Raw genomic sequence first — 57,671 nt, forward strand, 5'->3', positions numbered from 1 at the left:
CGAGGACCGGAAGCGCCGGTCCTCGAGCCGCAAGGAGGTCGGTGATTTGACCATCCATCAAGTCGGCGCGGGTGATGGAGCCGAAGGTGGAGGTCCAGTGCTCGTCGGTGCGGACGATCTGGCGTGTCCCGTCAGCGAGGTCGAGATGCAACTCCAGGCGGGCCGCGAGGAGTCCGCCCCAGCCGGCGGGTTTGCGAAAGGCTCCGACCTGGCCGCGGTACCAGCCGTCGGACAACACGATCTCGATGCTGTTGACGCCGGGGTGGATGGATGCGGTGACGTCGGCGGCCTGGGCGTACAGGGTGCGTTCGTAGGAGGTCGAGCCGGGCGCGAGTTCGACAGTGCCGGCGCGTTTGCCGTTCACGAACGCCTCGTACACCCCGAGGGCCGTGGCGTACAGGCGGGCACGGGCGACTCCCGGCGTGCTGAATGTGGCGTGCAGGGTGCGCGCCGGCCGGGTGCCGGGCGCTAGCTGCGCGATCTGGGGATCGTCGGCCGGGGTGATCCAGGACGCCGTCCAGTCCGCCTCCAGGAGCCCGGCCTCGAAGGCGTGCCAGGCGCTCCACTCGGAAGCCTCCGTGGCGGCACGGGTCCGTGCCCGCCAGCGGATCTGTTCACCACTGCGCAGTGGGCGCATCGGCCAGTCGACAAGCAAGTGGCCGACAACGAGGGCGATCTGCTCCGGTTGGCCGTCGATGTGGATCTGCAGCTCGTACTCATCGTCCAGCGCCGCGGCGCTGCGGGGAGGTTTCCACGAGAGCCGCGGGCGGCTGCCGGACACCGGAAACCGGTCGCCGCCGAAATCGATTGCCAACTCATGTGGGGTGTCGGGGGTGTTGAGAGTCATCCGGTCTGTGTCCTCCGGTGTCCGGATCTGGAGCCGCCTGGGTCAGCTGCCGTTGGCCGGCTGGCTGTAGGTGGTTCCGTCGATGGTCGTGGTGAGCGTGCCGATCGCCTGGAATTCGTTCTTGAGCATCGCGGCCGGGCCGAGGGTGAACCCGTCGGGGCCTGTGCGCTTGGTGCCGGTGTGCCGGCCGGACAGGGTCAGGTCCTCGGTCCAGGTGACACAGGCGAGGGCCGAAGCGGTGCCGGGGGTGCAGCCGAGCGCCGTGTTGGAGACGTGCTCCACCTTCTCGGTGCCGTTGATGATGTTCGTGCCGTCGTCGCTGTAGTTGCTGTAGGAGACGGCGATGCCGAGGGCCTGGGTGCCGGAGCTGTTGTTCGTGATCTGCACGGTGGCCGTGCCCTGGACCTTTCCGCGCAGCGTGTACGTGCCGGTCGGCACGGGCTTCGGCTGCTGCGCAGGTGTGCTCGGGTCGTACGGCTGGCCCCACGTCTTGTCCGAGACCGGCGCGGGCGTCATGGGTGCGCTGGGCTTGAGGTCGGGGAAGCGGGCGATCATCAACCGGCTGTTGCGGCCCCCGGGTTCCGTGGAGTCGGCGCAGCGGTGCGGTGCCGGATTGGCGCCGCAGGCCAGGTTCTCGGTGTAGACGACGGCGGTGCTGTCGGCCAGCCACACCGGGTCGGCGGCGGCGTTCCAGTTCGGGTCGGATCCGGCGTTGAGCTGGAAACCCCGGCCGGTCTTCGCGTCCACGAGCCAAGGGGAGAAGAAGCGGCGGTTGCCGTTGTTGCGGATCCCGGAGATGTACGGGGCGGTGCCCGCTGCCGCGGTGAGCGGGGGGACGCCCGGCATGCCGGAGATGAAGTCGAGGCGTCCCGATCCGTTGACCTCGTCGGCGAGCAACCACTTGCCGTCGGGGGACATCGCCATGGGGTCGGTGTAGTGGGCCTGCTGCGTGAGCGGCCGCGAGGCTCCGGTCGCCAGGTCGGTGGCCCAGGCGTCCATGCTGTCGGAGTTCAGGCTCTGAATGCCGAGGATCCCGCTCCCGTCGCTGGTGAAGCCGCGCGGCTCACCGATCATGCCGGCGTGGTTGAGGCGCAGTTGGTTTCCGCCCTCTACGACCAGGGGCTGGTACGCCGGTGACGGGTTCACCAGGACCGAGGTCCCGGTGAGCTCATAGCGCCGGTTCTCCTTGTCGTAGGAGAGGCGTCCGACGTACGGGATCTCCATGAGTGCCCTGAAGTCGAGGACGTCCCAGACCAGATGGACGCCGTCGGGGCTCAGCCGCCACTCTCGGCCGTTGTTGATGCCGCTGCTGTCGGGCTCGAAGAGCGGCTTGCCGTTCCAATAGATGGGCGTGATGCGGGTGTTGGCGGGGGTGCAGCGCGGGTCGGTGACCGCGTACGTCGCTCCGTCGGGACCACACTCCAGGATGCCGTTGCTGACCAGGACGCGCTTGCGGTCGGGCAGTTCGTTCGCGGGCGGGTAGACGAGTTGGCTGGTGTCGATGTCGGGGCCGAGGGACACGCCGCACGTGACGCACTTCCATGCCTCGCCGTTCGGGAAGGCGCCCCCGTCGGTGCGGACCACCAGGACTTGGTTGCCGCGATAGACGCTAGCCGGTCCTGAATCCGGCGCCCCGGCGTAGGTGATGCCCAGGAACACATACTTCGGGTCCCTGGCCGGGCCGGGTGTGCCGATACCGCTCCAGTCGGTCGAGACGCAGCCGGTGGGATGCGTGCACACGCCGTCCTGCGGGACGGTCGGCGGCACCGGCAACTGCCTGATGTCGACCCGCGGCCAAGTCGCGCTCGACGCGTCCGCGGTCGCGGCCACGGACGTCGGGGGGCCCGCCAGGGCCGCGGCGAGCGCCAGCACGGTGGCCGCGGTACCTCTCACGAGGGTGGAACGCACACTCCGGACTCTTATGGACACTGCAGCTTCCTCACTGGTCGTTGCTGGGTCGGGCGAGCGACTGGTCTGTGCGTGGCTATTTGAGCGCGCCCGCCGAGAGCCCGCTGATGATGTGGCGCTGTGCGATCGCGTAGAAGATGACAATCGGCAGGACCGCGATGACCGAGGCGGCGAGCAGGATCTGCTGTTGCGGAGAATCCGCCGACACGAAGTTGGTGAGTCCGCGCTGTACGGGCATCAGTGAGCTGTCGTTGAACAGCACCAGGCCCATGAGGTACTCGTTCCAGACCCCCATGGCCTGGATGACGGCCACCGCGATCAGGCCCGGCTTGGCCAGCGGGAGGATGATGCGCCAGAAGGTGCCGAGCAGGGAGGCGCCGTCGATGGCAGCGGCCTCCTCCAACTCCTTGGGCTGGCTGGCGAAGAACCCGCGCATGATCAGGATGGAGATCGGCAGCCCGCCGGCGATGAGGACAAGGATGTAGCCGATGCGGGTGTTGGCGAGTCCGAGAGTGATCAGCAGCTTGTACTGGGCGATGAACGAGGCCGGCATCGGGATGATCATGATGACGAGGATGAAGCCCACGACCGCGCCTCGGCCGGGGAACTCGATGCGTGCCAGGGCGTACCCGGCCAGGCTCGCGATGACCAGGATCCCGAGGACCGCCGCCGCCGTGTAGAGGAGGCTGTTGGGCAGGTACTGGCTGAATCCTCCCTCGTTCCAGGCGGTGGCGAAGTTGCCCCATTCGAAGGGGTGCGGGATGGGGTCGGTTCCCTTGTACAGCTGCTTCGCGCTCTGCAGGGATCCGCTCAGCACCCACAGGATCGGCACCAGCGCTTCCAGCGCGCCGGCGATCAGCAGCGCGTACAGGGCTACCCGTGGTCCGCGCAGACGGTTTCGACGGCCTCGCGGCTCGCTCTGCGTCGGTGTCGGCGCCGTCTTTGACTTCGGTGCCGGGTCGAGAAGAGTGTTCACGGTCACCTTCCCTTCTCCGTCCGGGGGTCGGTGCTTCCGCCGAGCCTGCGGGAGACCCACAGCTGGAAGCAGGCCAGGGCAATCAGGCACAGCCCGAAGATGACGGACATGGCGGCCGCGCGGCCGTACTCGTTGTACTGGAAAGCCTGTTGGTAGATGTGCAGGGTGGGAACCTCGGTGTGGCCTGCGGGGCCGCCGCCGGTCAGGACCTGGACCGTGCCGAAGATCTGCAGTCCGCTGAGCAGGGTCAGTACGCTGACGATGCCGGTGACGTGCGACATCCCGGGCCAGGTGACGTAGCGGAACTGGGCCCAGCCGCGGGCCCCGTCCAGGGATGATGCCTCGTACAGCTCCTTGGGCACGTCCTGCCGGCCGGCGAGGAAGAGGATGAAGCCGAAGCCCCAGTGGTACCAGACGAACACGGCGGCGACCGCGATCACGGCCGTCTTGGGGTCACCCAGCCAGTTGTGCTGAAGTCCGTCGAGGCCGACGGCCTTGAGTGCCTGGTTGACGATCCCGATGTTCGGGTCGAGGAACCACGAGAACATCACGCCCACCACCACCGTGGAGAACACCCCAGGGAGGTAGAAGACGGTGCGGAAGAACGCGGACCCGCGGCGGGCACGGTGCACGGCAAGGGCCATCACCATCGAGACCGCGTTGGCGACGACCAGACCGACCGCGCCGTACAGGACGGCGTTCTTCATCGAGCCCCAGAACTGGGTGTCATGCCACACATAGCGGTAGTTGTCGAGCCCGATGTACGGCGTGTCCAGGCTCACCCCGTCCCAGGACTGGAAACTCAGGAGAATGCCCTGCACGAAGGGGACCACCGTGAACAGGCCGATCATGGCGAGTGCCGGCGCCAGGAACAGCCAGGCCGCGGGCACGCGACTGCGCCGCCTCATCACGCGCTGCATTACGCGCTCTTCTGCGCCGCGTCGAGGTCGCCGAGGACCTGGTCGACCGAGCGTTCCTTGAGGACGAGGGCCTGAGTGCCCTTCTGCAGCGCGGTGTTGACCTGCTCCAGAATCTGGTTCTGGACGAGCTGGATGTGGGAGATGTCCGCGGCGATGCCGGTCAGCTGCTTGGGGATGTTCTTGCCGGACACGGCGCGCGCGGAGGGGATCAGCGGGACCCCGGTGGCCCATGTCTGCTGCTGGTCGGCGGCGGTCAGCCACTTCAGGAACTTCAGCGCCTCGGCGGCCTTCTTACTGCGGGGGTTGACCGCTGCGCCCTTGGCCGCGCCGCCGACCAGGCGCGGGGTCTGGGTGCCGTCATCGGCCTTGGGAAGCGGGAAGGAGCGGAAGTCGGTGAAGTCCGGGGCGGTCGCGCGGGCCACGCCGACGGCCGAGGTGCCGTCGAAGATGGCCGCGACGCCCTGGGTGTTGAAAAAGGCCTTCTCCACGTTGGGGTTGTCGGTGTTGCCGCTCGGCAGCGAGCCGGTGGCGATCACGCCGGCGTCTCGCAGGTCGACCACGAGCTGCAGGGTCTTGCGCCAGCCCTCGCTCTTCCAGCTGTTGTCGCCCACGAAGGTGGCGTTGAGCTCCTCGTCGGTCATGTAGTTGGAGGCGTAGGACTGGATCACCTGGTTGGACAGGCTCGCTGCGAACCAGAAGGGACCCTTCCCAGACTTCTTGATCTTGCGCATCTGATCGATGAACTCGCCCATGGAAGCAGGCGCCTGGTCCGGGTTCAGCCCGACGGCCTTGTACATCGCGGCGTTGACGAAGACTCCCAGGGCCGGGGTCTCCCAGTGTGCGCTGTAGACACCTGGCTTCACGCCCTGCGGATTGTCCGCCGCGAACGTCGTCGTCTTCAGTGTGGCGGGCCGGAAGGTGTCGCCCCAGCTGCCCTTCATCTTATCGGTCAGGTCCATCGCCCAGCCGGCCTTGTAGTAAGGGGCCATGGTGTGGCCGTCGACCACTGAGTACATGTCCGGCATGTTGCGGGACTGGGAGCTCGATTGAAGCTTGGTCACGAAGTCCGCCGGGCCGACGTCGTCGATCCTGATCTTCACGCCGGTCTGCTTCGTGTACTGCTGGGCCAGCTTCTTCAGCGTCGCGGCCTGACCGCGGGACTGGTTCATGAAGACGATCTCCGAGCCGCCCGAGCCGCCCGAGCCGCCGGAACTGCAGGCCGCCAGTGACGTAGTGGCGAGACCGGCGCCGACCGCTCCCAGAAGGAAGCCGCGCCGGGAAGGTCCCGTGGTGGTGCCGGTCGGGTCTGCTGAACCCTTCACGTGGATTCGTGTCATCTCGGGTCTGCCCCTTTGGGTCGGTGGCGTCGACATCGCCTGAAGAGCCGCCATCGCACAGGACCGAAAGAACATGCCCTGCGAGTTCGAAACTTATTTCTATCTGGCGTGCTGGCGGTGAACGCTAGGTGCGGCAAACAAGCCCGTCAATACCTGCCGCACGGCCAATTTTCCTGTTCTGCAACCACCTTGACTCAAGGGATTCACGAAAAAAATTTCGATGCTACGGTGCTGGGCAGTCGGGCCAACCGCCCGCCGTCACGCCCCGGGAGAGCCATGGCATCCGATCCTCAACGCGTCACCCTTGCGAAGGTCGCTGAGACCGCCGGCGTCTCGGTGGCCACCGTCTCGAAGGTCATCAACGGTCGCCGTGACGTGGCTCAGCAGACGCGCGACAAGGTCCTGGAGCTGTTGCGCCGCTACAACTACGGCGGCTACCGGGATGATCTGCGCTCACACCCCACTGTGGAGCTCTTCTTCGGGTTCGAGCGACTGAGCATCTACCACACCGAGATCATTCAGAGCGTGGTGGACGCCGGAGCGGATGAGGGCATCGCGGTGGTGGTGGGCAGGCGCGGCGACCGTGATCCGACGGCCGATCCTGCCTCCTGGGCCCGCGACCTGGCCGCCGCAGGACGGCGTGCCGTCATTGCGGTGACGGCGAACACCCTGTCGTCCACGGCCCGCGAGGCGCTGGACCGGGTCCGTATGCCGTTGGTGCTGCTCGACCCGGAATCACTGCCCGACGACTCGATCGTCAGCGTCGGTGCGACCAACTTCTCCGGCGGCCACGCCGCCACCACGCACCTGCTGTCCCTCGGCCACCGCCGCATCGCCTACCTCGGCGGCACAGAGCACGCCGGCTCCAACCAGGCCCGCCTGCACGGCTTCCGCAGTGCGATGGATGCGGCAGGCGCGCAGGTGCCGACCGAACTGATCCGCCACGCCGGTACGTTCCACGCCGCCGAGGGCATCGACCACGGGGCGCGCCTGCTCGCCGTGAACCCGGCGCCCACCGCGGTATTCGCCGCCTCAGACGAACTGGCCGCCGGGGTCATCGAGGCCGCCCGGCGGTGCGGCCTGCGCGTACCCGACGACCTGAGCGTCGTCGGCTTCGACAACACACCGCTCGCCCAGGTCACCTCCCCACCGCTGACCACCATCCACGGCCCCGTCCGCGAGATGGGGGCCGTGGCCCTGCGTACCGCCCTGCAACTGGCCGCCGGGGAGAAGATCGACTCCCACCATGTCGAGCTCGCAACCCAGTTGGTCGTACGAGAATCCACCCGGCCACCGCACGACTGATCCGGGCGGCTGCCCCTGGGGGGCGCCGTCCCCGGTTGCCCGGCAGCCTCCGTCCCGTCCCCGACCCCCTTCAAGGGGGCCCGGACTCCCTCGCCCGATCCTGCTCGCGCGGGCTCGGCGCCGAGCGTATGAGGATCGTCGTACCGCCGCCGGTGTGGTGCCCACGGCCTGCGAAGCCGCACCGCAGGTCCCTCCCAACAGCCCGGCCGTCCAACTCCCCCTGATCCGCCATCGCTCCCAGCCCGCCACCACACAGCGAAGGATCCCCCGTGCTGATCACGACACCATCCGCGCCCAGCTCCCACGACTCGTTCCCGGACTCGAACCCCCTGCTCAAGACCTCCGGCACCGGCCTGGCCACCCGCGACGGCACTCCGGTCCGGCTTCGCGGCGCCGGGCTCGGTGGCTGGATGAACATGGAGAACTTCATCACCGGTTATCCGGGCAATGAGGACGCCATGCGTTCAGCGGTACGTGACGTCCTCGGCGAGCGCCGCTACGAGCTGTTCTTCGACCGGTTGCTGACCGTCTTCTTTGCCGAGGCCGACGCCGCGCTCCTTGCGTCCAGGGGTCTCAACTGCCTGCGTGTGCCAGTGAATTACCGTCACTTCGAGGACGACGCCCGACCGTTCGAGATGCGGGAGGAGGGCTTCGCGCACCTCGACCGCGTGGTGGAACTGTGCGCCCGGTACGGCATCTACACCATCATCGACCTGCACTCCCTGCCCGGCTATCAGAACCACCAGTGGCACTCGGACAACCCCACGCACCTGTCGTTCTTCTGGACCCACCCGCACTTCCAGGACCGGGTGGTCCACCTGTGGGAAGTCATCGCCGACCGCTACAAGGACAACCCGTGGGTGGCCGGCTACAACCCGATCAACGAGCCCGCCGACGATTCCGGGCAGGTGCTCCCCGCCTTCTACGACCGCCTCGCGGGCGCGATCCGCGCGGTCGACCCGCACCACATCCTCTTCCTCGACGGCAACCACTACTCCACCGAGTTCGACATCTTCGGCGACCCCATCGACAACACCGTCTACACCTGCCACGACTACGCGCGCGCCGGGTTCGCCCGCAGCACCGGCTACCCCGGCCACACCGACGGCGTCTGGATCGACAGGGACCAGGTCGAGGACTCCTTCCTGCGTCGCACCGCGTACATGCGCAAGACCAACACCCCCATCTGGGTCGGCGAGTTCGGTCCCGTCTACACCGGCGACCCCGTGCGGGACGAGCAGTGCGCCCAACTGCTCGCCGACCAACTGGAGATCTACCGGCGCCACGAAGCGAACTGGACCATCTGGACATACAAGGACGTCGGCCTGCAAGGGCTCGTCCACCTTGCCCCTGGCAGCGCCTACGACCGGCACTTCGGCGCGTTCATGGCGAAGAAGCACCGCCTGGGTGCGGAAGCCTGGGGTTCCCCCGAAGGCGCCGCCCTGGACCTAATCAAGCCGCTCGAACAACTCGTCGTCGACGAGTTCCCCGGCTTCTGCGGGCAGCCGTTCAGCACCCGCCAGTGGCTCGACGTCATCATCCGGCACGTCGTGCTGGGCCAGCCGCTGATCCGGGAGTACGCCGAGCTCTTCCGCGGCCTCGGCGACGACGACGTACTCGCCCTGGCCGACTCCTTCGCACTCGACCGGTGTGTCTCGCGCGACCAGCACCTGGACCTGCTCGCGAACGGCTGACGGATCGCCCCGGCCCTGGCCGGCCACTCGACAACTTACGGAGAGTCATGTTCCAGCCGCCCCGGCGCGTCCTGTTCGGTGCCGCCTACTACTACGAGTACCAGCCCTACGAGCGCCTCAAGGACGACCTTGACCTGATGGCCGAGGCGCACTTCAACGTCATCCGTGTCGGTGAATCCGTGTGGTCGACCTGGGAGCCCGAGAACGGGGGCTTCGAACTCGACTGGCTCCAGCCGGTCCTGGACGGCGCGCACGAGCGCGGCATCGCCGTGATCCTCGGGACCCCGACCTACGCGATACCCCCGTGGCTCGCCCGCCAGTACCCGGAGATCGCCGGCGAACGCGGCACCGGGCAGCGCATCGGCTGGGGATCGCGGCAGGAAGTGGACTACACGCACCCGGCGTTCCGCTTCCACGCCGAGCGCGTCATCCGCAAGGTCGTCGCCCGGTACGCCGAGCACCCCGCCGTCATCGGATTCCAGGTCGACAACGAGCCCGGCCTGGAACTGTTCCACAACCACGGCGTCTTCCAGCGCTTCGTCGACCATCTGCGTCACACCTACGGCGACGTCGACACCCTCAACCGCGATTGGGGCCTGACCTATTGGTCGCACCGCCTGTCCACCTGGGCCGATCTGTGGACGCCCGACGGCAACAGCCAGCCACAGTACGACCTGGCCTGGCGCCGCTTCCAGGCCGCTCTCACCACCGAGTTCATTGAGTGGCAGGCCGGCATCGTCCGCGAGTACGCGAGCCCCGACCAGTTCGTCACCACCTGCATCGCCTACGACCGCCCGGGCATCGAGGACGACGCGCTCACCCGCAACCTCGATGTCACCGCGGGCAACCCCTACTACCCCATGCAGGACGCACTCACCCTGCCGAACCCGCACCCCACGCGCCAGAGCGCGGCCGCCAACGAGGGAACCTGGGCGCTCTACCGCATCGCCGACCGCTTCTACGCCTCCCGACAGGAACCCTTCCTCGTCACCGAGACCAACGCCCAGACCATCGGCGGATCCTGGAACAACAAACCCGCCTACGACGGGCAATGGCGCCAGGCCGCCTGGGCGCTGATCTCCCGAGGCGCCTCAATGATCGAGTACTGGCACTGGCACACCCTGCACGTCGGCACCGAGACCTACGTCGGCGGCATCCTTCCGCACAGCGGACGGCCGGGCCGGATCTACCGCGAACTCGCCGCTCTGGGCGCCGAGTTGGATGCGGCCGGTGACCTGGTCGCCTCGCTCACCCCGGACACGGACGTCGCCTTCCTCTACTCACTGCCCAGCAAATGGGCCCTGGGGGCTCAGCCCCCACTGGCCAAGCCGGACGGCTCACCGGACGAGCGCAGCCACGCCACGATCTTCGACGCGTTCTACCGGGGCGCGTTCGACGCGGGCCTGCAAGTACGCCTGGTTCACCCCGGTCAACTGGACACGGTGGACCTGCCGCCGCTGCTCGTCGTCCCCGCGCTCTACATCGCGGACGACGCGACGCTGGACCGGCTGCTCGCCTACGCGGAATCCGGCGGACACCTGGTGATAGGCCCCCGCACCGGGTACGCGGACCCCGAAGCCCGGGCCCGCACCGACATCCAGCCGGCCCGTCTCGCCCGGGCCGCCGGGGTCTCCTACGACGAATTCACCAACCTGGACACGGCGGTACGGGTGCACGGCAGCGCGGAACTCCCGCTGCCGGCCGGAGCCGACGCCCTGCACTGGGCGGAGGCTCTCGTCCCGGACGGAGCGGACGTGCTGGCCACCTACGACGACCCGCACCTCAAACGCTGGCCCGCGACTACGACCCGCCGCTGCGGCGAGGGCCGCATCACCTACGTCGGCACGGTGCCCGACCCGGCCTTCGCCGAGGCACTGTTCGGCTGGGCGGCCGCCCCGGCCGGGGCGTGGCGCCTCCCGTATCCGAGCGTCACGGCCACCTCGGCCACGGCCCCGGACGGCCGTCGCGTCCGCTTCCTGCACAACTGGTCATGGGACCCGGTGTCCGTTTCACTCCCCACTGCCGTGGAGGACATCCTCACCCACACCACATACGCAGCCGGGCGCACGATCGAACTCGGCCCGTGGGACGTCAAGGTCTTCACGGAACGCGACTGACCTGACACGCCGGGGCCGGCCTGATGAGCGGCGGCAACACCCGTTCATCAGGACCTGTTGTGCTCTCGATCTTCTGACCTGCAACCGCCGTGCCTGTGCGCACGGCGCCGATAGGAGTGTGCAAGACCTTGACCAGTGACACCCGGCGGGCACTCGTCGTCCGTGCTGCTGGTCACGGGCACCAGCCCGTGACCAGCAGCAACACCTTCCTGCCGTTCCTGAAGGAACATGGATTATTCGTGGCGACCTCCGATGACCTCGCGGTGTACGAGGACGCCGAGCGCCTCGCCGCCGCCGTCCGCGGGGGACCGGCCTCACCGGCCGGCACGGCGGCATCGCCGCTACTCGCAGTGACCGCACTAGATTTCCTGGTGCCGGTTTCTGCTCATGATCAGCCGCCACAGGCAGTGCTCATCACACGCGGACTCCGACGTTCCCGCAGGAACTCCTGCGCACGACCCCGCGTTCCCTACACTTGGCCCCTCCGTCGGCTGACCGTGGATCTCATGGCAGACAGCACGAGAAGGCCCCACACCGCTGATTTTCGCAGGACCGCTCGACGATCCGATCAGGAGCACGGCAGCATTCGCCCCTCGTCCTGCCGCAAGGGACTACGACCGGGATCACGCGCAACGGCCAGCCTTCGTTGGTGTGCTGGGCAACGATGAGCCCGGGCGAGGGAGGGGAGCTACGCGGTGACTGGGTCCGTGGCCGCGGTGTCGTCGTCGAAGGTCATCTCCGGTGCGGGCCGGCGGAAGCCCGTGGTCAGGACGGCCAGGTAGACGACGCCGATCGCCAGCCATACGCCGCCGATCTGGAGTGCGACGTGACCGAGCTTTGTGAGCAGGTAGAGGGAGACGGCGGCGCCGATGGCCGGCATCACCAGGTACGAGAAGAGGTTGGGGGTGCGGTCGTGTCTGCGCTCTCGGACCAGGTGGGCGATCACGCAGACGTTCACCAGGGTGAAGCCGAGGAAGGCGCCGAAGTTGATGAATGAGGTGGCTGTGGTCAGGTCGAGTTTCATGGCGATGACACCGGCGGCCGCGGTCAGCAGCAGGTTCAGGACGGGCGTGCCGGTTTTCTTCGACAGGTTGCCGAAGAGGGCCTTGGGCAGTGCGCCGTCGCGTCCCATGACGTACATGAGGCGGGCGGCGGAGGCTTGCAGGGCGATACAGGAGGCGATGGATCCGGCGATGGTGACGAAGTTGATGATCTCGGCGTACGTCTCGCCGCCGACCTGGACCTTCAGGTGGTAGGCGGCCGCGTCGACGTCGGCGAACTTCGCGCCGGGGTGGACCAGTTGCATCACGAAGGACAGCACGATGAAGATCGCTCCGGCGGCGATGACGCAGCCGATGATGCCGCGGCCGATCGTCCTGGCCCCGCCCCTGGCCTCCTCGCCGAGCGTGGAGACGGCGTCGAAGCCGAGGAAGGAGTACGCGGCGATGGCGGCGGCCGCGGTGACCGCGCCGATCGAAGTGCCTGAGTTCCACAGGGCGTTGGTGGCGGGGGCGGAGGAGCCGTGCTTGCCGAGGAAGACGACACACAGGGTGGCGAAGAGGACCAGCGACCCCAGAGCGATGAACATCAGGACCTTGTTGACGCGGTCCGCGAGCTTCATGCCGAAGACGTTGATGGCGGTGGTGATGCCCACCGAGACGATCAGCCAGACCCACTTGGGGATCTCGGGGAACTGGGCGTTGAAGTAGATCGCCGTGATCAGCCAGCCGACCATCGGGATGAAGAAGTAGTCGAGCAGCATCGCCCAGCCGGACAGGAAACCGATGCGGCTGTCGAGCATCTTGCGGGCGTAGGTGTAGACGGACCCGGCGCCGGGCACGGCGCGCGCCATCTTCGCGTAACTCAGCCCGGTGAGCAGCATCGCGAGGGTGGCGATGGCGAACGCGGTCGGGGCCGCGCCGCCGCTGGTGGCGGCGACCACGCCGAACATCGTGACGACGATGCCGGGCGAGATGTAGGCCAGGCCGAACAGGACGACGGAGAGGAGACTCAGGTCGCCCCTCAGCCTCATGGTGCTCTCTGTGCTCTGTGTGGTCTCGCTGTTCAACATCGCGGCTCCTCGGTGGTGTGGGCGGGGTTCCAGGTGGCGGGGTCGATGCGACCCCCGTACAGCGGGAGCTCGAGAGCTGGGTCGCCGGGGCGGAACTGGTCCCAGACCCGGTTGAGACCGGCGGTGCCGTAGCGGCGGACGTTGCTGACCTCGTCGAGGTCGATCACGTCGGTGAGGGTGGAGTCGCCGGCATCGACGGTTTCGGCGCGCACCGTGCCCTGGGGGTCGATGACGAGGCTGCGGCCGGTCCCGGAGGGGGCGGCGGAGTTGACGCTGGCGACGAAGACCTGGTTGGTGATGGCGTTGGCGCGGTTGAGGACGACTTCCTGCGCGCGGTCGCTCGTCGACGTGCGGACCACGTTGACGATCAGCTCGGCGCCCATCCAGGCCAGATGGCGGGAGATCTCCGGGAACCAGGTGTCGTAGCAGATGGACAGGCCGATGCGGCCGACCCCGGGGAGGTCGACGACCTCGAACCGGTTGCCGGGTGTGGTCGTCTCGTACGGGCGCCACGGGCAGATCTTGCGGTACGCGGCGAGGCGCTCACCCTGTGGTGAATAGACCGGTGTCGTGTTGTGGACGCGGTCGTCGGTGCCTCGCTCGTAGACGCTGCCGGGTACCAGCCAGATGCCCAGGTCCCCCGCGAGCTCGGCGAAGGCCGCATCGCGTTTGCCGTCGAGCGGCTCGGCGGCCTCCGCCGGGGCGGCGGGGACGCCGGGGGCGCTCTCGCCGAGGTGCAGTTCGGGGTAGACGACGAGGGCGCCGGGTGCGCGCAGTTTCACGCGCCGCTCCACGTCGGCGGCGAAGCCTGTGAGGTCGTCGGCCGGGCGGCCAGGCGCCTGGGCGAGGATCAGGGGCAGGGGGCGGGCCATGCGGGAACCAGCCAATCGAAAGGATTGTTGTACGAGGAAAAGTCGACGGAGATTCGGGTGCCGATCACCAGGAATTCCGGTGGGACAAGAATGCAGCCAGTCAGCCATAGCCTCAAATACTTGGCAGGGTTGACTATCATGCCTTTGAGGCATGAAGGTGTCATGCCTCCTCCGTCTCCCGAAGGACCACCGCCATGGAAATCCGAGTGCTGCGCTACTTCCTGACCATCGTGGAGACCGGTTCCGTCACCAAGGCTGCCGAGGTGGTCCGCGTCGCCCAGCCCTCGCTGTCGCGCCAACTGCGCGGCCTGGAAGGGACCTTGGGGATGACGCTCTTCGACCGCGGCGGCAAGCAGATGGTCCTCACGGCGGCCGGCCGGCGCTTCCTTCCGCTGGCCCGCGACCTGGTCGCCCGCGCGGACGCCGCCGAGGCCGCGGTCGGTGCGCTGGCTGCCGGTCGTGCCATGCGGATCACCGTGGCGGCACCGCCCACCACCATCACCGACGTGATCGCGCCGTTCCTGGCCACCTGGGGACCGGAAGATCCGCTCGTCACCGTGCAGGCGGAGAGTCCGGCACATGCGTACCAGGCCCTTGCCAGGGGCGCCGACGTAGCCGTCTCCTCAGCACCTCCGAGGAGTCGATTCGCCGGCCTCCCGGTGGCCCGCCTGCCGCTGTGGGCCTACGTCCGTGCCGACCACGCCTGGGCGGACCGGGACCACGTCACCATCAGGGAGCTTGCCGCGCAGCCCCTCATCGTCCTCACCGCGGCGCACCGCACCCGCCGCATCCTGGACAACGCCGTGCAGGACGCGGACGCCTCGTACGACATCGTGCTCGAATGCGACACCCCGCACGTCGTACAGGCCATGGCGGCCTCGGGCCATGGCGTCGCGGTGGTCTCCGACGATCCCCGCTTCGACCTGCACCCGCTGCTGATCCTCGACAACTCGGGCGAACCGCTGCAGATCCACCTCCACGCGGCGTGGGACGCCGGCCACTACGCGCTGCACAGCATCGAGGCATTCGCGGCCGGGCTGTCACGTTTTTGCGTCGAGCGGTACGGGCCGCAGGTCGCCGCCCGCCTATGAACTGCGGCGACGACTACATGGAGGTATGCCTGGTAGGCAGCCTGACCAGGCCGGGCGGGCATTGGACGGTGGCCCGGGCGCGCCCCATCATGCGGCGATATCCCGCCACGCGGCGGGATCCCGCATCAGTCACCGACCGAGAGGACCTCGGACCCGTGTCGAGACCGTTCCCTGTCCGACGGCTACGCCGTGCCGCTGCCGTCGCCGCCGTGCTCGCGGGGCTGTTCGCCGTCCCGTCACTGACGACCGCGGCGCCCGTCGCGACCGCATCCGTACCCGTTCCGGGTGATCCGCTCACCGGAAGCGGTGCGGTGAACCGGACCCAGCTCACCGCCGCCCAGCTCGCCGGGGGCAGTGCCGAGGGCACCGTGCCCGACAGCGCCTTCGCCCTGCCGGCGCAAGCGGCGCCACCCACCCACAGCTTCGAAGGCACCCTCACCCTCGACGGCCTCTCCACCGCCGGAGGATTCCGCGCACTGAAAGACCCGGACGGATACGCAGACGCGGCAGCGACCCGGCATCTGCCGCCGGTCGACATCGCGCTCGTGCAGAACGGCAGCCACCTCGTCCCGGCGAAGCGCGGGCTGGAGTACACGGGGAACCCGGCGTGGAATCTGGCGGTGGGGCCCGGCCGCGCGTGGAACGAGAACGGCGACGGCCAACGCACCCGCGCCTCCCTGCCGTTCGCGCTGATCGAGCGCAACGCCAACTGCGTGCACAACGGCGCCCTCACCTTCCTCTTCGACGACACGTCGGTCTCCGAGGTCCGCTACCAGATCACCACGGAGACCTGCGAGTACTTCCAGTTCGACATGTGGGGCCAGGTGCCGGCCGACTACCGGCCCGGCCCCGTCGACGACGCCGAGAACCTGCGCGACGCGTACGCCTCCGAGGTCAAGGACCGGCTCCCGACCAAGCCCATCTCGGCGCTGGCCACCGACTACCCGGACAGTGGGGTGGACGTGACGAAGTTCGGCTCCGGCGTCACGCCGTCCGCGCTGAGCACCTTCGGCTTCTACTACAGCGGAGTCCACTACGTGGGCAACTGTCGTACCCGGCAAGGGGATTACCCCTTCTGCGGCCAGATGCTGCTGCCGTCGTACTCGACCGCGAAGTCGGCATTCGCGGGAACGGCCATGCTGCGTCTGGCGCAGCGCTACGGCCCGGCCGTGGCCCAGGAGAAGCTCTCCGACCGAATCCCCGAGACCGCCGGCAACACTGCCTGGAGCGGCGTCACCCTCGACCACACCCTCGACATGGCCACAGGGAACTACACCTCGCCCGGCTACGAGACCGACGAATCGGGCAGCACCATGGCGAACTTCTTCGCGGCCGAGCCCTACGCCGACAAGATGCGACTCGCCCTGTCGTTCCCACATAAGGCCAAGCCCGGCAGCAAGTGGGTGTACCACACCTCCGACACCTTCCTCGCCACCCGCGCGATGAACAACTACCTGCAGGACAAGGCCGGTTCGGGCGCCGACATCTTCAACATGCTCCGCGACGACGTGCTCAAGCCCATCGGCGTCGGGCCCGACTCCCTCGTCTCCTCGCGTACCGACAACAGCCCTGGCGGGGTGCCCTTCGGTGGCTACGGCATGTTCTGGACGCAGGACTCCGTCGCCAAGTTCGCGAAATTCCTCAACAACGACCACGGCGCCGTCAACGGCACGCAGATACTCGACCCGACTCTGCTCGCGGCCACCATGCAACGCACACCGCAGGACCGGGGCATGACCACCACCGGCACCAAGCCCATGAAGTACCAGAACGGCTTCTGGGGCCGGGAGTTCACCTCCGCCGACGACCCCGCCTACACCAGCCCCTTCTACGTACCATTCATGTCGGGATACGGTGGCATCACCGTCGCGATGATGCCGAACGGCGCCACCTACTACTACTTCAGCGACAACAACGAATTCAGCTGGAACGCCGCCGTCGCCGAAGCAGACAAGCTGGCGCCCATGCCCGGCACGGCGGTTGCGGTGAGGAAGACCCCATCGAAGTAGGCAGTCCAGCCTCCTTCGTATGGTCACGCTCCTGCCCGTCGGGCACTACAACCGACGGGCAGGAGCGTGCCTGGATGCGTCACCGGGGCGGGATCGAACTAGCAATGACGCACCCAGCTCAACTGAATGACCAGCCCTCCCCTGAAGGACATCAGGTCGTCAGCAACTTCCGTACGGCGCTGAGGATCGTCGCATCGGAGAGGTACGCCATGTGTGTCTCGCAGGCCACGTAGTTGTTGGTGGCCCCGGCGAGTTTGGTGCTGGTGTAGGGGTTGATCATGCCGTCGCAGGGCGAGTACCAGGTGGCGTACTTGGTGCTGCCGGGGGTCTCGTCGCCGGAGTTGACGGTGGTCAGGAAGGACGAGCCGGGGTACATCTCCTGACACGAGGTGTACGTCTGGCAGGAAGAGGCGTTGCTGCTCCCGTGGTTGGCGCCGGCCAGTGAGGCCATGTGCTTCACGTACGGTTGCCCGCCGAGCTCATTGACGTACCAGTTGGTGACCATGCCGCCCATGGAGTGGTTGACGATGTCGACCTGGCTGGCTCCGGTGGTGGTCAGCACCTGCTGTACGTAGCTGGCCAGGCCCTGAGCGCTGGTCTTGTTCGACTGCGTCCAGGTGTACTGGTAGGTGAACAGGTCGCTGGCCGGGTACCCAGCGGCCTCGAACGATGCTTTTGCGGCGCTCCAGTTGGACGGGCTCTCGGCATAGCCGTGCACGAAGACGACCGGAGTGCGGGTGGCGGCCTCGGCCCGGGGGGCCGTGGCCGCGCCGCCGAGGGCGAGCGTGCCCGCGACGGCGAGCGCGGTGAGTGCGGAGCGGTTGCGGCGTGTGGCGGAGGCATCAGAAATGCGGCTCATTGTCTGCTCCTGGGAGATGGGCCGTGGATCGCCTGAGACTGCTCGGCCGATCCATGGACACGTGCGTCGGCCGAGTGAGCGACCGATGGTCAACGGGCGGGAGCCAGGTTGTTGCTGCGCGTCCGGATACCGTAGAGCGGCCGAAACCTGACCGGTTGCCCGAGTGGAGGGAACGTTAGGTAGCCGCGTTACAGCAGGGTTACAGATGCCTCAGAGATGCGAGAGTTGCCAGAGGCGCAGCGCGAGGTGGACGTCGAGTACGCGCGTGCCGTCCCGCCAGTCGGCGCCCAGCAGACGGTCGAGCTTGTCCAGCCGCTGACGCACGGTGTTCTGGTGCAGGTGGAGGCGCGCCGCGGTGGCGGCGACGCTGCGGTTGGCATCCAGGTACGCCAGGGCGGTGGGCGCCATGGAGGTGCCGTGCTCGGTGTCGTATACGAGGGCAGGACCGATGGTGTCCTGGACGATGGCGCGGTGCAACGCCGTGTCCTGCGCCCCGAGAACGAGCCCGACACTGCCCAGCATCGACTCCGTCGCCACCTCGCCCTCCCGCCCGAGCAGCCGGAGCGCCCGCGCGAGCCGGTGCGCCCGTTCGTGCGTGTCGCGGACCGACGCGATGCCACGCCCGGGGCCCGCGCAACCGACCGTGGCCGCCACGTTCCTGCGCTGCAGCTCGGTGGAGATCTCGGTGCCGATGTGCGACGGAGCCTCGGAGGGCAGCAGCGCGCACACGTGCCCACGGTGCGACGCGACCAGTCCGACGCCGGCCGCCGTCTCATGGACGACGCGGGCGACGACCGCGTGAGCCGTCTCCGGTTCCTGCGAATCGACGATCAAGACGGCCAGTGACGCCTCTACGTGGATGCCGTGCTCGGCGAGCTTTCGCTGCAGCACAGGCAGGGAAGGGCCGGTCGCGTCCTCGGCCAGCACGAGATCGAGGAGCTCGGACTGCTCGCGCGTGCCCGCCTCCGCGATGGCCTGATCGAACAGCAACTGGGCGATGAGGGTGGTGGCGGCCCGTTGCAGGATGAGGCCGTCGAGCGCGCTGAGGGGACCGGAGGCGCAGATCACGCCCAGTACCTTGTCGCCCACGACCGCGGCCATCACGGTCGTCGTCATTCGTGTCTGCGCCGGGGAGTTCGCCTCCGGGTCGGTCGAGCGCTGGTCGGCCGGGCGCAGGTCGCCCGTCGCCGGCTCCCCGGTGCGGCGGGACTCCTGCGCCAGCTCGCTCAACCGTCGGGCGTCGTGCCCGGCCGTGGTCCGCGCTCCACTCAGCATGTCGGCGGTCACCATCTGCACGTCGGTGCCGAGAATCGTCGCGACCTCCGCCTCGATGCGACTCAGTCCCTCCATCGAGGACAGCGCGGATACCAGCGCGGCGTCGGCTCGTTCCAGCCGCTGAAGGTCCGTGACGTGGCGCCGGCTCTCAGCCTCGGCATGCCGTGCCTGGTCGAGCGAGTGATGGAGGCTCTCCACCAGTTGCGCGGTCTCGAGGGCGACGGCGGCCAGCGAGGCAAGGGAGTTGAGCGTCGATGCCTGGTCGTGGTCGTAACTACGGGGGTAGCGGTCCGCGACCAGGAGTGCTCCGATCACACGGCCCTCGACGTGCAGGGGCGCACCGAGGATCGCCCGTACTCCTTCGGCGCGGACCGCCTCGTCGACGGACGCGATGTGGTGCACGCTCTCGTCGGCCAGATAGTCGCGGGTGGCAGCGGGCACGTCCGAGTCGGCGACGGCGCCGAGGATGCCCGTGCCGAACGGCATGCGCAGGGAGCGGTAGGCAGAAGTGACGACACCGTCCGTGGTGTGGATGTACGTCTCTTCCGTGGCGTAGTCGTTGAGGCTCAAGTACGCCATGTCCGAGCCGACGATCGTGCGCGCACTGCGCACGATCGTGCGGATCGCCGCTTCGCGGTCGCGCTTGGCCGTGATCTCGAGGGCCGTCTCGTAGATGGCATTGAGCAGAGCCTGCCGTGAGCGAGCCTCGGCGAGGGTGTGACCGATCGTCCGCATCGCTTGCCGGGCCGCGGGTGACAGGTGTCGGAGATCCGGGCCCGCGAGCAGCGCGTCGAGGGCTGCCACGTCGGCCTCGGAGGCCAGGGCGGTCAGGACGGATTCGACAGCATGGGCGGGCACCGTGGGGCCGGTCGAGGAGGTGGCCGCGCGGGACTGTGCGGCCGAGGCGGAGCCATCGTCAGACATGGGCACAGCCTCCTTGATCGTCTGAGAACTCCCCGCCGGTAACGGAGAAGTCCACAGTAATCCGCAGAGAACATGGAGATCTCTCCATAGCTCCACGGAAGCGGCCCGGGGAAGCTGTGCGGAGGCGTCCTCGCTGGTGACAACGCCGTGCAGTGAGAGAAGGGGCGCCAAATGGCCACCATGGATGCTGGCATGCGGGGTGTTCCCCCGGCAGGTTTCAGAAAGATCATCGCCGGTTCGATGGCCGGCACCGTCGCCGAGTGGTACGAGTTCTTCATCTACGGAACGGCCGCGAGCCTCGTCTTCGGCGAGCTGTTCTTCCCCGGGTCCGACAACCCGCTCGACGGGGTGATCGCCGCCTTCGCGACGTACGCCATCGGCTTTGTCGCCCGCCCAGTGGGCGGCCTCGTCTTCGGGCACTTCGGTGACCGGTACGGGCGCAAGCAGCTCCTGCAGATCTCGCTCCTGCTCGTCGGCGCGTCGACCTTTCTGATGGGCTGTCTGCCGGGCTTCGACACCTGGGGCTACCTGGCGCCGGTCGCTCTGGTGACCTTGCGGTTCGTCCAGGGCTTCGCCGTCGGCGGCGAGTGGGGCGGTGCCGTGCTGCTCGTCAGCGAGCACAGCCCCGACGACCGCCGCGGCACCTGGGCCGCGTTCCCTCAGGCGGCCGTGCCACTTGGGAACCTGATCGCCACGATCGTCCTGCTGAGCCTCAACGCCGTCATGTCACAGGACATGTTCCTCACCTGGGGCTGGCGCATCGCGTTCTGGCTGTCGGCCGTGATCATCATCGTCGGCTACTACGTACGCAAGAACATCGAGGACGCCCCGCTCTTCGTCGAAGCCCTCGAGCGGCAGAAAGAGCGGGAGGAGGAACAGGCCGGACTCAGGGAACTGCTCAGCCGCCACCCTCGACAGGTCCTCGCAGGAATGGCCGCACGCTTCGGTGACAACACGCTCTACTACCTCATCGCCACGTTCACGATCACGTACCTCACCGTGTCGAAGGACATGTCCAGCCAGACCGTGCTCCTGCTCATGCTCATCGGGAACGCCTTCCAGACCGGCTTCATGATCCTCGCCGGGTACGTGTCCGATCGCATCGGCCGGCGCCCCACCTACCTCCTGGGCGGGGTGAGCGGGCTCGCCTGGGCCGTCGGCTACTTCTTCGCTCTCGAGACAGCGAACTTCTGGGTGATCCTCGCGGCGATCGTCGTCGGCCTCGGGGTGCACGCGATGCTCTACGCCCCCCTGGGGGCGATGCTCAGCGAGATGTTCCCGACCCGGGTCCGGTACACGGGAGTGTCGTTCTGCTACCAGGTGACGTCGATCTTCGCGGGCTCCCTCGCCCCGATCATCGCTGCCCTGCTGCTGTCTCACTTCGGCTCGACCGTGCCCATCACGATCTACATCCTCGTTGTCCTCGCGGTGTCGACCACCACGGTCTTCGCGGCGTACAAGGAAACCTCCGGGGCATCGCTGCGCGCCATCGACGAACAGGATCACTCAGCTCGGCAGGACACGGCACCGGTAGGAGCGGCACGATGACCACGACGACGAACACGACAACGACCCCCACCTCGACCCACCAGACCCGCCAGATCCGAGGGGCCGTGCTGGAGTCGTGCGACAACGAACGCCCCTTCGCCACGAGCCGGCCGATCACCGTGTGCGACCTCGAACTGTCCGGTCCCGGCCCCGATGAGGTGATGGTCCGCATCGAGGCTGCCGGTGTGTGCCATTCGGATCTGTCCGTGGTGGACGGCAACAGGCGCCGGCCGACTCCGATGTTGCTCGGCCATGAAGCCGCCGGGCGCATTGTCGAGATCGGCGAGAACGTCGCCGACCTAAGTGTCGGCCAGCGGGTCGTCATGGCGTTCCTGCCCCGCTGCGGAGCATGTGCGGGGTGCCGAACCGAGGGCAAGATGCCGTGCGCCGCGGGCACCGCGACGAACAACGCGGGGACGCTCCTCGGCGGTGGTACCCGGCTGTCGCGCAACGGAGAACCGGTCTACCACCACCTGGGCGTCTCCGGCTTCGCCACGCACGCCACCGTCGACCGCAGGTCCGTCACCCCGGTTGACGACGACGTGCCGCCGGATGTCGCCGCCCTGCTCGGTTGCGCGGTCCTGACCGGCGGCGGAGCCGTACTCAATGCGGTGCGCCCCGCACCGGGCCAGACCGTGGCGGTCGTCGGCCTCGGAGGGGTCGGCATGGCAGCAGTGCTCACCGCCCTGTCGCTCGGAGCCGAAGTCGTAGGGGTCGACGCCGTCGAGTCCAAACTGGACCTGGTGAGGCCATTCGGCGTCGCGCACGCGCTCACCCCGGAACAGGTCCTCCATCAAGGACTTCGGGCTGACGTCGTCGTGGAGGCCGCCGGACATCCGCGGGCATTCGAGACCGCCCTGGCCATCACCGCCCCCGGAGGCGCTACGGTGACGGTCGGCCTGCCCGGGCCCGAGGCGCGCGCCACCGTCTCGCCCCTCACGCTCACCGCGGAAGCGCGGACCATCGTGGGTAGTTACCTCGGCTCGGCCGTGCCCCAACGGGATATCCCGATCTACGCACAGCTGTGGCGCGAGGGCCGGCTGCCCGTGGACCGGCTCATCTCCTCCCGCATCCGGTTGGACGACATCAACGAGGCGATGGACCTCCTCGCCGGCGGATCCCAACTCCGGCAGGTGATCGTGTTCGACGACGAGGACACACCCCCAGCGGTGTGAGTACGGTGGCTGGCCCGCCTCGCGGGCCAGCCATTCCTCATTCCTGCTCGCTCATGGTGAGGACGTCGGGGATGTGGGCGCGGGCGTGTACCTCGCCCGACGACGCGGTACACGCCGACACTTGCTCTGGCACCGGCTTGGTCTGCCGCACAGCACGTTTACGTAGTCTGCGGGCCCTGGCCTGTCCGGAAGTAGCGCCTCGACCATGGCTGCCGCCTCATCCGCAAGTAGCGCACGGCCGACCGGCGCCGGCGTTCCGGTCCGGGAAATCTGATCGTTCCGCGCTCGGCCGTCCGTTGATGCCGGTCACGGGTGGGCGAGGAGTCTGATCCCAGACCGGTTTCCGTTGTTCGGTCAGTCATGGATCTGCCTGAACGGTGGTTTCCGTGCGAAGCACGAGTTTCGGGAATGCTCCCTTACCGCAGCAGCCGTGCCGGGAGGATGGGCGGGTGCTGTCCCGGGTCCGGGGTCTGACTCATGATTCGCCTGACCGAAGTGTCTAGTTGTCACAATGTCGACTGCTGGCCGGGGACGGTGCGTTGTCGGTGCCGGGCTAGCGGGGTGTGTCCCGATAGAGGGGCCTCGCCGTCCCGGCGTCAAGGTAGGTGTCCAGGTGCTCGCCGAGAACAACGTCTTGGACGACGACGGTCCATCCCGCCTGCGCGTACAGGTCTGCGACCGCAGCGGATGCCTGGTAGCGCAGCCGCAGCTGAGCCCTTCCCTCTGCGGTCGGCTGAGGCGTGAACTCCTCGCGACCGGACACGATCATCCGCCGGAAGCTGTCACCGTGCAGATGCACGGAGCGTGGGAGCCGCTCGGCCAGCAACTGGGCGACGGTGGACTTCCCTGACGCCATGACTCCGGTGACGAGCACGACTGCGGAACTGAGCTCCTGCACTGTTGGCCCCCGTCATGGTGCGCCTGAGTCCGAACTGCCGTGAAGCCCATGGTAGGACAGGTCTCACCACAAGATCATGTCCGTAACCACCAGAGGCTTCACGTTGGTCACCTATGTTGCCACGCTCGATGTCCCCCGCCACGTCGTGGACCACCTCGCCCGTCTGCTGGCCGCGCACCGCCGCCTGATCGGCACTCCGCACGGCTCGCGGGCGCTCGGGCCGTTCCGACAGGCCGTGTTGGTGTTGCGCTGGTTCCGGGAACGCGGCTGCGTGCACTGCCTGGCGCGAGACGCCGGGATCTCGCAGGCCACCGGCTACCGCTACCTGCACGAGGGCATCGACGTCCTTGCCGACCAGACCCCCGACCTGCACGACGTCCTGACACGCTGCCAGGAGGAGGGAATGACGCACGTGATTCTGGACGGCACCCTGATCGAGTCAGACCGCGTCTCCGGGGAGCGCGAGAACGGCAACGACCTCTGGTTCAGCCAGAAGCACAAGGCGTTCGGCGGCAACGTGCAGTTCCTCTCCGCCCCGGACGGCACTCCGCTGTGGGTCTGCGAGGTTGAGCCCGGATCGACGCCTGACATCACCGCGGCCCGGATCCACGTCCTGCCTGCGCTCTACAAGGCGGCTGCCCAGGGCCTGCCGACCCTGGGGGACAAGGGCTACATCGGGGCGGGCATCGGCATACGCATCCCCGTCCGCCGCCCGAAGGGCCGCTCCGAGCAAGCCCTCCACATCGACATCCGGATGGCGAACGCCCTGATCAGGCACGTCCGAGCCCTGGGGGAACGTGCCGCCGCCGAGCTCAAGGAACCCTGGCGTGCGCTCAAGCGCGTCACACTCAGCCCCTGCCGCATCGGCGACATCACCCGCGCCGCGCTCGTCCTCAACCAGCGTTGGAAGTGATCTTCATAGAGAAGACCTCAGTGACCTGCTGGTTCGCGCATGTGCACATGTGTCGGGGCGTGAACCGGGTTCGTGGCGCCCCAGCCTGACGAACTTGCGTGTCGTCGGTCGGCTCGGCTTCTCGGCTGCGTCATTAGTAGATATGGGCGTAGAAGGTAGATATATTGACATAGCTATGTTCAGCCGCATACGTTTTCGGACTGTGAGCCAGCCCAGAGCATCCGTTCAGGACGTCAACCACGTAGCTGACGAGCTAGTCGTGTGTCTGCCCGCGCTGGCTCGGGCCATGGAACGGCAGATCGGCCCGGACTTCGAACACCCCAAACCGCCCGAGGCGCAGATTGCGCTGCTCCGTCACGTTGAGGCCAATGACGGGGTCACGGTGCGGAGGGCGGCAGACGCACTGCTGATGAAGCCCAACAACGTGAGCGCAATGGTGACGCAGCTGACCGAGCAGGGTCTGCTGGAACGCCGACAGGACTCTGCCGACAAGCGCGTTGCGCACCTGCACCTCACATCGGCCTCGCGGCAGCAGCTCGCCGAGGTCCAGCACCTGATGAGCAGCCTGCTCAGACGGGCGCTGCGGAGCATGACCGAGGACGAACTGGAGGCTCTCGACTCGGCGTTGACCGCACTGCATGCCCTGAACGAGCGCCTTCACCCCGACACGCACTGACGCACGTTCAGGGATGCCGCACCCTGTTTTCAGGGCGTACCGCTCACGCGCTGCACCGCGTCGGTCTGCGGATCTTTGCCGTGGGCGCGCGGCTGCGTATGAATTCCCGGAGATGCCGAACCCCGGGCCGGTATCGGACGGCCGTCCCTGCCGTTCCCGACCACCGGCCCGGGGTTTTGGTGCCGGGCCGGACGTGTCCTCAATCGCGTCCGGCCCGGGCCTTGTCACTCGCCGGGGTGGGCGAGTTCGATGTCGTGGCCGTCGATGGAGCTGCCCCGGACGGACAGGTCCCTGGCCTTCGGCGGGTAGCCGGTCGCGAAGACCGTGTAGCTGCCACCGTCCAGGTCGGAGAAGGCGTACGCGCCGTCTTCGCCGGTGGCCGAGGCGGCGACCACGTTGCCTGCGGCATCGACGAGCGTGACCCGGGCATCGGCCAGCGGCCGGCCGACTGCCGTTACCACGCCGCTCACTTGCGCCCCCGCTGGCAGCTCGATCTCGGTCCTGGTGACGCCCTGCGGGGCGACTTCGACGGGCAGGGCCAGCGGCCGGTACCCGGTGGCGGTGACCGCGAGGGTCAGCGACCCGGGTGTCATCTCGGTGAAGGCGAAGGTGCCGTCCGCGTCGGTGAGCTCGGCCGCCAGCACGTCGCCGCGTACATCGGCCGCGACGACCATGGCGCTGTCGACAGGCTCCTTGCTCTCCGCGGACCGGACCGTGCCGATCAAGCCGCTGGTGCCGGAGAGCAGGACGTCGTACGCGACCGGTGCCTCGCCCACCACGACGCTGGAGGCCTGGGGCCGGTAACCGTCGGCCGCGGCGATCAGTACGTAGCTGTCCGCGGCCGACGCGGCGATTTCGTAGGAGCCGTCCGGGTGGGCCACCGCGCGGCCCGACTGCCGCCCGTCCAGCGAGATGAGGGTCAGGGAGGCGTGGGGCACGGGGGCGGATTCGGCTCCTCTGACGTGGCCGCTGATCGTCATGCCGCCGGAGGGCAGGGCCTCGGTCCGGGTGTGGGCCGGAGCTGCCGGGGTGGCCGTGACGGGCGGCTGAGCCGCGGGGGCGTCGGCCGGGTCCGGTTCGGTATGGCCGCCGGCCTTGGTGCGGATGCCGAGTGCGGCGAGGGCGGCGCCGATGAGTGCCAGGATGCCTGTGACGACGACGGCGGTGTGGACACCGTTCATGAACGCGGCCTGGCTGCCTTCTGTCACGGCGGCCTTGAGCTGCGCGGGCATCGCGTTGCTGACTGGGGCGACGCCCATCGAGACAGCGTCCTTCGCCTCTTCGAGCCGTGTGGCCACCGATCCGGGCACGCCCGCGCCGGTCAGCTCATCGTTGAGCGTGGAGCCGACGCGGCTGCTGATGAGTGAAACGAGTACCGACGTACCCAGCGCTCCACCGATCTGCAGGGAGGTGGCCTGCAGGCCACCGGCGACGCCTCCGTCCCTGACTGGAGCGTTACCGACGATCGCGTCGGAGGACGCGGACATCACCATGCCGCTGCCCAGGCCGAGCGCGACGAACGGCAGCCACATCGTGGTGTACGACGAGTCGGCGCTCCACGAGAGCATGGCGAACGCGGCGCCCGCTTGGAGCACCATGCCGAGCGGCATGGACAGCCGCGGACCGTACTTCTCGGTGAGCTTGGCGCCGAGCGGCGCGGCCACCATGGAGACGAGGCTGAGAGGCAGGGTGCGCACCCCGGACTCGACGGGGGAGTAGCCGCGCACGTTCTGCATGTACAGCATGACGAAGAAGATCACGCCGAGCATGATGAAGAAGTTCAGCGCGGTCACGATCGTGCCGACGGTCAGGGCTGGGTTGCGGAACAGGCGCATCGGCAGGAGCGGGTGCTTGATCCGGGTCTCGTACCAGCCGAACAGGACCAGGACGACGAGTCCAGCGATGATCGAGCCGAGCGTGCCGGCCGAAGTCCAGCCCCAGGTCTCGCCCTTGACGACGCCGAAGACGACGGCGAGCAGTCCGAGCGCAAGGAGTACGACGCCGGGCGCGTCGAACTTCTCGCTCGCCGCTGCCTCGTTCTTGGACTGGGGGAGTACCAGGATGCTGAAGACGAAGGCGATGACGCCGATGGGGGCGTTGATGTAGAAGACCGACTCCCAGTTGACGTGCTCGACGAGGAGTCCGCCGACGATCGGGCCGAGTGCCGTGGAGACGGACGAGATCATTGCCCAGATGCCGACCGCCATGCCGAACTTCTTCGGCGGGAAGACGGCGCGCAGCAGGGCGAGGGTGTTGGGCATGAGCATCGCGCCGAAGAGGCCTTGTACGGCGCGGAAGGCGATGACACCCTCGATCGAGCCGACGAGACCGATGGCGACGGACGCGAGAGTGAATCCGGCAACGCCGACGAGATAGAGGGTGCGGCGGCCGAAGCGGTCACCGAGCTTGCCGCCGAGGATGAGCGTCGCGGCGAGGGCGAGCAGGTAGGAGTTGGTGACCCACTGCAGTTCGGCAGTGGAGGCACTCAGGTCACGGGCGATCTCCGAGTTGGCGATCGAGACGACGGAGCCGTCGAGACCGACCATGAACAGGCCGAAGGCGACGGCGATCAGCGTCAGCCATGGGTTGGCGCGCCGTCCGTGGCGCGCGCTTGCCGACGGGGACGCCGCGGGGGCGGCGGTGACAGACATGGGTGAGGAATCCTCAGGACGTTCGGCGCGCTCAGCAGCGCGCGGTCATGTGGGGGAGCACGTCCGGCTCCGCCGCAACGGCGGCAAGGGCAGCGGGCGTACGGGGTCGAGACCGGTCAGGCGGCGCGGACGCGGAGCCGACGGGTGGAACCCGAGAGTGCACAGAGTGCTGAGCCGAGGGCATCGCGGTTGCCGTCGGTGCGGGGGCACAGGGCCATGGAGATCCGCTGTGCCGCGACGCTCTGGGTGAGATTGATGCGCTGGTGCGCCGCGACTAGGGCGCGGAGGTAAGCGTCACGCCTGTCGGAGTGAGCCTCGTGGCCCTCGAGCTGCTGAAAAATGCCAACTTCGCTGAGGCGGGTGATGAGGGCGTTGAGGCCCGGCAGTGTCATCAGTGGCGCATCGGCCGACTGGGGCGTGGGCAGCGACGCCGCGAGGCCTCCGGCCGCGCGGTCGATGCTTCGGCTCCTAGGAGCCCTGCTGCTTACCCACACGGCATCGACAGTACATATATGAAGATAGCTATGTCAACATGGGTAATGGGGCGGGCGGGGTGCACCAGCCCGGGGCCGCCCGGCTGGCGGCCGATAGCCCCGGATCGGTGCGGAGTGGTCAGCTGAGGCGTTCCAGCACCATGGCCATGCCCTGGCCACCCCCGACGCACATGGTCTCCACGCCCCACTGCGCGTCGCGTGTTCGCAGCCCGTTGATCAGGGTGGTCATGATGCGCGCGCCAGTGGCGCCGAACGGATGTCCCAGCGCAATGGCCCCGCCGTGCACATTGAGCCGTTCCACCGGGATACGCAGCTCGCGCTGGGAGGCGATGACTTGGGCGGCGAACGCCTCGTTCATCTCGAACAGGTCGATGTCCCCGATGGAGAGACCGGCGTGGGTGAGGGCTCGGCGGGTGGCTTCGACAGGGCCCAGGCCCATGATCTCGGGGGAGAGCCCCGAGACGCCGGTGGCCACGATCCGCGCCAGGGGGGTGATGCCCAGTTCGCGTGCCCGGATGTCGCTCATGATGATCACTGCGGCGGCGCCGTCGTTGAGGGGGCAGGAGTTGCCCGCGGTCACCGTTCCGCCAGGTCGGAAGGCCGGCTTGAGTTGGGCGAGGGCTTCGATCGTTGTGCCCGGGCGGGGGCTGTCGTCGCTCACCATCATCGTTCCGTCCGGCAGTCGCACGGGGGTGATCTCCCGTGCGAAGAAGCCGGAGTTGGCGGCCTGGGCGGCCAACTGCTGGCTGCGCACGGCGTAGTCGTCCTGCTCCCGGCGGCCTACTTGACGCAAGCCACCTACGTTTTCGGCGGTCTGCCCCATGGCCAGGTAGATGTCGGGCAGTTGACCGTCGGCTCGGGGGTTGGTCCAACGTTGGTTGCTCAGGGCGTCGTTCGCGGTGCGCGCTCGCGCCTGGTCGAAGGCCGGGTTCAGTACGTCGTCGGAGTCCGCGCCGGCCGCTCCGAACCGCTGGTACCGGGATACGCACTCGACTCCGGCGCTGATGAACGCGTGACCTTCTCCGGCCTTGATGGCGTGAAAGGCCATGCGCGCGGTCTGCAGCGACGATGAGCAGAACCGGTTGACCGTGGTGCCGGGCACCTCGTCTAGGCCCAGCTGTACGGCCACACGGCGAGCCATGTTTCCGCCGTGCTCCCCGCTGGGCTCGGCGCAGCCGAGGTGCAGGTCGTCGATCTGTGTCGGATCCAGGGCGGGTACCTGGTCGAGGGTCGCGCGAATGGCGGCCGCGGCCAGATCGTCCGGGCGCACCTCCTTGAGGGAGCCCTTGAACGCGCGCCCGATCGGGGTTCGGGCGGCAGCGACAACGACGGCTTCAGGCATGTGTGGCACCTCTCGGGGTGAGGGATGGCGGCGTGCGGGGCGTCGTGGCACAAGGCGTGCCTCGCACGCGTTCGATGCTAAACGGAACGTATTGAATGATTGCTGGCCTTGTGGGCGCGGTGGGCGGTCGTGAAGGCGGCGTATCCGTGCACTGGGCGCCTCTTGTGGTGCACATTTCACCAGTTCAAAGGGTGTCCTGGCTGATCGGTCGCGCCCTGCCGGCATGTTGCGTACAGGTGAAATCTCTTTTGCATCGATCCTAGACGTTCCGTTTCGAACGGCCTAGTGTGAGCGCATCTCATGGAGACAAGGAGCGCCCCAATGACGGTGTGCTTTCGACAGGCGGTGTTTGTCCGGCCTCCCGTGTGCGTCGTCGCTGAGGAGCTGGAGTTCTTCACCGAGGCCGGTGTCGAGGTCGAGACCGTGTCGATCCAGTCGTCGCTGGATCAGCGGGATCGGTTGCTGAGCGGGAATGTCGACGTCGGTGTCACGGCCATGGACAACCTCGTGGTGTGGAACGCGGCCGGAGGGGATCTCCGGATCGTGGCCCAGGTCGAGACGACGACGCCCCTGCTGCTCACCGCCAACGCCTCGGTGGGCACGGTCGAGGATCTGCGGGGCAGGAAGCTTGGCGTGGACGCGCTGGCCAATGGTTTCGCGGTGGTCCTGCGGCACCTGCTGGTGGAGCACGGTCTGGCGCTCCAGGAGTGCGAGTTCGTGCCCGTGGGCGGGGTGCGGGAGCGCTTCGAGGCGCTGCGTGCCGGCAGCATCGATGCGACGTTGCTGGGCCCGCCACTGGATGAACTGGCCCTGCGGGAAGGTCATGTGGCGCTGTTGTCCGTGGCGGATCAGGTGCGGGACTTTCCGGGGCAGGGCATCGTGGCCGGAGCCAGGGCAGTGCGGGAGAGCGAAGGGCTCGTCCGCTACCTCAGGGCCCTGGAGGCGGCGCGCGTCTGGTTGCACGGCGCTCCGCCGCATGAGGCTCTGGACGTGCTGACCCGCGGCGGGTACGTGGCGGCGTCGGCGCGAGCCGCGCTGCGGACGCGGCCGGTGTCCCTGGCTCCCGAGCGCGCCGGACTGGCGCGGATCGTGTCGATGCGGGACGAGCTCGGCATGCTGCCCGACCCGGTGCGGATCGATGAGCTGTATGACGGTCGCCCCCTCGGTCTGGGGCTGCGGTCATGACGGAAGAACTCCCGGTGGCGCAGAGCGTGCGCACCATGCTGGAGGGCGACCACACCTGCGAACTACTTGGAATCCAGGTGGAGTTCGCGAAAGACGGGCAGTCGCGGGCCACGATGCGCGTACGGCCCGACATGGTGAACGGGCACGCGATCGTGCACGGCGGACTGGTGTTCTCGCTGGCCGACACCACGTTCGCCTGTGCGGTCAACAGCTACGGACCGCCGGTCGTCACCGCGAGCGCGGACGTCACCTACCTGCGTCCCGGGTCGCTCGGTGACGTGCTGGTCGCCGAGGCGGTGACCCGCGCCCGGCGCGGCCGCTCGTTGGTCTGTGACGTCACGGTGCGGCGCGGCGAGGAGATCATCGCTGAGTTCCGTGGACGCGGTGCGCAGCTCAAGGACGATCGCGGGCGCCCGGGCGGATAGACGCGCGCTGTACGCGCACGAGTGGACAAGTCGTAACGGTACCCCCAAGTACCAGAGCCGCAGAGGGAGTTGTGGTGTCACAGGACTACGAAGTGGTTGTCATCGGTGGCGGACCCGTCGGGGCGATGGCCCTGGCGCAACTGGGGCACGCCGGTGTCCGCGCCCTGGGAGTCGAGCGAGAGCCCGAACTGTGGCAGCAGGCGCGCGCCGTGCACTTCGACGCCGAAGCCATGCGGTCCTTCCAGGCCATGGGGCGGGGAGCGGAGATCGCGGCTCTGACCAAGCCGATGTGCGACTACCGCATGGAGAACGAAGCCGGCGAAACCCTGATCGCTCAGCCCACGGGGGAGTGGGGACCGCAGTCCTGGCACGGGGAGAATCTGTTCCACCAGCCCGAGATCGATGCGCTGCTGCGCGCGGAGGTCGACCGGCTCCCGAGTGTCGAACTCCGCCTGGGCACAACCTTGATGGAGGTCGTGCAGGGCGATGACGTCGTGCGATGTCAGGTGCGGACTCCCGAGGGAGCAACGCAGACGCTCACGGCCCGCTGGGTGATCGCCTGCGACGGTGCCACCTCGACCGTCCGGCGCCTGCTCGACATCCCCACGGAGAACCTCGGGACCGATGATCCGTGGCTCGTCGCCGACGGACGCCTGCACGATACGGACGGCATCAAGGGGGACATGGTGTTCCTCGGCCGCCACACCCGGCCCGCGCTGTGGATCAGGCTTCCCGGAGACCGGGCCCGTATGGAGTTCAAGGTCCTGCCCGGCGACGATCCGCAGGAGATCGCCACTGCGGAGGGCCTGGCCCGCATCAGTCAGGGCGTCCTCACGCCGCGGACCTTCGACCCCGAACGCGTGGCCGTCTACACGTTCCGCGCACGCGTCGCCGCCTCATGGCGGGTCGGCAACGTGTTCCTCGCGGGCGACGCCGCGCACCAGGCGCCTCCCATGTTCGGCATGGGCCTGTGCGCCGGACTGCGGGACGTGGCCAACCTGGTGTGGAAGCTCCGGCTCGTCGCGCTCGGGAGGGCCAGGCCGTCGCTGCTCGACACCTACGAGTCCGAACGCAGGGAGCACGCCAGGTACTGGGTCCACAAGGCGGCCACGATGGCCACCCTCATCCAGACCACCGATCCGGAGGTCGCGGCGCAACGTGACGCCTACATTCGCGCCCACCCGGAGGACTCGTACCCGGCGGCGCCCGCTCTCGGGCCGGGACTTCACACCGGCCCGGCCGACCGGCACGGCGGTCTGATATCCGCGCAGCCGATCCTGTCGGACGGGACCCGTCTCGATGATCTCGTCGGGCGCCGGTTCCTGTTGGCTGCGTCGCCTCAACTCCTGGCGGAACTGCCCGAGTTCGTGCGTACCGCGCTGGAGGACGAGCCCGAGGTCACGGTCCTCAGCTCGCCCCAGCATGTGAGCGCGCTGCTCGCGTCGCTCGAGGCGTCGGCTGTTCTGGTGCGCCCCGACCGCTACGTGCTGGGCACGGCGCAGACGCCGGCCGCACTCGAAGAGCTGGTCAGGCTCCTGCCCCTGGCGGGGGCTCAAGAATCCTGCGGCGAGGCATCTCCGCAAGGGGATGCGGCCGTAGCGCCCAGCTGATCCCTTCCACCGCTACTTCTGGAGTTCGTCATGTCTGAGAGTCCGATCAGTTCGGTGAGTCCGATCACGCATTTGCGGCATGTGGATATCGCGGTGCAGGACTATGAGAAGCAGGTGGCTTTCTATGAGGAGAAGTGGGGGTTGGTCAAGGCGGGGTCGGATGGTGATGTCACGTATTTCGCGGCGGAGGGGTCGCCGGAGCAGTATGTGATCCGGGTGCGTCGGGCGCAGGACAAGCGGCTGGACCTGGTGTCCTACGGTGCCGCGGACCGGGAGACGGTGGATGCGCTCGCGGTGCGGCTGGCCCGCGGGGGTGTGCGGTTGGTGGGGGAGCCGGATGTGTTGCAGACGCCGGGGGGTGGTTATGGTTTCCGGTTCTTCGATGTGGAGGGCCGCACGATCGAGGTGTCGACGGAGGTGGCGGCGCGCAGGCATCGGCGGATCGAGGAGCGTGAGGACATTCCGGTGCGGCTGTCGCATGTGGTGTTGAACTCGCCGGAGCCGGAGAAGCTGCAGGCGTTTTATGAGAAGTTTCTGGATTTCCGGCTGACGGATACGAATGTGCATCCGGAGCTGGGCGGGATCATGTGGTTCATGCGGTGCAATCCGCAGCATCACTCGATGGCGATCGCGCGGTGTCCGCATGTGTCGTTGCATCATGCGTCGTTCGAGATGCGTGGGCTGGATGAGTACATGCGGGGCAGTGGCCGGCTGATGCGGGACGGTGTGCACAAGGTGTGGGGTCCGGGCCGGCACCGGGCGGGGGACAACACGTTCACGTACTTCCATGACCCGAACGGGAACACGATGGAGTACACGACGGAGCTGGAGACGCTGGACGAGGACTCCTGGCATCCGCACCTGTATTCCACGGACGATCCGGAGACGTCGGATCAGTGGGGTACCTCGAACCCGATGAACGATTTCGTGTCCCGGGAGATGTTCAACGATCCCGACCGCGGCCTGTTCACCCCACCCCCCGTATGACCTGACCGCCGAGGCGGAGCCTCAGGTCGCGCCGTCCTGGGGCGGATGCGCGGCGAGGCCCTGGATCCCCAGGTCGACGAGTTGTTCGGCAAGTGCGTCGTCGAGCGGGCTGGTTCCGAAGAGGAGGTGGAAGTAGACCGGTGCGTAGAACAGTTGGGCTGCAGCGCTCGGGTCGAGGTCGGACCGGAAGGTGCCCTCGTCGATGCCTCGCCGCATCAACTTCTCGGTCGCCGCCGCGCGTTCATTCCAGAACCGCGAACGGAAGTTGGCCAGGATGTCGGGGTCGTACTGCCCCTCGGCGATGATCTGCGAGACCAGCTTGCCCTGCGGTCCGGCATAGCGAGAGATGAGCGCCTTGAGGTGTGCCAGGAGCGCCTCTCGTACCGGCACCCCTTCGGGGATGCGGGTGCTGGCTAGATGGTTCTCCATGAAGGCGTCGATGACGACGGCGCCCTTGCTGGGCCACCACCGGTAGATCGTCGCCTTGCTGACCTTGGCCCGCTTGGCGATCGCCTCCATGGTCAGCTTCTGCACCGTGATGGCGCGTCGGCCATCACGGACGAGCAGGTCCATGGTCGCGTCGAGGATTGCTCGGCGACTCGATTCGCTTCGTACAGCCACAGGCTCAAATTACCCCACGTCAGTACGCGCAGTCGCCCCACCAGAGGGCTTGACGTGGACGCATATTCATCAAACGATACGAAACGTATCGAACTGTAAGGGAGAGAAGCTCATGAAACTCGGTCGTATTTCCGCTGCATCGCCCGACGGCGAACAGATCAGGCTGGTCGCCGCCCTGCCGGATGAGGGCAGGGTCGTCGACCTGGCCAGGGCCTACGCCCTGGGCCGGCAGGCGCAGGGAGCGACACCGGACGCGGCCCGGCGCCTCGCCGCGGCCCATTTCCCCTCGAGCATGTCCGCTGCCATCGCCGCGGGCCCCGCCTTCCTCGAAGCCGCCCACTGGGCGGTGGACCAGGCCGCCGATGACGCCTCGCTGCCCCTCGACAGCGTGAAGTGGGTGGCCGCCGTGGACTCGCCCGTCATCCGGGACGGGCTGACCTTCCCGGAGCACATGAAGCACTTCCACGAGAAGGTGGGCGGCGGACTACCCAACCCCCAACTGTTCAAGACCCCGGGCTACTTCAAGGGCTCCACCGGCGTGAGCTTCGGTCACGACCAGGAGATCCCCTACCCCGCCTACTCCGAATACGTCGACTACGAACTGGAGATGGGCCTGATCGTCGGCGCGGCCGGCCACAACCTGACGCCCGACGAGGCCCGCTCGCGGCTCTTCGGCGTCACCATCTTCAACGACTTCAGTGCGCGCGACGTCCAGGGCCCCGAGATGGGCATGGGCATGGGCCCTCAGAAGTGCAAGGACTACGCGTACGGCATCGGCCCCTGGATCACCACCGTCGACGAGCTGCCCTCGACCGAGGGCCTCAAGGGCGTCGTCCGGGTCAACGGCGAGGTGTGGAGCGAGACCCGCGCCGAGGGAATGATCTACACGCCCGAGGAAATGCTCGCCTACGTCTCCATCGGCGACAACCTGCAGCCCGGCGACCTCATCGGCTCCGGGACCCTGCCCTACGGCGCCGGCCTGGAGATCGACAAGAAGCTCTCGCCCGGTGACGTGATCGAGCTCGAACTGGAGGGCGTCGGCGTACTGCGCAACCGCCTGAGCAGGGAGCCGGAGAAGGCGCCCTGGTGGCCCGAGGCCCGCCCCTACCCCTTCGGCACGCCAGAGAACTGACGACGACCTGATGAGACCACGGGAGCACCAGATGAGCAGCGCGCAAGTCCTCAAGCCGGTACGCCGCATCGTCACCGGGCACACCGCCAAGGGGCGTTCGACGATCGTCAATGACGGTCCGACCCCCAACGTCTTCGTGTCGACGGACGTCGAAGGGTTCGGCGCGATCGTGCCGTGGCAGACCGAGCCCGGTGACCTCAGCAACGACGACAACAACGACCCCGCCCCGGCGGAGGCCGAGGTTCCGATGTCCCCGAAGCTCGGCGGGACGGTGTTCAGGATCGCGAGCTTCCCGCCCGACGAGTCCTACAGCGACGCTGCCGCCGATTCCCTCTTCGGTGACATCGGGGGAGATCACGCCCGTGATGCCGCGCAGGACACCGAGGGCGACCGCCACTTCTGGTTCCACCGGACCGACAGCCTGGACTACGCGATCGTCCTCGAGGGCGAGATCTGGCTGCTGACAGATGAGGAGGAGACCCTCGCCAGGACCGGAGACGTGATCATCCAGCGCGGCACCAACCACTCCTGGGCCAATCGCAGCGATCGCACCTGCCGCATGGCGTTCGTCCTCATGGGTGCTCTGCCCGTCGGCAGCGCCGCCTCCGTCGTCTCATGAGCGCCGAGCATGACGACGTTCTGTGGCGGCCGACCAGGGCCGGGCACGAAGGCAGTGAACTGACCCGCTACCGAAGCGGGTTGAAGGACTACGACGGCGGGGCCGACTACCTGGACCTGTGGCGATGGTCGGTCGCGGATCCCGGCCGGTTCTGGGAGTCGGTCGCCGCGTTCGAGGACGTCCGCCTCGGCGGCGTCCCGGCCGGTCCGGTGGCTCCGACGGAGATGCCCGGGGGCGCCTGGTTCCCCGGGCGCACCGTGAACTACGCCGAGCACGTCCTGCGCCGCTGTCCGGACGAGGCGATCGTCGTGGTGGACGACGACGGAGCCTCCCGTTCGCTGTCGCGGTCCGAGCTCCGGGGGCAGGTCGCCGCGGTCTCGGCCGCGCTGCGCCGCCTCGGAGTGGGACACGGCGACCGGGTGGCAGCCGTCCTGCCCAACCGTGCCGAGGCGGTCGTGGGGCTCCTCGCCTGCGCCGCCGTCGGGGCCGTGTGGTCGGTCTGCTCGCCGGAGTTCGGCGCGGACGGAGTGCTGTCCAGGTTCGCGCAGTTGGAGCCCAAGGTCCTGCTGCTGACGGACGGCTATCACTACGGCGGCCGCACGCACGAGCGCGCTGACGAGATGCTGGCCGTGGTCGAGCAACTCCCTTCGGTGGAGCACGTGTTCTGGGTCGACCACCTCCACCCAGGCAGCGTGCCGCCCGCGGACCGGCCCGTGTCCCTGTGGAGTGAGGTCGTCGATCGGGGAGGCGAGCCGGAGTTCGACCAGGTTCCTTTCGACCACCCGCTGTGGGCCCTGTTCTCCTCCGGCACCACCGGAGCGCCGAAAGGCATCGTGCACGGCCACGGCGGCGTTCTCCTGGAACACCTCAAGGTCCTGCGGCTCCACTCCGACCTGCGGGCGGGCGACCGTTATCTCAACATCGCCAGCACCAGCTGGGTGGTGTGGAACATGCTGGTCTCCGGACTCGCGGTCGGCGCGACGATCGTCCTCCTCGATGGCAACCCGGTCCGCCCTGACCTGGGACGGGTGTTCCGGGTCGTCGAGGAGCATGGCGTCGACACGCTCGGGCTCAGCGCCGGCTATCTGCACGCTTGCCTCAAGGCGGACCTGGCCCCGCAAGCGAGTTCCTTGCGGACGGTGCAGGTCACCGGATCGCCCCTGTCCGACGACGGCTTCCGGTGGGTGTACGACCGGCTCGGCGCCGTGTGGCTCGCCTCCATGAGCGGCGGCACAGACGTGTGCTCGATCTTCGTCGGAGGCGCCCCTACCCTGCCCGTCAGGACTGGGCGCATCCAGGCCCCCGCCCTGGGAGTCGCCGTCGAGGCATGGGACGAGGCCGGCCGCCCCGTCGTAGGAGAACAGGGCGAGCTGGTCGTCACCCAGCCGATGCCGTCGATGCCCCTGAAGTTCTGGAACGACGTGGACGGCCGGCGCTATCAGGAGAGCTACTTCTCCACGTACGACGGGGTCTGGCGGCACGGGGACTTCATCGAATTCGACCCCGACGGCAGCAGCGTGATCCGTGGCCGCTCGGACTCCACCCTCAACCGGCAGGGGGTGCGAATGGGCCCCGCGGACATCTACCAGGTCGTCGAGGCGCTGCCGGAGGTCCGAGAGGCACTGGTCGTCGGCGCCGAACTGGGCCCGGACGCCTACTACATGCCGCTGTTCGTCGCCCTTCAGGACGGCGCCGACCAGGTGGGCGCGGCCCTGCGGATCAAGGAAGCGATCCGGGAGGGCCTGTCCCCACGCCACGTACCGGATGACGTGGTGGCGGTGCGCGGGATCCCCCACACCCGTACCGGAAAGAAGATCGAGGTGCCGGTCAAGCGTCTGCTCCAGGGCGCCGCACTGCGGGACGTGGTCGATTCGGGCGCGGTCGACGATCCCGAACTGCTTTTGGAATACGAGGAGTTCGCCCGCACCCACAGAAAATCCCGAGGAATCACATCATGAGCCGAACCTCTTTCGCGCTGGGGACCTTCAGCGCCGGACCGTCGCAGCCGTTCCCGGGCATCGTCGTGGCCGGCAGGGTGTACGACACCCGGGCCGCCGTGTCCACGGCGGTTTCGACGTCGCAGTTGCTCGCCGACTGGGAGACCTGCCTGGAGAAGTTGCAGAGTCTGGCCGATGCGCCCGTCGGCGAGGGGCGGCCGGTCGGCGAGCTGACCGTGCTCGCCCCGGTCCAGCCGCCGGGCCAGATCCTCGCCGCCGGCGCCAACTACCGCGAGCACGTCATCGAGATCACCGTGGCCCACCGCCTGGGGAAGGCGGACGCCACCGAGGAGGAACTGCGCGAGCAGGCGGCCCGCGAGATGGACGAACGTGCCGCTCACGGTGAACCGTACGTGTGGGTCGGCGTCCCGTCCGCGATCAGTGGCGCGTACGACGACGTCATCCTGCCGAGCCTCGGCGAGAACCATGACTGGGAACTCGAACTGGGTGTCATCATCGGCCGCGAGGCCCGCGAGGTCGGACGGGAGGAAGCCCTCGGCCACGTCGCGGGCTACACCATCTGCAACGACCTGACGACGCGCAGCCTCGTGCCCCGACCCGAGATTCCGATGATGGGCACGGACTGGATGCGGGCCAAGAACCAGCCCGGCTTCTACCCCACAGGCCCCTATCTCGTCCCTGCCCGTTTCGTACCCGACCCGCAGAACCTCGACATCACCCTGCGGCTCAACGGCGAGCTCATGCAGAAGGGCAACACCAGCGACATGATCTTCGGGGTCGCGGCCCTCATCTCGTACATTTCCCACCGCGTCGTGCTGCGACCGGGCGACATGGTCATCACCGGATCGCCGCAGGGCAACGGTTCGCATTACGGGCGGTTCCTGCGCGCGGGCGACGTGATGGAGAGCGAGATCACCGGGCTCGGCACACAGCGCACCGTGTGCTGGTAGCGGCCGTCATGACCGATGCGGCCGGTGGTGGGACCCGGCACCTACGATCGCTGTTTGACTTCGAACTGGAGCGAGTGGGCGGTGAGCTTCTCCAACAGGGCGATCAGTGTGTGCTGTTCGTCCTCGCTGAGAGCTCCCACCCACTCCTGTTCGCGTTCGTTGTGCGCCTGGTACGCCGTGGTGATGGCCTCACGGCCGGCCTCGGTGAGGCTGAGGAGCACCGCGCGCCCGTCGTACGGTGCGCGCTCCTTGGTCACCAGACCGTCGCGCTCCAGTGTCGCGATGAGCGCCGAGACGGCCGCCCGGCTCATGCCGGACAGCTCGGCGACCTTCTTCGCCTCGACAGGTCCCGCCAGCCAGATCGCGAACACCACCCGGAAACCTGCCCAGGACCAGCCGCGGGGACGGTGGACGGTGGATTCGAGGTCGTAGACCAGCATGCTCGCGGCCCGCGTGAAGGTCAGCACGAGCCGCATCGCCAGCGGATCCACGGCGGGCAACTCGCGGTGTGTGCGGCTGACCGCGTGGTCGATGAACGACCAGAAATGCAACTTATCGGCGTCCGGGTTCTCGTGGCTCACCCCAGGAGTCTAGGCGGCGCGGCCTTCCGGCCCTCGCCCGCCCGGCACGTCCCCAGGACGGCCCGGCGCCGATGCCCACCCCCCAATTCCCGCCTGTGAAAGAGGCAGTTCCATGAGTACGACCATTGCTCCCGAAGACCTCCTCACTGAGGGGTCACTGCTGCGCCAGTCCGCCTACGTCGACGGAGGCTGGGTCGACCACGGTGAGTCCGGGCGATTCGCCGTCACCAACCCCGCCACGGGCGAGACGCTCGCGGATCTGCCGGCCATGAACCGTGCCCAGGTGGCCGAGACGATAGCCGCCGCCGACCGCGCGCTGCCGGACTGGCGGGCCCGGTCGGGCAAGCAGCGTGCCCAGATCCTGCGCCGTTGGTTCGACCTCGTGACGGAGCACACGGAGGACCTGGCCCGCCTCATCACCCTGGAGGAGGGCAAGCCTCTGAGTGAAGCACGCGGTGAGGTGGCCTACGCGGCCTCGTTCATCGAGTGGTTCGCCGAGGAGGCCAAGCGCGTACGCGGCGACGTCTTCCCCGCGCCCGACCCGTCACGCCGTGTCGTCGTACTGAAGGAACCGGTCGGTGTGTGCGTCGCCATCACGCCGTGGAACTTCCCGGCGGCCATGATCACGCGCAAGGCCGCACCGGCCCTGGCCGCCGGATGCACGATGGTGGTCAAGCCGGCTGCGGAGACACCGCTGACCGCGCTGGCGCTGGCCGAACTCGCCGAACGCGCAGGGGTCCCGGCGGGCGTCCTCAACATCGTCCTGGGCGACGCCCGGGAGATCGGCCCCGAACTGACCGGCAACCCGACAGTCCGCAAGGTCAGTTTCACCGGCTCGACCGAGGTGGGCAGGATCCTCCTGGCCCAGTGCGCCGAGACGGTGAAGAAGGCCTCGATGGAACTGGGTGGCAACGCGCCCGTCCTCGTCTTCGACGACGCCGACCTGGAGGCGGCCGTGGAAGGCGTCCTGGCGAGCAAGTACCGCAACACCGGCCAGGCGTGCATCAGCGCGAACCGGGTGTACGTCCAGGCCGGCATCTACGACCGCTTCGCGGACGAACTCGCCCGGCGCGTGGCCCGGTTGACCGTCGGGGACGGCTTCGACCCCGCGGTGGAGCAGGGGCCGCTCATCGATGCCGCCGCTGTCGACAAGGTCCAGGACCACATCACGGACGCCACCCGTCACGGTGCGCGTGTCCTGTGTGGTGGGACGAGCCACGACCGCGGGGGATTCTTCTTCCAGCCGACGGTCCTCGCGGATGTCACCGCCGACATGAAGATCACGCGGGAGGAGACGTTCGGACCGGTCACGCCGCTCATCCGGTTCGAGGACGAGGCGGAGGCGGTCCGCAGGGCGAACGACACCGAGTACGGGCTCGCCGCCTACCTCTACAGCCGTGACGCGGAGCGGATCTGGCGAGTGTCCGCCGCTCTCGAGGCCGGCATGGTCGGCATCAACTCAGGGCTGATCTCCAACGAGGTCGCCCCCTTCGGCGGCGTCAAGCAGTCCGGCCTCGGGCGCGAGGGCTCGGTCCACGGCATCGACGAGTACCTGGAGATGAAGTACCTCTCCTGGGAAGGCGCCGGCGCCCGGTAGACCCCACGGTCACCACCCGTACAAGAGCACCTGTACAAAAGCACCCGCACGAAAGGAACCAGCATGCCCGCATACACGCGCGCCGAGGCCCGTGATTGGGCCCGCGAGAAGCTCGTCGGCGCTGTCAACTGCACCATCCCCTCGTTCACCGGCGACCTGCGCGGCATCAACGAACGAGGTATCCGCCACGACATCCGCCTCGCCAAGGAGCACGGCTTCATCGGCACCCTGGGCATATCCGAGATCAGCATCGGACTTGACGAGTACCTGGAGTTCCTCCGCATTGCGAAGGACGAGGCCGGCGACGGCTTCTACGTCGTCCACCACGCGAGCTGGAACAACCTGGAGCAGAACCTGGAAGCCGTGCGCGGTGCCGAGGCCGCGGGCGCGGACCTCGTGCTGCTGGCGTACCCGCCCAACTTCTACCCCGAGTCCGAGCAGGACATCTACGACTACACGAAGGCCGTCTGCGACGCCACGAACCTCGGGATCATCCTGTTCCCGATGACGATCTGGAACTTCGGCGCCCGCATCCACCCCTCGGACCTCCCGACGAGCCTGACCCGCCGACTGATCGACGACATTCCCAACATCGCAGTCATCAAGGCCGAGGGCGGATACCCGAACATCCAGAGCGCCGTGGAGTGCAACCGGCTCTTCGGCGACGAGGTGGTCATCTCGGTGCCGATCGAGGGCGATCTGATCCCGCTGTCGCAGGTGATGCCCATCCAGCTGTCGGCCACCAGCGATCACGAGTACTTCGGTCCGATGATCCCGCGGGTGATGCAGCTGCTCCGTGACGGCAAGCACGACGAGGCGACCGCCATCTACTGGCAGTTGCACGCGGCCCGTAAGACGAAGGCCGGACTGTTCGGCACCCTGCACGGGGGATCCGTTCTCAACCGTCAGGCCTGGAAGTTCCAGGGGTGGCTCCAGGGCTACAACGGCGGCCCGCTCCGTCAGCCGACGATGCGCCTGCAGGACAGCCAGATGGCGGCTCTGCGCAAGGGGTTGGTGGACTCCGGCTTCGAGCCGAGCATGGACCCGTTCCGCGAGTTCTTCATTGGACGTAACCCTGTGTGACGCGCCGGCCTGAGTAAGCCCTCGGGGGCGCCTCCACCGTCTGATGAAGGCGGTGGAGGCGCCCCCGAGGGCTGTTCGGTCTGTTGGCTCAGGCCTCGTGGAAGGCGCGGCTGATGCTCGCGTCCAGGGGCACACCGACGCCTCGCTTCTCAGCGACCCGGGCACACAGGGCCGCCACCGTGAGGTCCTGCAGGGCCGCTCCGACCGACTTGTAGAGCACGATGCCGTCGGCTGTGGCTCGGTCCGGGGCGCGGCCGGAGACGACATCGGCCAGGGTCACGAGCTTGTCGGTGAACTCGATGCCCGTTTCGCGCGCGGCGATGAAGTCACCGGTCTCGTCGGCGACTTCGCGGACCTGGTCGCACACCACGACGTCCGCGCGGTCGATGGCGGCCGGGTCGAGTTCGCGCTGCTCGGGCAGCGTCGAGCCGATGGAGACGACCGTCGTGCCGGCCTTGAGCCACGAGCCCCGGAGCGTAGGTGTCTCGTCCCGCGAACGGGCGGCACACACCACCAGATCCGCGCTCTCGACAGCCTCCTCAGGGGACTCGGCAGGAGTCACATCGACCGACAGGTCGGCGAAGGAGTCGGCGAACCGGGCCCGGCTCTTCGGGCTCGGGCTGAAGACACGTACGGAGGTGAGATCCATCGTGGTCGCCAGGGCGCGGAGGTGGTTCGTCGCCTCGAAACCCGATCCGATGACCGCGACCGACAGCGGCCGTCGCGGTGCCAGACAACGGACCGCGAGGGCGGAGGTCGCCGCCGTGCGGAACCCCGTGATCGACCGCCCGTCGAGCAGGGCGACGAGTTCCGTGGTCTCCAGGTCGAACAGCGCGACGAGGTAGGCGCCACGGCGATGGCCGTTCGACACAGCGATGAGCTTGGCCCCCATCACACCGCTGCCCGGCAGTATCCCGCTCAGGGTGCGCATCCACTCCTGCTCGCCGCGGGCCATCGTCCGAGGCGGGAAGTGCCCCTCGGACGTCGGTGCCGCATAAGCCTCGTGCAGCGCGTCGATGGCGGACTCCCAGTCGAGCAGGGAACGGACGTCGTGGTCGGAGAGAAATACAGCCATGAAGATGCCCTTTGCAGGTTGCGGGTGGTTCGGTCGCCGAGGCGAGCCGACCCGTACAGGCCGGCTCACCCCAGCCACATGGGAAGAAGGACGAAGAGGAGCAGTGGCACGGCGCTGCCCACCACGACCATGGCCGCTCCCCAGGCCATTAGTCGCCGGAACAGCGGTCGCCGCTGGTGCTCCTCGACGTTCGCCAGGAGCACCGCTCCCTGGAGTGAGAGCGGGCTGCTGTCGACGACGCTGGAGGAGATCGCGACCCCCGACAGGGCGCCAGCGGCGGGTACGGACGCGTGCGCGCCCAATACGGCTCCCAGTACTGGGACGAGAGCCCCGACGACGGCTCCGGTGGCGGAGAACAGCGAGGTCAGTGCGGCGACGAAGGCGATCAGCAGAACTGCCAGGACGGGGGATCCCGCACCGAGCAGCGCATCGGACAGCAGCCGCATTCCGCCGACCTTGGTGACCAGTCCGATGTAGGTCATGACGCCGCTGAGCATGAGCATGGTGGACCAGGACATGCTGGCGACGGCGTGAGTGTCCTGCTTCGGAGCCATGGCCGTGAGCAGCAGTCCGACCGCGAATGCGCTGAGGCCTACGTTGAACTGGAAGCCGACCCCCAGGACGACCAGTGCGGCGATGCCGGCGAGCGTGGCCAAGTGCTGGGGGCGGAGCGTTGCCGGGGCGGACACTGTCGTGCTTTCCTGCGTGGCCAGGACTGTGCCCAGTGTCGAGGGTGAGCCGTGCCCTTCCATCGGCTCCTTTGCCCGGGCCGGACCGATCCGGATGGACTCACTGCCGCGGCGCATCAGCCCCACGCCGCCGAGCAGGAGGTAAGCGGTCAGCGCGAGCGTGATGTTGAAGAGCAGGGAGCTGACGAAGACCGTCCCCGAGGAGTCGGGGAGCTTCGCCGTGGCAGCCGCCCCGTTGACGAGCGCACCGATCGGGCTGAGGGGCGACATGGATCCGGCATGGCTCCCGTGAATGACCATGATGCCCATCAGCAAGGGACTGATCTTGGCCTGCTGGGCGACCCCCAGTGCGACCGGGATGAGCACGGCGGTCGCCGCCGCGGGGCCGGCACCCATGGCGCTGAAGACGATCGCGAGTGCGTGGAAGATCCAGGGGATGACCGCGACACGGCCGCGCACGAGCCGCACGGCCGCCTCGGTGATCACCGCCATGGTCCCGTTCTGCCGGGCCACGGAGAACATGTAGGTGATTCCTGCCAGCAGGACAAAGATGTCGGCAGGGAACAGTGCGAAGAGGCCTTCGGCAGGGATGCCGGCGATGAGAATGCCGACGACGAAGGTCGCCGCGAACGACACCACGCCGATGCTGATCGGCCACACGGTCCCGATGATGAATATGGCGGGCAGCACGAGCAGGGAGACGCCGGCGACGGACATGGGGCCTCGTGCTCCTCGCTCTTCGGCTGGACGCGCCCGACGGAGACACCGGTGGCGCGGTGGGGCTCGCACAACGTCCCGACGTGCGAGCCCATGGCACAGCGCAGGTGCCGGACGGTGTGCACTTCCTGCAATAAACCAGATTCGAAACGGTACGTCTAGTATCAGGAGGCGGCTCATTCTGTGCTGCGGGCGATCGCTGCCGCATCGTCGGAGAGTCTTCGCCGCAGGGCTTCACAGGGGTCGCGAGGGCGAGTACCGTCCCAATTAATCAAAGCTTTGATTAGTGGGTTCGAGTCGAACTCACTCGATTTCCTTCCCTGTTCACGGGACCGCGCCCGACCGGTTGAGCGTCCCGCACGTGGCGCCGTTGCGGCGGCCGACTCAAGGGAGTCCTTCTCATGACACAGATGCTTGCCCCGCCCAGCCCGGCGGCCCTTCGTGCCTGCATGGCCCGGTTCGCCACCGGTGTCACCGTCGTGACGTACGCGGGCGAAGACGGCCCGCGCGGCGCGACGATGAACTCCTTCACCTCCGTCTCCGCGGAGCCCCCACTTGTCCTCGTCAGTGTCGCCCGTCGCGCTCGCTGCCACGACCAGCTGCTCGACCGCCCCTTCTGTGTGAACATCCTGGGGGCCGAACAGGAGCCGCTGGCACGGCAGTTCGCCGGGGCGCGCGAGGCGGCCGAGCCGCGCTGGGCCGACGGAACCTCCGTCCCGCGCCTGGCGAACCCCCTCGCCTGGGTGGAATGCGAGCCCTGGCGCACGTACGACGGCGGCGATCACACCCTCGTCCTGGGCCGCGTCACGGACCTCGGCCATCGCGACGGCGACGCACTCACCTACGCCTGGAGCCGGTTCGGCGCGGCGACCGAGTCGACCGACGGCTTCGAATACCTCATCTGATTCGGCGCGGCCCGCTCGCGGCCGCGCACTCCCACACTTTCAGGAGCACCAGCATGCCTGCACGCACCGGCAAGGAATTCCTCGAGCGACTGTCCAACTCCCGTGCCACCGTGCACATCCAGGGCGAGACCCTCAAGGGCGGCATCCAGGACCACCCCGCTTTCCGCAATGTCGTCCAGACGTACGCCGAGCTGTACGACCTCCAGCACTCCGACGCCCACAAGGACGTCCTCACCTACACCTCGCCCACGACCGGCGAGCCCGTCGGCACCTCCTTCCTCACCCCGAAGACTCCCGAGGACCTGGTCAAGCGCCGCAACGCGTTCAAGGTGTGGGCCGACCACAGCAACGGCATGCTCGGCCGTACCGGCGACTACATGAACAGCTCCCTGATGGCCCTCGCCTCGGCCGCCGACTGGTTCGCCCAGGCGAATCCGGCGTTCGGCGAGAACATCCGCCGCTACTACGAGCAGGTCCGCGAGCAGGACCTGCTGTGCACGCACACCCTGATCCCGCCGCAGGTCAACCGCTCGGTCGCCGGCACCCAGCAGGCCGGCGGCAAGCTCGCCGCCCGCATCGTGAAGGAGGACGACAACGGCGTCGTGATCCGCGGAGCGCGCATGCTCGCGACCATCGCTCCGTTCGCCGACGAGATGCTCGTCTTCCCCTCGACCGTGCTGCGCGGCACCCCCGAGGACAAGCCGTACTCCTACGCCTTCGCCATCCCCAACGACACCCCGGGCCTGCGCTACATCGCCCGCGAACCGCTGGACTACGACCGGCCGCGCCACGACCACCCCCTCGCCTCCCGCTTCGAGGAGTCGGACTGCGTGGTCGTCTTCGACGACGTGCACGTCCCGTTCGAGCGCTGCTTCGCCCTGGGCGACGCGGAGCTCTGCAACGGCTTCTACTCGCAGACCAACTCGGTCAACCACATGACCCACCAGGTCGTGACCCGCACCACGGCCAAGACCGAGTATGTCCTCGGTCTGGTGTCGCTCCTCACCGAGGCCATCGGCATCGAGCAGTTCGGCCACGTCCAGGAGGACGTGGCCGAGATCATCACCACGCTGGAGACGCTGCGCGCCTTCCTGCGCGCCGCGGAGGCCGACGCCGAACTCAACGAGTACGGCGTGCTCACCCCGGCCTGGGCGCCGCTCAACGCCGCCCGCAACCTCTATCCCAAGCTCTACCAGCGCTTCCCGGCGATCCTGCGCAAGCTCGGCGCCTCCGGCCTGATGGCCACGCCGACCGAACTGGACGTCAACGGCCCCGCCGCCGCCGACATCGAGGCCTACCTGCAGTCGGCCACGCTGACGGGCGCGGAGCGCGTCAAGCTCTTCCGCCTGGTGTGGGACACCTGCATCTCCGCCTTCTCCAGCCGGCAGGCCCTGTACGAGTACTATTTCTTCGGCGACCCGGTGCGGATGGCCGGTGCCTACGTGAAGTCGTACGACCGCGAGCCCTACAAGGCCAAGGTGCAGGCCTTCTTGGACCAGCACAGCCTGGAGCGCTCGTGATGACGCACCCGCTCGGCAATCCTCCCTCGAAGATCATCGCGGTTCACCTCAACTACCCCAGCCGCGCCCGGGAACGGGGACGCATCCCCGCCCACCCGTCCTACTTCCTCAAGCCGCCCTCGTCCCTCGCGGGCACCAAGGACGCCCTCGTGCGTCCGCAGGGCTGCGAACTCCTGGGCTTCGAGGGGGAGATCGCCCTGGTGATCGGCTCGCGCGCCCAGCGGGTGAGCCCTGAGGATGCCTGGGAGTACGTGCGCTGGGTGACCGCGGCCAATGACGCGGGGGTCTACGACCTGCGCTACGCGGACCGCGGCTCCAACCTCCGCTCCAAGGGGGCCGACGGGCTCACGCCGCTCGGCCCGCGACTCCTCGACGCCCGCCAACTCGACCCGGCCGCACTTCAGTTGCGTTCCTGGGTCAACGGTGAGCTGGTCCAGGACGACACCACGGACACCCTCCTGTTCCCCTTCGGGCAGCTGATCGCCGACCTGTCGCGCCTCGTCACGCTGGAGCCGGGGGACGTCATCCTCACCGGCACCCCGGCCGGCGCCTCCGTCGCCTCACCGGGGGATGTGGTGGAGGTCGAGGTCCGCGGCAGCGGCCTGTCCACGGGCCGTCTGCGCAACCCCGTCGCCGCCGGGCCCGCCCTGGAGGCGTACGGAGCGATGCCCAGGGCGGACGAGGTGGAGCGCGAGGCGGCGTACGGCACCGCCTACACGCCAACCCCCCTGCTAGCAAAGGGGCTTGAGGACGGGCTGCGGTCGGTTGCCGTCGCCACCCTCAGCGCACAGCTCCGCTCCCGCGGACTGCCGCACATGAGCATCGACGGCGTCCGCCCCACGCTGCCGGGCCAGAAGATGGTGGGCGTCGCCCACACCCTTCGCTACCTGCCCCTGCGCGAGGACCTCTTCAAGAAGTACGGCGCCGGCATGAACGCCCAGAAGCGGGCGATCGAGGAGCTGCGGCCCGGCCATGTACTCGTCATGGACGCCCGCCGCGACACCTCGGCCGGCACCCTCGGTGACATCCTCGCGCTGCGCGCCCAGACGCGCGGCGCGGCCGGGGTTGTCACCGACGGCGGCCTGCGTGACAGCGCCGCGGTCACCGATCTGGGCCTGCCGGTGTACCGCGGGGGTGAGCACCCCTCGGTCCTGGGCCGCCGCCATGTGCCGTGGGACTCCGGCGTGCCCATCGCCTGCGGTGGAGCCCTGGTCCAGCCCGGCGACCTGATCGTCGGCGACGCGGACGGCGTCGTGGTCGTACCGCTCGACCTCGCGGAGGAGCTGATCGCCGACTGCCAGGAGCAGGAGCTGCGCGAACAGTTCATCACCGAGCAGGTGCGCGCCGGGCACAGCGTGGACGGCCTCTACCCCCTCGGACCTGAGTGGAGCGAGCCGTTCGAGCTGTGGCGCCGCAGCCGCACGCACGACACATCCGACACTTCTGACTCTTCGTACGCCCCGCATGCCTCGCAAGGAGATTCCGCATGAAGTTCCGCAGCGATCCCGCCGTCATACGGGGATCCATCGCCCCTGTCGTCACCCCGTTCACCGACGAGGGCGCTGTCGACCATGAGGGCCTGCGCTCGCTGATCCGCTTCCAGCTGGATTCCGGCTCGCACGGCATCTCGCTCGGCGGCTCCACCGGTGAGCCGAGCGCGCAGACCGTCGCCGAGCGGATTGCCGGCATGCGGACGGCGGTCGAGGAGATCGGGGACCGGGTCCCCTTCCTGCCGGGAACCGGCTCGCACAAGCTGAACGAGACACTCGAACTGACCGCAGCGGCAAGGGACTTGGGAGCCGACGCGGCACTAGTGATCACGCCCTATTACGCGCGCCCCACCCAGGAGGCCCTCTACCGGTGGTACGCCACCGTGGCCCGCGAGTTCCCGGACATGCCGATCGTCGCGTACAACGTGCCCTCGCGCACCGCCGTCGACATCGCACCCGAGACGGTGAAGCGACTGTTCACCGACTTCGAGAACTTCGTCGGCGTCAAGGAGACGACGAAGGACTTCGAGCACTTCTCCCGTGTGCTCCACGCCTGCGGCCGCTCGCTGCTCGTGTGGTCCGGTATCGAGCTGCTGTCCCTGCCGCTACTCGCCCTGGGCGGCGCCGGCTTCGTCAGCGCGGTGGCCAACCTGGCGCCGACCGCCGTGGCACGCATGTATGAGCTGTGGGAGGCGGGCGACTTCGAGGGCGCCCGCGAACTGCACTACCGCCTGCACCCGCTGGTGGACCTGCTGTTCGTGGAGACCAACCCGGCCCCGGCGAAGTGGGTCCTGGCCCAGCAGGGGCGGATCGCCTCGCCGCACGTACGGCCGCCGCTCATCACGCCCACCGACCCGGGCCTGACCCGCATCCGCGCGCTCCTCACCGAGGGCGGCGACCTGACGCAGCAGCTGGGAACGCAGCAGAACGGAGCCGACCAGTGAGTAACTCGCCCGAGGGCCTGCCCTCGACCATCCGGCACTGGATCGGCGGCGAACTCGTCGACGCGTCCGACGGACGCACCTTCGACGTATCCGACCCTGCCTCCAACTCCGTCTACGCGCAGGCGGCACGCGGCGCAGCCGCCGACATCCAACGGGCTGTCACTGCGGCCGAGTCCGCCTTCCCCGCCTGGTCGGCCCTCTCGAACCGTGAGCGCGCCCGCGTCCTGAACCGCATCGCCGACGCCGTGGAGGCGCGCCACGACCGGCTCGCCCAGTTCGAGTCGTACGACTCCGGCCTCCCGATCACCCAGGCCAGGGGCCAGGCACGCCGCGCCGCCGAGAACTTCCGCTACTTCGCCGACGTCATCGTCGCGCTCGGCGAGGAGGCGTTCCGGCAGGGCGGCGACCAGTTCAGCTACGTGGTGCGCACCCCGGTCGGGGTCGCCGGGCTCATCACACCGTGGAACACCCCGTTCATGCTGGAGAGCTGGAAACTCGCCCCGGCGCTCGCCTCCGGCTGCACCCTGATCCTCAAGCCCGCCGAGTGGACCCCGCTGTCCGCGACGCTGTGGCCGGAGATCTTCGCCGAGGCGGGCGTGCCGGCCGGAGTCGTGAACATCGTCCACGGCATCGGTGACGAGGCCGGTCAGGCACTGGTCGACCACCCGGACGTCCCGTTGATCTCCTTCACCGGCTCGACCGACACCGGTCGGCACATCATCCGTTCCTCCGCCGAGCACCTGAAGACCACCTCCATGGAACTGGGCGGCAAGTCGCCGGTGGTCCTGTTCGCCGACGCCGACATCGAGGCGGCCCTCGACTCGGTCGTCTTCGGCGTGTTCTCGCTCAACGGCGAGCGCTGCACTGCCGGTTCACGCGTCCTCGTCGAGCGGCCGCTCTACGAGGAGTTCACCCGCCGCCTCGCCGAGCGCGCCGAGCAGGTCACGGTCGGACTCCCTGCGGACCCGGACACCCAGGTCGGCGCGCTGGTCCACAGTGAGCACTACGAACGTGTCCTGAACTACGTCGAGATCGGCAAGAAGGAAGCCCGGCTGGTGGCGGGTGGTGCCCGCCCCAACCACCTCGCCGAGGGCAACTACCTCCAGCCGACCGTCTTCGCCGATGTGGCGAGGGACGCCCGGATCTTCCAGGAGGAGATCTTCGGCCCCGTCGTGGCGGTCGCACCCTTCGACGACGAGGCGGAGGCGGTCGAGCTGGCGAACGCCACCCGGTTCGGCCTGGCCGCGTACATCTGGACCTCGGACCTCAAGCGCGGCCACCGCATCGCGCACGCCGTCGAATCCGGCATGGTCTGGATCAACTCCCACAACATCCGTGACCTGCGCACCCCCTTCGGCGGCGTGAAGGCATCCGGCGTGGGCCGCGAAGGAGGTGCCCACAGCATCGACTTCTACACCGAGTCCAAGATCGTCCACGTGGCCCTCGGAGACGTGCACACCCCCCGATTCGGAGTCGCCCGATGACTGCCGCGCCTGCTGTGACTGTCGCACCCGCACCGGACGTGGTGCGCTCCGCCTACGCCCAGCTCGCTGTCACCGACCTGTCCCGGGCCCGCTGGTTCTGGGTGGACATGCTCGGCTTCCACGTCCAGCACGAGGACGCCGGCTCGCTCTACCTGCGCGGAACGGACGAACTGACCCACCACTCCCTCGTCCTGCGCAAGGGCGAGACCGCGGCGCTCGACCACATCGCGTACCGCGTGCGTACCCCCGAGGACGTGGACAAGGCGGAGAGGTTCTTCACCGAACTCGGCCGCCCGGTAAAGAGGTTGAAGAAGGACGAGGGCACGGTCGGCGTCGGCGACGCGGTCCGCGTCATCGACCCGCTCGGCTTCCCGGTCGAGTTCTTCCACGACATCGAACGCGGCGAGCGTCTCATCCAGCGCTACGACCTCCACCGCGGCGCGCAGATCGCCCGCCTCGACCACTTCAACATCTGCACCCCCGACATCCCGGCCGCCTACGCCCACTACAAGTCCCTCGGCTTCGGCTGCTCGGAGACCATCGAGGGCGACGAGCACGAGCTGTACGCGGCGTGGATGTACCGCAAGCAGACCGTCCACGACGTCGCCTTCACCGGTGGTGCCGGACCGCGCCTGCACCACCTAGGGGTGGCCACCCACGAATCCCACCAGGTGCTGCGTACCGCCGACATCTTCGGCGCGCTCCACGAGGAGAAGCACATCGAGCGCGGGCCGGGCCGACACGGCGTCTCCAACGCCTTCTACGTCTACCTCCGCGACCCGGACGGCCACCGCGTCGAGATCTACACCTCCGACTACTACACCGGCGACCCGGACCACGAGACGTACCGCTGGAACGTCCACGATGACCGCCGCCGCGACTTCTGGGGCAACGCGGTGATCGAGTCCTGGTACAAGGAGGCGACCCCGGTGCTCGACCTCGACGGGCGGCAGCAGCCGGTGAGCACCTCCCTGCTGGACGAGTGCGCCGTCCAGATCGGGGCCGACGGACTCGGCTGACTGCGCGGAACAGCTCCGGTGCCGGGTGCGGCACCGGAGCGTTCAGCACGGCGAGGTCAGAGCGTGGATCGATGTGGACGGCCTCGGGCGGGGGCGCAAATGCCGCGATGGTGAACTGGCCGCCAGAACCGGCACCCTCCCTGGTCAACAGGGGTGACCCGACCTCGGAAACCGTTCGGTGGCTGCGCCGATTGCCGCGTATCCTGTAAAGGATCAAGTAGCCGTCCAAGGCTTCGACTTTGTCGAGGCAACTGCCCGGCTCAACCGTTGCTGGATGATCGGTCGGGCACGCGCCGAGATTGTCCACGTTGTAAGAGCGAGGGGGTGCCATGTCCGAGCAGGCGGCACCGACCACGGCGATCGCCCGGCCTACCAAGAGGCTCTCGGCAAGCCGTGAGCGAACCATCCTACGAGCCGTCTACGAGGTACTCGCTGAGTCCGGATACCAGGGACTGCACTACGAGGCAGTGGCGACCCGCGCCAGGACGAGCAAGGCCACGCTGTACCGGCACTGGCCCACCAAGGCGGACCTGGTGACCACGGCCATCAGCTACCGCCCGGCCGAAGACCTGCAGGTGCCGGACACCGGCACGCTGCGCGGCGACCTCCTGGCATACCTCCGGTTGCTCGCCGAGTGGATGAGTGGCGAGCAAGGCGCCGTGATCAGCGGTCTTTTCGTCACCATGCGCAATGATGCCGAGCTCGCGGCGCTGCTGCGCCCCTTGTTGATCCCCGCTGTACCGCCCGTCCGGGCTGTCTGCGAGCGGGCGGAACAGCGTGGGGAACTCGCCCTGGATCACCAGGACGTGCGATTCATCGATGAGCTCTGTGCGCCGGCCCTGTTCATGCGCCACGCTCTGCTCGGCCTGCCTCTGGATGCGGAGTTCGTCGAGTATCTGGTCGACGGCGTTGCCATGCCGCTGCTGACCCGCGCCACGTGACGTCCCGGTCTGCTTCGGCGGCCCTGGGGGTCGGCCTCGTTCGGGTCACGCGATGAGTCTGAGTTTGTGAGATACGACGAGTCCGGCGGTGCCGAGCACCATGGCGTGATCGTTGGCCTCGGCGAAGACGATCCGCGCGGGACCGGCCGCGGCGGCTGTAGCCGCTGTCGCGGTCCCGGCAGACATCTCGGCGCCGGGGTGTGCGGTGAGCCAGGCGGCGAGCGTCTCGCTGGCACGGTCGGCCAACAGGTCGATGGAGGGAGGTCTCGACGTCGACCAGGCTGGTTCCGTAGGTGCGCGCGGAAGGCGCAGTCGTCGACGCCCAGCACCCGCGGGCTGCGGGCGGGAACGTCGGGCGCCTGCAGCTGGCCGAGTAGCCGGTACTGGCCGGTGGGTACGGTGGGCAAACGGCACAGTCGCATGCCCGGTCGGCCGCCCGCTGTGAGCGCGACAGCCCGCCACAACGTCTTCACACCGGGGCCGGCGCGGGCATAACGCGTGGTCAGACCCTCGACCGGCTTGACGAACGCGCGGCGCCCGCAGCCACAGGCGGCGCAGAAGAACCGCAGGACCTCCAGTTTCACCACCACCCGGTGCCCGCCGACCGGGTACTCGGGGAGACGCCGTCCGTAGCGGCTGTGCACCCGGCGCTAGACGGTCGCGCAGTCCGGCACGTCAACTCCAGTACGACCCTGTGGACTTCGGCCACAGCCACCCCGTCCACTTCGGTCAACCGATCCAGCACCATCCCCACGGCATCCGGGAACAGCACGTCCTTCAACGCGAACAGATCCCCTATGGCCAGGGCATTCCCGCCGCCAAACGCACAGGCCGGGGACTACGCGATCGTGACCGTCACGAGATTCCGCCCAGACCTCTGTGTCCTTACCTCGCCCCGTCTACAGGGTCAGCCCCGCCCCGTACGGGAACAGCGGGTTCTCCGTGTCGTTGGGGACGTCGGGGCGTGAGGCGCGGACGGCGTCCATGGAGCGGGGGAGTTCGAAGGGGAGTCGTCCCTCCGGCTTGGCCCGGCCGAAGGCGACGTCCAGGAGGGCGGCGTCGCTGGCGCCGTAGTCGGCGACGAGGGTGGCGGCCCGCTCGGCGATCTCGGGGATGACCGCTGCCCGTTCCAGGTTGATGCAGACGATGGTCGGGACCGAGTCGAGCAGGTCGAGGATCGGCTTGAGTTCCTCGTCGGTGAAGGCCAGGGTCCCGGAGTGGAAGAACGACTCGAAGCGGTTGGCTCGCGGTTCGTACGGGGCGCGCAGGCGCAGTACCGCGAGCCGGGTCGGTCACCAACGTGCCGTATTCGTCCGCTACTTCGGCCGCGACGTCATCGACGTACAGCTTCGGGCGGCCGGTCACCGGCAGGGCGCCGGCCGTGTTGGCGAGGACGGTCAGTGAGCGGCGCTGTGCCTTAGCGCCCGCCTCGGTGAAGTCGGCGCGGCCGACGGTCTCGGCGGCCAGGTCGGCGTCGACGTACGGGGCGTCGAACAAGCCGAGGGTGAACTTCTCGCGCAGGATCCGGCGCAGGGAGGCGTCCAGGCGGTATTCGGGGATGCGGCCCGACTCGACGAGCTCGATGATCAGGTCGGTGCGGGACTCGCCGCCGAACTGGTCGCATCCGGCGTCCAACACGCGGGCCGCTCGCTGGAGTTCGGCCAGTGACTCGAGGCCCCAGGCGCGTGCTTCGTGCACTTCGCTGAAGATCTCGGCGTCGGTGATCAGGCCCCAGTCGGTGCAGACGATGCCGTCGAATCCGAGCTTGTCCCGCAGTAGCCCTTGTACGACGCCCTTGTTGAGGCCGAACCCGACTTCTTCCCAGTCGGTACCGATGGGCTGGCCGTAGTAGGGCATCATCTGGGCGCAGCCGGCGGCGATGGCCGCCTTGAAGGGTTCGAGGTGCAGGTCGCGCATGCCACCGGGGTAGACCTGGTTCCTTGCCCCAGGGGAAGTGCGGGTCCTCGCCGTCGAGTTGGGGGCCGCCGCCGGGGAAGTGCTTGACCATGGCCGAGACCGACTGCTTGCCCAACCGCTCACCCTGGAGGCCGCGGACGTAGGCGCGGACGAGCTCGCTCGCCGCGCTGAGCGACCCGCAACTGGTGTACGAGTTCGCGGACACAGTCTGGTGCCGCATGATCCACAACGGGCCTGATGCTGTGGCGAGTTCGGAGATCGCCTCCATGCCGGCCCCGTGATTTGTCGGCTTCAGATGCCCGCCTCACGTGCCCTGGCTCCATCGTGAGGGTCATGGTCACGATGCTCCACTGCCCATCATGCGTGTGACCTCGGTGGGTCATATGTTGAGTGTATCGATGAGTGAAGGAATTGATATTTGTCGGATCCCTCGGTGCGGGTCACTGTGATAACTGCTGGAGTCCCTACCGCTTGATACGCCATGCACCTGCAGGGCGGGCTCCACAAGAAGGGAGTCTTCCCAAATGTTCGAAGTCACAGTGGATTTCGCCAAGTGCGACGCGAACGGCACCTGTGCGGCGCTCATGCCGGACATCTTCCGTATCGGCGAGGACGGGCTGCTCGAGCAGCTGCGGACCGACGTCGAGGAGGAGCGTGCGGACGAACTTGAAGAAGTTGTCCTGTGCTGCCCGCTGGGGGCGATCTCCGCCTCATGACCACGACATTGCCGCACTTCGAACCGTTCGCGCCCGACGCCCTCGTGCACCCTGGAGGTGCTTTGGCGGAAGGCCCGCTCGCCCACGGCTCGGCCGGCTACACAGTCCTGAGCTTCGAACTCGCCACCGCCGTCCTGCGTGACAGCCGCTTCCGGAACGCCTCGCTCCAGTTGATGGAGGATTTCGGTATCAAGGAGGGCCCGGTACGTGACTTCCGGGCGGACAGCGTCCTGATGGCAGAGGGGCCGCGGCACCTTCGGTTGCGTACGCCGCTGGCCCGGTTCATGGGACCGGCCACCGTCGAGAACATCCGCGACGTGCTACGCGGGATCATCAGGGACCTTGCCGCGGACCTTGACCCCGCTGCCCCCGTCGACTTCCACGGTGTCATCGACCGTCGCCTGCCGGCCCGCGTGTACTGCTACCTCGCCGGCGCTCCGGTCGAGGACGCCCCCAAGGTCGCAAGCCTCTCGGAGCGGACCCTGTCGCTGCTCAACCGAGACCCGAGCCTGATCCCGGACATCCTTGAGGCCTACGACGAACTCTTCGCGTACCTGCGGGAACTCGTCGCCCGCAAGCGGGCACAGGGGTTGGGCGAGGACATGCTGTCGTTCCTCATCGGGCGGCACGATGCCGGCAAGCTCAACGAGAAGGAGCTCTTCGACGAAGCGACCGCAATGCTGGAGGCGAGCTCGGTCAACACCACGCACCAGGCAGGCCTGGTGGTGTGGACCCTGTTGCGCAACCGCGAGATCTGGCAGCGACTTGTCGAGGATCACACGCTTATCCCGGCAGCGATCACCGAGGTGCTGCGGTTGTATCCCCGGCCAGGGGTCATCAGCCGGATCGCTACCGAGGACATTGACTTGAACGGGACGGTCATCCCGACGGGTTCGGACGTCCATGTCGCGGTGTGGTCTGCCAACCGCGACCCTGAGCGCTTCGGGAGTCCGGCCGAGTTCGTGCTGGAGCGTGAGAACAACCAACCGCTGACCTTCAGCACCGGGGGCCACAACTGTCTCGGACAGGGGCTCGCCAAGGTCGAGATGGAAGAGGTCGTCCGCTACCTGGCCGACCACTTCCCCGACGCGGTTGTGGTGGAGGACGGCACCGAGATCGGTCAGGCGGGCGGCCGTTGGCTGGTCAAGTCCCTCTCCGTGGACCTCAGGCCGTAGGGGGAGAGACTGATGACTGACACGCAGCCATCGCTGACGGAACGCCTGGCCACGCACTGGGCGGATCTTCCGTTCGAACAGATCCCCACCGACGTTGTCGAGCGCGTCAAGGACAACATCCTGGACACGCTGGCCGTGGCGCTCGCCGGAGCCGGAACCGACGAGGCCACGCGGGTTAACGGAGCCCTGGCCGACGTGCAGGGCAACGGGTCGGGGAGCTTGGTCTGGGGTACGCCCCACAGGCTGTCGCCCGCGCACGCCGCACTGGCCAACGGGACGGCAGCCCACGCCCGCGACTTCGACGACGGCGGCGGTCCCGGGCACGCAGGATCCACGGTGCTGCCTGCGGCAATAGCCGTCGCCGAGGCGACCGGGGCGGACGGACCGGCGCTGATCGCCGCGACGATCGCCGGCTACGACATCGGCTAC

General features: G+C 68.2%; 46 protein-coding genes and 2 pseudogenes (2 of these 48 cut by a window edge). 29 read left to right on the top strand and 19 right to left on the bottom strand.

Features of this window, described 5'->3' with window-relative positions:
• From OG574_RS38695 to OG574_RS38715, 5 genes are all read right to left on the bottom strand, one after another.
• Window positions 1-847, bottom strand: partial view of an alpha-L-rhamnosidase gene (locus OG574_RS38695; RefSeq protein ID WP_326776999.1) — the start only. It extends 1,808 nt beyond the left edge of the window; the window shows 847 of its 2,655 coding nt (coding positions 1-847); its start codon is at window positions 845-847; its stop codon lies beyond the left edge, outside the window.
• A gap of 42 nt (window positions 848-889) precedes the next feature.
• A complete protein-coding gene (locus tag OG574_RS38700; RefSeq protein WP_326777000.1) occupies window positions 890-2,755 on the bottom strand; it encodes a hypothetical protein in 1,866 nt (621 codons plus the stop codon).
• A gap of 76 nt (window positions 2,756-2,831) precedes the next feature.
• A complete protein-coding gene (locus OG574_RS38705) occupies window positions 2,832-3,737 on the bottom strand; it encodes a carbohydrate ABC transporter permease (RefSeq protein WP_326777001.1) in 906 nt (301 codons plus the stop codon).
• A complete protein-coding gene (locus OG574_RS38710) occupies window positions 3,734-4,639 on the bottom strand; it encodes a carbohydrate ABC transporter permease (RefSeq protein WP_266667769.1) in 906 nt (301 codons plus the stop codon). The genes OG574_RS38705 and OG574_RS38710 overlap by 4 nt, the downstream gene beginning before the upstream one ends.
• An 11-nt stretch (window positions 4,640-4,650) precedes the next feature.
• Window positions 4,651-5,988: an ABC transporter substrate-binding protein gene (locus tag OG574_RS38715; RefSeq protein ID WP_266667768.1), complete on the bottom strand. Its 1,338-nt coding sequence runs from the start codon at window positions 5,986-5,988 to the stop codon at window positions 4,651-4,653.
• A gap of 276 nt (window positions 5,989-6,264) precedes the next feature.
• Here OG574_RS38715 and OG574_RS38720 point away from each other — a divergent pair, with 276 nt between their 5' ends.
• The 3 genes from OG574_RS38720 (at window position 6,265) to OG574_RS38730 (ending at window position 11,104) form a co-directional block, all read left to right on the top strand.
• Window positions 6,265-7,293, top strand: coding sequence for a LacI family DNA-binding transcriptional regulator (locus tag OG574_RS38720; RefSeq protein ID WP_266667766.1), 1,029 nt, complete (start codon window positions 6,265-6,267; stop codon window positions 7,291-7,293).
• 269 nt (window positions 7,294-7,562) lie between these two features.
• Complete coding sequence (locus OG574_RS38725) at window positions 7,563-8,987, top strand: glycoside hydrolase family 5 protein (RefSeq protein ID WP_266667764.1); 1,425 nt, start codon at window positions 7,563-7,565, stop codon at window positions 8,985-8,987.
• 47 nt (window positions 8,988-9,034) lie between these two features.
• Complete coding sequence (locus tag OG574_RS38730) at window positions 9,035-11,104, top strand: beta-galactosidase (RefSeq protein WP_266667762.1); 2,070 nt, start codon at window positions 9,035-9,037, stop codon at window positions 11,102-11,104.
• A 688-nt stretch (window positions 11,105-11,792) separates the two neighbouring features.
• On the opposite strand, the gene OG574_RS38735 is transcribed toward OG574_RS38730, so the two are convergent.
• Entirely contained in the window at window positions 11,793-13,175 is a 1,383-nt protein-coding gene (locus OG574_RS38735) for an APC family permease (RefSeq protein WP_326777002.1), read from the bottom strand.
• Entirely contained in the window at window positions 13,169-14,047 is an 879-nt protein-coding gene (locus tag OG574_RS38740; RefSeq protein WP_266676160.1) for a carbon-nitrogen hydrolase family protein, read from the bottom strand. Before OG574_RS38740 ends, OG574_RS38735 begins: the two co-directional genes overlap by 7 nt.
• A gap of 194 nt (window positions 14,048-14,241) precedes the next feature.
• Between OG574_RS38740 and OG574_RS38745 the strand changes: the two genes are divergently transcribed.
• Together OG574_RS38745 and OG574_RS38750 are read left to right on the top strand one after the other, a co-directional pair.
• Window positions 14,242-15,138, top strand: a complete 897-nt coding sequence (locus tag OG574_RS38745) for a LysR family transcriptional regulator (RefSeq protein ID WP_266667758.1) — start codon at window positions 14,242-14,244, stop codon at window positions 15,136-15,138.
• 155 nt (window positions 15,139-15,293) lie between these two features.
• Complete coding sequence (locus OG574_RS38750) at window positions 15,294-17,147, top strand: hypothetical protein (protein ID WP_266667756.1); 1,854 nt, start codon at window positions 15,294-15,296, stop codon at window positions 17,145-17,147.
• A 151-nt stretch (window positions 17,148-17,298) separates the two neighbouring features.
• Here the strand turns inward: OG574_RS38750 and OG574_RS38755 are convergent, their stop codons facing one another.
• Both OG574_RS38755 and OG574_RS38760 read right to left on the bottom strand, forming a co-directional pair.
• Window positions 17,299-18,006: an esterase/lipase family protein gene (locus OG574_RS38755; protein ID WP_326777004.1), complete on the bottom strand. Its 708-nt coding sequence runs from the start codon at window positions 18,004-18,006 to the stop codon at window positions 17,299-17,301.
• Between the two features lie 210 nt (window positions 18,007-18,216).
• The gene (locus OG574_RS38760; RefSeq protein ID WP_266667752.1) at window positions 18,217-20,205 is read right to left on the bottom strand and encodes a helix-turn-helix domain-containing protein; all 1,989 of its coding nucleotides are present in this window, start codon (window positions 20,203-20,205) and stop codon (window positions 18,217-18,219) included.
• 171 nt (window positions 20,206-20,376) lie between these two features.
• Here OG574_RS38760 and OG574_RS38765 point away from each other — a divergent pair, with 171 nt between their 5' ends.
• Together OG574_RS38765 and OG574_RS38770 are read left to right on the top strand one after the other, a co-directional pair.
• The gene (locus tag OG574_RS38765) at window positions 20,377-21,753 is read left to right on the top strand and encodes an MFS transporter (RefSeq protein ID WP_326777005.1); all 1,377 of its coding nucleotides are present in this window, start codon (window positions 20,377-20,379) and stop codon (window positions 21,751-21,753) included.
• Window positions 21,750-22,928 (top strand): alcohol dehydrogenase catalytic domain-containing protein, encoded by a 1,179-nt coding sequence (locus OG574_RS38770; protein WP_326777006.1) that lies wholly within the window; start codon window positions 21,750-21,752, stop codon window positions 22,926-22,928. The genes OG574_RS38765 and OG574_RS38770 overlap by 4 nt, the downstream gene beginning before the upstream one ends.
• Window positions 22,929-23,499: 571 nt before the next feature.
• Here the strand turns inward: OG574_RS38770 and OG574_RS38775 are convergent.
• A pseudogene (locus OG574_RS38775) lies at window positions 23,500-23,826 on the bottom strand (AAA family ATPase); the annotation flags it as partial.
• A 103-nt stretch (window positions 23,827-23,929) separates the two neighbouring features.
• Here OG574_RS38775 and OG574_RS38780 point away from each other — a divergent pair.
• Together OG574_RS38780 and OG574_RS38785 are read left to right on the top strand one after the other, a co-directional pair.
• Window positions 23,930-24,739: a transposase family protein gene (locus OG574_RS38780; RefSeq protein WP_326778755.1), complete on the top strand. Its 810-nt coding sequence runs from the start codon at window positions 23,930-23,932 to the stop codon at window positions 24,737-24,739.
• Between the two features lie 175 nt (window positions 24,740-24,914).
• On the top strand, window positions 24,915-25,415 hold the full coding sequence (locus tag OG574_RS38785; protein WP_405602456.1) for a MarR family winged helix-turn-helix transcriptional regulator: 501 nt from the start codon (window positions 24,915-24,917) through the stop codon (window positions 25,413-25,415).
• 224 nt (window positions 25,416-25,639) lie between these two features.
• Here the strand turns inward: OG574_RS38785 and OG574_RS38790 are convergent, their stop codons facing one another.
• The 3 genes and pseudogenes from OG574_RS38790 to OG574_RS38800 all read right to left on the bottom strand — a co-directional run bounded on the left by OG574_RS38790 (window position 25,640) and on the right by OG574_RS38800 (window position 29,902).
• Window positions 25,640-26,395, bottom strand: a complete 756-nt coding sequence (locus tag OG574_RS38790) for an MSCRAMM family protein (RefSeq protein WP_266676156.1) — start codon at window positions 26,393-26,395, stop codon at window positions 25,640-25,642.
• Between the two features lie 102 nt (window positions 26,396-26,497).
• Window positions 26,498-28,066: pseudogene (locus OG574_RS38795) on the bottom strand (MFS transporter); the annotation flags it as partial.
• A gap of 612 nt (window positions 28,067-28,678) precedes the next feature.
• Window positions 28,679-29,902, bottom strand: a complete 1,224-nt coding sequence (locus OG574_RS38800) for an acetyl-CoA C-acetyltransferase (protein ID WP_326777007.1) — start codon at window positions 29,900-29,902, stop codon at window positions 28,679-28,681.
• 363 nt (window positions 29,903-30,265) lie between these two features.
• On the opposite strand from OG574_RS38800, the gene OG574_RS38805 reads away from it, so the two are divergent.
• The 4 genes from OG574_RS38805 to OG574_RS38820 all read left to right on the top strand — a co-directional run bounded on the left by OG574_RS38805 (window position 30,266) and on the right by OG574_RS38820 (window position 34,109).
• On the top strand, window positions 30,266-31,087 hold the full coding sequence (locus OG574_RS38805; protein WP_326777008.1) for an ABC transporter substrate-binding protein: 822 nt from the start codon (window positions 30,266-30,268) through the stop codon (window positions 31,085-31,087).
• Window positions 31,084-31,512 carry a hotdog fold thioesterase gene (locus OG574_RS38810; RefSeq protein ID WP_326777009.1) on the top strand — a complete coding sequence of 143 codons (429 nt, stop codon included), beginning with the start codon at window positions 31,084-31,086 and terminating at the stop codon, window positions 31,510-31,512. The genes OG574_RS38805 and OG574_RS38810 overlap by 4 nt, the downstream gene beginning before the upstream one ends.
• Window positions 31,513-31,586: 74 nt before the next feature.
• A complete protein-coding gene (locus tag OG574_RS38815; protein WP_266667738.1) occupies window positions 31,587-33,122 on the top strand; it encodes a bifunctional 3-(3-hydroxy-phenyl)propionate/3-hydroxycinnamic acid hydroxylase in 1,536 nt (511 codons plus the stop codon).
• A gap of 30 nt (window positions 33,123-33,152) precedes the next feature.
• Window positions 33,153-34,109: a VOC family protein gene (locus tag OG574_RS38820; protein ID WP_266667620.1), complete on the top strand. Its 957-nt coding sequence runs from the start codon at window positions 33,153-33,155 to the stop codon at window positions 34,107-34,109.
• A gap of 21 nt (window positions 34,110-34,130) precedes the next feature.
• Here the strand turns inward: OG574_RS38820 and OG574_RS38825 are convergent, their stop codons facing one another.
• Window positions 34,131-34,730, bottom strand: coding sequence for a TetR/AcrR family transcriptional regulator (locus OG574_RS38825; RefSeq protein ID WP_266667734.1), 600 nt, complete (start codon window positions 34,728-34,730; stop codon window positions 34,131-34,133).
• A gap of 112 nt (window positions 34,731-34,842) precedes the next feature.
• Between OG574_RS38825 and OG574_RS38830 the strand changes: the two genes are divergently transcribed.
• From OG574_RS38830 to OG574_RS38845, 4 genes are read left to right on the top strand one after another with little or no spacing between them, the layout of a single operon-like run.
• Window positions 34,843-35,862, top strand: coding sequence for a fumarylacetoacetate hydrolase family protein (locus OG574_RS38830; RefSeq protein WP_266667732.1), 1,020 nt, complete (start codon window positions 34,843-34,845; stop codon window positions 35,860-35,862).
• 31 nt (window positions 35,863-35,893) lie between these two features.
• Entirely contained in the window at window positions 35,894-36,481 is a 588-nt protein-coding gene (locus OG574_RS38835; protein ID WP_266667730.1) for a cupin domain-containing protein, read from the top strand.
• Window positions 36,478-38,439 carry an acetoacetate--CoA ligase gene (locus OG574_RS38840; protein ID WP_326777010.1) on the top strand — a complete coding sequence of 654 codons (1,962 nt, stop codon included), beginning with the start codon at window positions 36,478-36,480 and terminating at the stop codon, window positions 38,437-38,439. Before OG574_RS38835 ends, OG574_RS38840 begins: the two co-directional genes overlap by 4 nt.
• A complete protein-coding gene (locus OG574_RS38845) occupies window positions 38,436-39,389 on the top strand; it encodes a fumarylacetoacetate hydrolase family protein (protein WP_326777011.1) in 954 nt (317 codons plus the stop codon). Before OG574_RS38840 ends, OG574_RS38845 begins: the two co-directional genes overlap by 4 nt.
• A gap of 41 nt (window positions 39,390-39,430) precedes the next feature.
• On the opposite strand, the gene OG574_RS38850 is transcribed toward OG574_RS38845, so the two are convergent.
• Window positions 39,431-39,970 (bottom strand): MarR family winged helix-turn-helix transcriptional regulator, encoded by a 540-nt coding sequence (locus OG574_RS38850; protein WP_326777012.1) that lies wholly within the window; start codon window positions 39,968-39,970, stop codon window positions 39,431-39,433.
• 112 nt (window positions 39,971-40,082) lie between these two features.
• On the opposite strand from OG574_RS38850, the gene OG574_RS38855 reads away from it, so the two are divergent.
• Both OG574_RS38855 and OG574_RS38860 read left to right on the top strand, forming a co-directional pair.
• Window positions 40,083-41,567: an NAD-dependent succinate-semialdehyde dehydrogenase gene (locus OG574_RS38855; RefSeq protein WP_266667726.1), complete on the top strand. Its 1,485-nt coding sequence runs from the start codon at window positions 40,083-40,085 to the stop codon at window positions 41,565-41,567.
• A 63-nt stretch (window positions 41,568-41,630) separates the two neighbouring features.
• Entirely contained in the window at window positions 41,631-42,650 is a 1,020-nt protein-coding gene (locus OG574_RS38860; protein ID WP_266667724.1) for a dihydrodipicolinate synthase family protein, read from the top strand.
• Between the two features lie 88 nt (window positions 42,651-42,738).
• Here OG574_RS38860 and OG574_RS38865 read toward each other — a convergent pair whose 3' ends face one another.
• Together OG574_RS38865 and OG574_RS38870 are read right to left on the bottom strand one after the other, a co-directional pair.
• Window positions 42,739-43,725 (bottom strand): ornithine cyclodeaminase family protein, encoded by a 987-nt coding sequence (locus OG574_RS38865; RefSeq protein WP_266667722.1) that lies wholly within the window; start codon window positions 43,723-43,725, stop codon window positions 42,739-42,741.
• Between the two features lie 65 nt (window positions 43,726-43,790).
• Window positions 43,791-45,131 carry an SLC13 family permease gene (locus OG574_RS38870; protein WP_266667720.1) on the bottom strand — a complete coding sequence of 447 codons (1,341 nt, stop codon included), beginning with the start codon at window positions 45,129-45,131 and terminating at the stop codon, window positions 43,791-43,793.
• Between the two features lie 401 nt (window positions 45,132-45,532).
• Here OG574_RS38870 and OG574_RS38875 point away from each other — a divergent pair, with 401 nt between their 5' ends.
• The 7 genes from OG574_RS38875 to OG574_RS38905 all read left to right on the top strand — a co-directional run bounded on the left by OG574_RS38875 (window position 45,533) and on the right by OG574_RS38905 (window position 53,434).
• A complete protein-coding gene (locus OG574_RS38875; protein ID WP_266667718.1) occupies window positions 45,533-46,036 on the top strand; it encodes a flavin reductase family protein in 504 nt (167 codons plus the stop codon).
• A gap of 53 nt (window positions 46,037-46,089) precedes the next feature.
• Window positions 46,090-47,556 (top strand): 4-hydroxyphenylacetate 3-monooxygenase, oxygenase component, encoded by a 1,467-nt coding sequence (hpaB, locus tag OG574_RS38880; protein WP_266667716.1) that lies wholly within the window; start codon window positions 46,090-46,092, stop codon window positions 47,554-47,556.
• A complete protein-coding gene (locus OG574_RS38885; RefSeq protein WP_326777013.1) occupies window positions 47,556-49,046 on the top strand; it encodes a fumarylacetoacetate hydrolase family protein in 1,491 nt (496 codons plus the stop codon). Before hpaB ends, OG574_RS38885 begins: the two co-directional genes overlap by 1 nt.
• Complete coding sequence (gene dapA / locus OG574_RS38890; protein WP_266667712.1) at window positions 49,043-49,990, top strand: 4-hydroxy-tetrahydrodipicolinate synthase; 948 nt, start codon at window positions 49,043-49,045, stop codon at window positions 49,988-49,990. Before OG574_RS38885 ends, dapA begins: the two co-directional genes overlap by 4 nt.
• On the top strand, window positions 49,987-51,474 hold the full coding sequence (hpaE, locus tag OG574_RS38895; RefSeq protein ID WP_266667710.1) for a 5-carboxymethyl-2-hydroxymuconate semialdehyde dehydrogenase: 1,488 nt from the start codon (window positions 49,987-49,989) through the stop codon (window positions 51,472-51,474). The genes dapA and hpaE overlap by 4 nt, the downstream gene beginning before the upstream one ends.
• Window positions 51,471-52,493, top strand: a complete 1,023-nt coding sequence (gene hpaD, locus OG574_RS38900; protein WP_326777014.1) for a 3,4-dihydroxyphenylacetate 2,3-dioxygenase — start codon at window positions 51,471-51,473, stop codon at window positions 52,491-52,493. Before hpaE ends, hpaD begins: the two co-directional genes overlap by 4 nt.
• A 329-nt stretch (window positions 52,494-52,822) precedes the next feature.
• The gene (locus OG574_RS38905) at window positions 52,823-53,434 is read left to right on the top strand and encodes a TetR/AcrR family transcriptional regulator (RefSeq protein ID WP_266667706.1); all 612 of its coding nucleotides are present in this window, start codon (window positions 52,823-52,825) and stop codon (window positions 53,432-53,434) included.
• 45 nt (window positions 53,435-53,479) lie between these two features.
• Here OG574_RS38905 and OG574_RS38910 read toward each other — a convergent pair whose 3' ends face one another.
• Together OG574_RS38910 and OG574_RS52830 are read right to left on the bottom strand one after the other, a co-directional pair.
• On the bottom strand, window positions 53,480-53,680 hold the full coding sequence (locus tag OG574_RS38910) for a hypothetical protein (protein ID WP_266667704.1): 201 nt from the start codon (window positions 53,678-53,680) through the stop codon (window positions 53,480-53,482).
• A 639-nt stretch (window positions 53,681-54,319) separates the two neighbouring features.
• Complete coding sequence (locus tag OG574_RS52830; RefSeq protein WP_442816873.1) at window positions 54,320-55,351, bottom strand: glycoside hydrolase family 3 N-terminal domain-containing protein; 1,032 nt, start codon at window positions 55,349-55,351, stop codon at window positions 54,320-54,322.
• Between the two features lie 524 nt (window positions 55,352-55,875).
• Between OG574_RS52830 and OG574_RS38925 the strand changes: the two genes are divergently transcribed.
• The 3 genes in view from OG574_RS38925 to OG574_RS38935 are tightly spaced (at most 12 nt apart) and all read left to right on the top strand, a layout consistent with a single transcriptional unit that may run on beyond the window.
• Window positions 55,876-56,067, top strand: a complete 192-nt coding sequence (locus OG574_RS38925; RefSeq protein WP_266667700.1) for a ferredoxin — start codon at window positions 55,876-55,878, stop codon at window positions 56,065-56,067.
• The gene (locus tag OG574_RS38930) at window positions 56,064-57,242 is read left to right on the top strand and encodes a cytochrome P450 (protein ID WP_266667698.1); all 1,179 of its coding nucleotides are present in this window, start codon (window positions 56,064-56,066) and stop codon (window positions 57,240-57,242) included. The genes OG574_RS38925 and OG574_RS38930 overlap by 4 nt, the downstream gene beginning before the upstream one ends.
• Window positions 57,243-57,254: 12 nt before the next feature.
• Window positions 57,255-57,671 carry the 5' end (the start) of an MmgE/PrpD family protein gene (locus tag OG574_RS38935; RefSeq protein ID WP_266667696.1) on the top strand. 972 nt of this gene lie beyond the right edge of the window, so the window shows 417 of its 1,389 coding nt (coding positions 1-417); it begins with the start codon at window positions 57,255-57,257; the stop codon falls past the right edge of the window.

The sequence above is a fragment of the Streptomyces sp. NBC_01445 genome (assembly GCF_035918235.1).
GTDB lineage: Bacteria > Actinomycetota > Actinomycetes > Streptomycetales > Streptomycetaceae > Streptomyces.

Excerpts from the sequence above, each read along its gene's own strand:
- OG574_RS38760 (WP_266667752.1), bottom strand. The coding sequence starts at position 20,205 with ATGTCTGACGATGGCTCCGCCTCGGCCGCACAGTCCCGCGCGGCCACC.
- OG574_RS38820 (WP_266667620.1), top strand. The coding sequence starts at position 33,153 with ATGTCTGAGAGTCCGATCAGTTCGGTGAGTCCGATCACGCATTTGCGG.
- OG574_RS38870 (WP_266667720.1), bottom strand. The coding sequence starts at position 45,131 with ATGTCCGTCGCCGGCGTCTCCCTGCTCGTGCTGCCCGCCATATTCATC.
- OG574_RS38875 (WP_266667718.1), top strand. The coding sequence starts at position 45,533 with ATGACACAGATGCTTGCCCCGCCCAGCCCGGCGGCCCTTCGTGCCTGC.
- OG574_RS38800 (WP_326777007.1), bottom strand. The coding sequence starts at position 29,902 with ATGCCTGAAGCCGTCGTTGTCGCTGCCGCCCGAACCCCGATCGGGCGC.
- dapA (WP_266667712.1), top strand. The coding sequence starts at position 49,043 with ATGAAGTTCCGCAGCGATCCCGCCGTCATACGGGGATCCATCGCCCCT.
- OG574_RS38765 (WP_326777005.1), top strand. The coding sequence starts at position 20,377 with ATGGCCACCATGGATGCTGGCATGCGGGGTGTTCCCCCGGCAGGTTTC.
- OG574_RS38710 (WP_266667769.1), bottom strand. The coding sequence starts at position 4,639 with ATGAGGCGGCGCAGTCGCGTGCCCGCGGCCTGGCTGTTCCTGGCGCCG.
- OG574_RS38745 (WP_266667758.1), top strand. The coding sequence starts at position 14,242 with ATGGAAATCCGAGTGCTGCGCTACTTCCTGACCATCGTGGAGACCGGT.
- OG574_RS38790 (WP_266676156.1), bottom strand. The coding sequence starts at position 26,395 with ATGACGATCAGCGGCCACGTCAGAGGAGCCGAATCCGCCCCCGTGCCC.
- OG574_RS38730 (WP_266667762.1), top strand. The coding sequence starts at position 9,035 with ATGTTCCAGCCGCCCCGGCGCGTCCTGTTCGGTGCCGCCTACTACTAC.
- hpaB (WP_266667716.1), top strand. The coding sequence starts at position 46,090 with ATGCCTGCACGCACCGGCAAGGAATTCCTCGAGCGACTGTCCAACTCC.
- OG574_RS38885 (WP_326777013.1), top strand. The coding sequence starts at position 47,556 with ATGACGCACCCGCTCGGCAATCCTCCCTCGAAGATCATCGCGGTTCAC.
- OG574_RS38830 (WP_266667732.1), top strand. The coding sequence starts at position 34,843 with ATGAAACTCGGTCGTATTTCCGCTGCATCGCCCGACGGCGAACAGATC.
- OG574_RS38860 (WP_266667724.1), top strand. The coding sequence starts at position 41,631 with ATGCCCGCATACACGCGCGCCGAGGCCCGTGATTGGGCCCGCGAGAAG.
- OG574_RS38785 (WP_405602456.1), top strand. The coding sequence starts at position 24,915 with ATGTTCAGCCGCATACGTTTTCGGACTGTGAGCCAGCCCAGAGCATCC.
- OG574_RS38720 (WP_266667766.1), top strand. The coding sequence starts at position 6,265 with ATGGCATCCGATCCTCAACGCGTCACCCTTGCGAAGGTCGCTGAGACC.
- hpaD (WP_326777014.1), top strand. The coding sequence starts at position 51,471 with ATGACTGCCGCGCCTGCTGTGACTGTCGCACCCGCACCGGACGTGGTG.
- OG574_RS38845 (WP_326777011.1), top strand. The coding sequence starts at position 38,436 with ATGAGCCGAACCTCTTTCGCGCTGGGGACCTTCAGCGCCGGACCGTCG.
- OG574_RS38930 (WP_266667698.1), top strand. The coding sequence starts at position 56,064 with ATGACCACGACATTGCCGCACTTCGAACCGTTCGCGCCCGACGCCCTC.
- OG574_RS38755 (WP_326777004.1), bottom strand. The coding sequence starts at position 18,006 with ATGAGCCGCATTTCTGATGCCTCCGCCACACGCCGCAACCGCTCCGCA.
- OG574_RS38905 (WP_266667706.1), top strand. The coding sequence starts at position 52,823 with ATGTCCGAGCAGGCGGCACCGACCACGGCGATCGCCCGGCCTACCAAG.
- OG574_RS38740 (WP_266676160.1), bottom strand. The coding sequence starts at position 14,047 with ATGGCCCGCCCCCTGCCCCTGATCCTCGCCCAGGCGCCTGGCCGCCCG.
- OG574_RS38770 (WP_326777006.1), top strand. The coding sequence starts at position 21,750 with ATGACCACGACGACGAACACGACAACGACCCCCACCTCGACCCACCAG.
- OG574_RS38840 (WP_326777010.1), top strand. The coding sequence starts at position 36,478 with ATGAGCGCCGAGCATGACGACGTTCTGTGGCGGCCGACCAGGGCCGGG.
- OG574_RS38715 (WP_266667768.1), bottom strand. The coding sequence starts at position 5,988 with ATGACACGAATCCACGTGAAGGGTTCAGCAGACCCGACCGGCACCACC.
- OG574_RS38925 (WP_266667700.1), top strand. The coding sequence starts at position 55,876 with ATGTTCGAAGTCACAGTGGATTTCGCCAAGTGCGACGCGAACGGCACC.
- OG574_RS38855 (WP_266667726.1), top strand. The coding sequence starts at position 40,083 with ATGAGTACGACCATTGCTCCCGAAGACCTCCTCACTGAGGGGTCACTG.
- OG574_RS38810 (WP_326777009.1), top strand. The coding sequence starts at position 31,084 with ATGACGGAAGAACTCCCGGTGGCGCAGAGCGTGCGCACCATGCTGGAG.
- OG574_RS38735 (WP_326777002.1), bottom strand. The coding sequence starts at position 13,175 with ATGTTGAACAGCGAGACCACACAGAGCACAGAGAGCACCATGAGGCTG.
- OG574_RS38835 (WP_266667730.1), top strand. The coding sequence starts at position 35,894 with ATGAGCAGCGCGCAAGTCCTCAAGCCGGTACGCCGCATCGTCACCGGG.
- OG574_RS38865 (WP_266667722.1), bottom strand. The coding sequence starts at position 43,725 with ATGGCTGTATTTCTCTCCGACCACGACGTCCGTTCCCTGCTCGACTGG.
- OG574_RS52830 (WP_442816873.1), bottom strand. The coding sequence starts at position 55,351 with ATGCGCGACCTGCACCTCGAACCCTTCAAGGCGGCCATCGCCGCCGGC.